Source organism: Synechococcus sp. W4D4 (assembly GCF_047716805.1).
In the GTDB taxonomy this organism is placed as follows: Bacteria; Cyanobacteriota; Cyanobacteriia; order PCC-6307; family Cyanobiaceae; genus Vulcanococcus.
In genome coordinates, this window is record NZ_CP180404.1 from 488,361 (window position 1) to 540,775 (window position 52,415).

General features: G+C 63.4%; 64 protein-coding genes and 1 tRNA gene (2 of these 65 cut by a window edge). 33 read left to right on the plus strand and 32 right to left on the minus strand.

The genetic code is table 11. The annotated features are described in order from the left end of the window. A protein-coding gene (locus ACLM42_RS02730; RefSeq protein ID WP_415399647.1) for an ABC transporter ATP-binding protein crosses the window boundary here: on the minus strand, positions 1–1,015 show its 5' portion. 776 nt of this gene lie to the left of the window's left edge; 1,015 of the gene's 1,791 nt are visible here — the first part of the coding sequence; it begins with the start codon at positions 1,013–1,015; its stop codon lies off the left edge, out of view. A gap of 185 nt (positions 1,016–1,200) precedes the next feature. Here ACLM42_RS02730 and ACLM42_RS02735 point away from each other — a divergent pair, with 185 nt between their 5' ends. Then, positions 1,201–1,326, plus strand: a complete 126-nt coding sequence (locus tag ACLM42_RS02735) for a hypothetical protein (protein ID WP_256463425.1) — start codon at positions 1,201–1,203, stop codon at positions 1,324–1,326. A 126-nt stretch (positions 1,327–1,452) separates the two neighbouring features. Here ACLM42_RS02735 and ACLM42_RS02740 read toward each other — a convergent pair whose 3' ends face one another. Continuing rightward, positions 1,453–1,863 (minus strand): RNA recognition motif domain-containing protein, encoded by a 411-nt coding sequence (locus ACLM42_RS02740; protein ID WP_415399648.1) that lies wholly within the window; start codon positions 1,861–1,863, stop codon positions 1,453–1,455. A 323-nt stretch (positions 1,864–2,186) separates the two neighbouring features. On the opposite strand from ACLM42_RS02740, the gene ACLM42_RS02745 reads away from it, so the two are divergent. Next, positions 2,187–2,387, plus strand: coding sequence for a hypothetical protein (locus ACLM42_RS02745; protein ID WP_415399649.1), 201 nt, complete (start codon positions 2,187–2,189; stop codon positions 2,385–2,387). Between the two features lie 20 nt (positions 2,388–2,407). Here the strand turns inward: ACLM42_RS02745 and ACLM42_RS02750 are convergent, their stop codons facing one another. The 6 genes from ACLM42_RS02750 to ACLM42_RS02775 form a co-directional block, all read right to left on the minus strand. Further along, the gene (locus ACLM42_RS02750) at positions 2,408–4,240 is read right to left on the minus strand and encodes a DEAD/DEAH box helicase (RefSeq protein ID WP_247911445.1); all 1,833 of its coding nucleotides are present in this window, start codon (positions 4,238–4,240) and stop codon (positions 2,408–2,410) included. Positions 4,241–4,332: 92 nt separating this feature from the next. Continuing rightward, positions 4,333–4,686, minus strand: a complete 354-nt coding sequence (locus ACLM42_RS02755) for a phosphomannose isomerase type II C-terminal cupin domain (protein WP_247911444.1) — start codon at positions 4,684–4,686, stop codon at positions 4,333–4,335. 9 nt (positions 4,687–4,695) lie between these two features. After that, positions 4,696–6,360 (minus strand): exodeoxyribonuclease V subunit alpha, encoded by a 1,665-nt coding sequence (recD, locus tag ACLM42_RS02760; protein WP_415399650.1) that lies wholly within the window; start codon positions 6,358–6,360, stop codon positions 4,696–4,698. Continuing rightward, positions 6,357–9,992, minus strand: coding sequence for a UvrD-helicase domain-containing protein (locus tag ACLM42_RS02765; RefSeq protein WP_415399651.1), 3,636 nt, complete (start codon positions 9,990–9,992; stop codon positions 6,357–6,359). The genes recD and ACLM42_RS02765 overlap by 4 nt, the downstream gene beginning before the upstream one ends. After that, the gene (locus ACLM42_RS02770; protein ID WP_415399652.1) at positions 9,968–13,225 is read right to left on the minus strand and encodes an exodeoxyribonuclease V subunit gamma; all 3,258 of its coding nucleotides are present in this window, start codon (positions 13,223–13,225) and stop codon (positions 9,968–9,970) included. Before ACLM42_RS02770 ends, ACLM42_RS02765 begins: the two co-directional genes overlap by 25 nt. A 3-nt stretch (positions 13,226–13,228) precedes the next feature. After that, positions 13,229–13,864, minus strand: a complete 636-nt coding sequence (locus tag ACLM42_RS02775) for a metallophosphoesterase (protein ID WP_415399653.1) — start codon at positions 13,862–13,864, stop codon at positions 13,229–13,231. A gap of 103 nt (positions 13,865–13,967) precedes the next feature. Between ACLM42_RS02775 and ACLM42_RS02780 the strand changes: the two genes are divergently transcribed. Then, positions 13,968–14,327 (plus strand): hypothetical protein, encoded by a 360-nt coding sequence (locus ACLM42_RS02780; protein ID WP_247911439.1) that lies wholly within the window; start codon positions 13,968–13,970, stop codon positions 14,325–14,327. A gap of 2 nt (positions 14,328–14,329) precedes the next feature. Here the strand turns inward: ACLM42_RS02780 and ACLM42_RS02785 are convergent, their stop codons facing one another. Continuing rightward, the gene (locus tag ACLM42_RS02785) at positions 14,330–14,650 is read right to left on the minus strand and encodes an MgPME-cyclase complex family protein (protein ID WP_415399654.1); all 321 of its coding nucleotides are present in this window, start codon (positions 14,648–14,650) and stop codon (positions 14,330–14,332) included. After that, entirely contained in the window at positions 14,647–15,396 is a 750-nt protein-coding gene (locus ACLM42_RS02790; RefSeq protein ID WP_415399655.1) for a pyridoxine 5'-phosphate synthase, read from the minus strand. Before ACLM42_RS02790 ends, ACLM42_RS02785 begins: the two co-directional genes overlap by 4 nt. 134 nt (positions 15,397–15,530) lie before the next feature. Between ACLM42_RS02790 and ACLM42_RS02795 the strand changes: the two genes are divergently transcribed. The 6 genes from ACLM42_RS02795 to ACLM42_RS02820 all read left to right on the plus strand — a co-directional run bounded on the left by ACLM42_RS02795 (position 15,531) and on the right by ACLM42_RS02820 (position 18,365). After that, on the plus strand, positions 15,531–16,250 hold the full coding sequence (locus ACLM42_RS02795; RefSeq protein ID WP_247911941.1) for a lysophospholipid acyltransferase family protein: 720 nt from the start codon (positions 15,531–15,533) through the stop codon (positions 16,248–16,250). A 26-nt stretch (positions 16,251–16,276) separates the two neighbouring features. Beyond that, positions 16,277–16,804 (plus strand): hypothetical protein, encoded by a 528-nt coding sequence (locus tag ACLM42_RS02800; protein ID WP_247911436.1) that lies wholly within the window; start codon positions 16,277–16,279, stop codon positions 16,802–16,804. Between the two features lie 48 nt (positions 16,805–16,852). Beyond that, positions 16,853–17,086: a BolA family protein gene (locus ACLM42_RS02805; RefSeq protein WP_010317824.1), complete on the plus strand. Its 234-nt coding sequence runs from the start codon at positions 16,853–16,855 to the stop codon at positions 17,084–17,086. A 16-nt stretch (positions 17,087–17,102) separates the two neighbouring features. Then, positions 17,103–17,426 (plus strand): Grx4 family monothiol glutaredoxin, encoded by a 324-nt coding sequence (gene grxD / locus ACLM42_RS02810; protein WP_247911434.1) that lies wholly within the window; start codon positions 17,103–17,105, stop codon positions 17,424–17,426. Positions 17,427–17,655: 229 nt separating this feature from the next. After that, positions 17,656–17,850: a hypothetical protein gene (locus ACLM42_RS02815; RefSeq protein ID WP_415399656.1), complete on the plus strand. Its 195-nt coding sequence runs from the start codon at positions 17,656–17,658 to the stop codon at positions 17,848–17,850. Between the two features lie 284 nt (positions 17,851–18,134). Continuing rightward, positions 18,135–18,365 carry a hypothetical protein gene (locus tag ACLM42_RS02820; RefSeq protein ID WP_247910436.1) on the plus strand — a complete coding sequence of 77 codons (231 nt, stop codon included), beginning with the start codon at positions 18,135–18,137 and terminating at the stop codon, positions 18,363–18,365. Positions 18,366–18,552: 187 nt separating this feature from the next. On the opposite strand, the gene ACLM42_RS02825 is transcribed toward ACLM42_RS02820, so the two are convergent. Next, positions 18,553–18,819 (minus strand): DUF6761 family protein, encoded by a 267-nt coding sequence (locus ACLM42_RS02825; RefSeq protein WP_247911432.1) that lies wholly within the window; start codon positions 18,817–18,819, stop codon positions 18,553–18,555. Between the two features lie 106 nt (positions 18,820–18,925). On the opposite strand from ACLM42_RS02825, the gene ACLM42_RS02830 reads away from it, so the two are divergent. Continuing rightward, positions 18,926–19,678 (plus strand): response regulator transcription factor, encoded by a 753-nt coding sequence (locus ACLM42_RS02830; protein WP_247911431.1) that lies wholly within the window; start codon positions 18,926–18,928, stop codon positions 19,676–19,678. On the opposite strand, the gene ACLM42_RS02835 is transcribed toward ACLM42_RS02830, so the two are convergent. Together ACLM42_RS02835 and ACLM42_RS02840 are read right to left on the minus strand one after the other, a co-directional pair. Continuing rightward, the gene (locus ACLM42_RS02835; protein WP_415399657.1) at positions 19,638–20,189 is read right to left on the minus strand and encodes a hypothetical protein; all 552 of its coding nucleotides are present in this window, start codon (positions 20,187–20,189) and stop codon (positions 19,638–19,640) included. The genes ACLM42_RS02830 and ACLM42_RS02835 overlap by 41 nt on opposite strands. Then, positions 20,186–20,455 carry a hypothetical protein gene (locus ACLM42_RS02840; RefSeq protein ID WP_247911429.1) on the minus strand — a complete coding sequence of 90 codons (270 nt, stop codon included), beginning with the start codon at positions 20,453–20,455 and terminating at the stop codon, positions 20,186–20,188. The genes ACLM42_RS02835 and ACLM42_RS02840 overlap by 4 nt, the downstream gene beginning before the upstream one ends. 31 nt (positions 20,456–20,486) lie before the next feature. Between ACLM42_RS02840 and ACLM42_RS02845 the strand changes: the two genes are divergently transcribed. Continuing rightward, the gene (locus tag ACLM42_RS02845; protein ID WP_415399658.1) at positions 20,487–21,872 is read left to right on the plus strand and encodes a glycoside hydrolase family 13 protein; all 1,386 of its coding nucleotides are present in this window, start codon (positions 20,487–20,489) and stop codon (positions 21,870–21,872) included. Here the strand turns inward: ACLM42_RS02845 and crtH are convergent. From crtH to ACLM42_RS02865, 4 genes are all read right to left on the minus strand, one after another. Beyond that, positions 21,869–23,410: a carotenoid isomerase gene (gene crtH / locus ACLM42_RS02850; protein ID WP_247911427.1), complete on the minus strand. Its 1,542-nt coding sequence runs from the start codon at positions 23,408–23,410 to the stop codon at positions 21,869–21,871. The genes ACLM42_RS02845 and crtH overlap by 4 nt on opposite strands. Before the next feature lie 28 nt (positions 23,411–23,438). Continuing rightward, positions 23,439–24,809: an FADH(2)-oxidizing methylenetetrahydrofolate--tRNA-(uracil(54)-C(5))-methyltransferase TrmFO gene (gene trmFO / locus ACLM42_RS02855; protein ID WP_415399659.1), complete on the minus strand. Its 1,371-nt coding sequence runs from the start codon at positions 24,807–24,809 to the stop codon at positions 23,439–23,441. A 58-nt stretch (positions 24,810–24,867) separates the two neighbouring features. Next, complete coding sequence (locus ACLM42_RS02860; RefSeq protein WP_185187962.1) at positions 24,868–24,990, minus strand: photosystem II protein Y; 123 nt, start codon at positions 24,988–24,990, stop codon at positions 24,868–24,870. 103 nt (positions 24,991–25,093) lie between these two features. Next, a complete protein-coding gene (locus ACLM42_RS02865) occupies positions 25,094–25,612 on the minus strand; it encodes a gamma carbonic anhydrase family protein (RefSeq protein WP_247911425.1) in 519 nt (172 codons plus the stop codon). Positions 25,613–25,741: 129 nt separating this feature from the next. Between ACLM42_RS02865 and ACLM42_RS02870 the strand changes: the two genes are divergently transcribed. Further along, a tRNA-Lys gene (locus tag ACLM42_RS02870) sits at positions 25,742–25,813 on the plus strand. A gap of 698 nt (positions 25,814–26,511) precedes the next feature. On the opposite strand, the gene ACLM42_RS02875 is transcribed toward ACLM42_RS02870, so the two are convergent. Beyond that, the gene (locus tag ACLM42_RS02875; RefSeq protein WP_415399660.1) at positions 26,512–27,081 is read right to left on the minus strand and encodes a PAP/fibrillin family protein; all 570 of its coding nucleotides are present in this window, start codon (positions 27,079–27,081) and stop codon (positions 26,512–26,514) included. Further along, positions 27,081–27,752: a hypothetical protein gene (locus ACLM42_RS02880; RefSeq protein WP_415399661.1), complete on the minus strand. Its 672-nt coding sequence runs from the start codon at positions 27,750–27,752 to the stop codon at positions 27,081–27,083. Before ACLM42_RS02880 ends, ACLM42_RS02875 begins: the two co-directional genes overlap by 1 nt. A gap of 81 nt (positions 27,753–27,833) precedes the next feature. Between ACLM42_RS02880 and ACLM42_RS02885 the strand changes: the two genes are divergently transcribed. Together ACLM42_RS02885 and ACLM42_RS02890 are read left to right on the plus strand one after the other, a co-directional pair. Continuing rightward, on the plus strand, positions 27,834–28,976 hold the full coding sequence (locus ACLM42_RS02885; protein ID WP_415399662.1) for a fatty acid desaturase: 1,143 nt from the start codon (positions 27,834–27,836) through the stop codon (positions 28,974–28,976). Positions 28,977–28,979: 3 nt separating this feature from the next. Continuing rightward, positions 28,980–29,237 carry a hypothetical protein gene (locus tag ACLM42_RS02890; protein ID WP_415399663.1) on the plus strand — a complete coding sequence of 86 codons (258 nt, stop codon included), beginning with the start codon at positions 28,980–28,982 and terminating at the stop codon, positions 29,235–29,237. Here ACLM42_RS02890 and ACLM42_RS02895 read toward each other — a convergent pair. After that, positions 29,234–29,545, minus strand: a complete 312-nt coding sequence (locus ACLM42_RS02895; RefSeq protein WP_247911420.1) for a hypothetical protein — start codon at positions 29,543–29,545, stop codon at positions 29,234–29,236. The genes ACLM42_RS02890 and ACLM42_RS02895 overlap by 4 nt on opposite strands. Before the next feature lie 20 nt (positions 29,546–29,565). Further along, the gene (locus tag ACLM42_RS02900) at positions 29,566–29,985 is read right to left on the minus strand and encodes a sigma factor (protein ID WP_415399664.1); all 420 of its coding nucleotides are present in this window, start codon (positions 29,983–29,985) and stop codon (positions 29,566–29,568) included. A 13-nt stretch (positions 29,986–29,998) separates the two neighbouring features. Between ACLM42_RS02900 and ACLM42_RS02905 the strand changes: the two genes are divergently transcribed. Then, the gene (locus ACLM42_RS02905) at positions 29,999–30,634 is read left to right on the plus strand and encodes a hypothetical protein (RefSeq protein WP_415399665.1); all 636 of its coding nucleotides are present in this window, start codon (positions 29,999–30,001) and stop codon (positions 30,632–30,634) included. On the opposite strand, the gene ACLM42_RS02910 is transcribed toward ACLM42_RS02905, so the two are convergent. Both ACLM42_RS02910 and ACLM42_RS02915 read right to left on the minus strand, forming a co-directional pair. Then, positions 30,519–31,214 (minus strand): DNA-binding response regulator, encoded by a 696-nt coding sequence (locus tag ACLM42_RS02910; protein ID WP_415399666.1) that lies wholly within the window; start codon positions 31,212–31,214, stop codon positions 30,519–30,521. The two genes, ACLM42_RS02905 and ACLM42_RS02910, sit on opposite strands and share 116 nt — an antisense overlap. 67 nt (positions 31,215–31,281) lie before the next feature. After that, positions 31,282–31,890: a sigma factor gene (locus ACLM42_RS02915; RefSeq protein WP_247911416.1), complete on the minus strand. Its 609-nt coding sequence runs from the start codon at positions 31,888–31,890 to the stop codon at positions 31,282–31,284. A gap of 68 nt (positions 31,891–31,958) precedes the next feature. Here ACLM42_RS02915 and ACLM42_RS02920 point away from each other — a divergent pair, with 68 nt between their 5' ends. Next, the gene (locus ACLM42_RS02920) at positions 31,959–32,114 is read left to right on the plus strand and encodes a hypothetical protein (protein ID WP_415399667.1); all 156 of its coding nucleotides are present in this window, start codon (positions 31,959–31,961) and stop codon (positions 32,112–32,114) included. Here ACLM42_RS02920 and ACLM42_RS02925 read toward each other — a convergent pair. From ACLM42_RS02925 to ACLM42_RS02935, 3 genes are all read right to left on the minus strand, one after another. Continuing rightward, a complete protein-coding gene (locus tag ACLM42_RS02925; RefSeq protein ID WP_415399668.1) occupies positions 32,111–33,517 on the minus strand; it encodes a glycosyl hydrolase family 57 in 1,407 nt (468 codons plus the stop codon). The genes ACLM42_RS02920 and ACLM42_RS02925 overlap by 4 nt on opposite strands. 713 nt (positions 33,518–34,230) lie before the next feature. Then, positions 34,231–34,722, minus strand: a complete 492-nt coding sequence (locus ACLM42_RS02930; RefSeq protein WP_415399669.1) for an MliC family protein — start codon at positions 34,720–34,722, stop codon at positions 34,231–34,233. A 33-nt stretch (positions 34,723–34,755) separates the two neighbouring features. After that, a complete protein-coding gene (locus tag ACLM42_RS02935) occupies positions 34,756–34,902 on the minus strand; it encodes a hypothetical protein (protein WP_247911412.1) in 147 nt (48 codons plus the stop codon). A 376-nt stretch (positions 34,903–35,278) separates the two neighbouring features. Here ACLM42_RS02935 and ACLM42_RS02940 point away from each other — a divergent pair, with 376 nt between their 5' ends. From ACLM42_RS02940 to ACLM42_RS02950, 3 genes are all read left to right on the plus strand, one after another. Next, on the plus strand, positions 35,279–35,434 hold the full coding sequence (locus ACLM42_RS02940; protein ID WP_247911411.1) for a hypothetical protein: 156 nt from the start codon (positions 35,279–35,281) through the stop codon (positions 35,432–35,434). A gap of 66 nt (positions 35,435–35,500) precedes the next feature. Further along, positions 35,501–35,776, plus strand: coding sequence for a hypothetical protein (locus tag ACLM42_RS02945; protein ID WP_247911410.1), 276 nt, complete (start codon positions 35,501–35,503; stop codon positions 35,774–35,776). Between the two features lie 59 nt (positions 35,777–35,835). After that, entirely contained in the window at positions 35,836–36,012 is a 177-nt protein-coding gene (locus ACLM42_RS02950) for a hypothetical protein (protein ID WP_247911409.1), read from the plus strand. Positions 36,013–37,823: 1,811 nt separating this feature from the next. Here the strand turns inward: ACLM42_RS02950 and ACLM42_RS02955 are convergent. Together ACLM42_RS02955 and ACLM42_RS02960 are read right to left on the minus strand one after the other, a co-directional pair. Continuing rightward, complete coding sequence (locus ACLM42_RS02955) at positions 37,824–38,267, minus strand: hypothetical protein (RefSeq protein ID WP_415399670.1); 444 nt, start codon at positions 38,265–38,267, stop codon at positions 37,824–37,826. Positions 38,268–38,406: 139 nt separating this feature from the next. Next, positions 38,407–38,706: a hypothetical protein gene (locus ACLM42_RS02960; protein WP_415399671.1), complete on the minus strand. Its 300-nt coding sequence runs from the start codon at positions 38,704–38,706 to the stop codon at positions 38,407–38,409. Between the two features lie 111 nt (positions 38,707–38,817). Here ACLM42_RS02960 and ACLM42_RS02965 point away from each other — a divergent pair, with 111 nt between their 5' ends. From ACLM42_RS02965 to ACLM42_RS02975, 3 genes are read left to right on the plus strand one after another with little or no spacing between them, the layout of a single operon-like run. Then, entirely contained in the window at positions 38,818–39,477 is a 660-nt protein-coding gene (locus tag ACLM42_RS02965; RefSeq protein WP_415399672.1) for a L,D-transpeptidase, read from the plus strand. After that, positions 39,458–39,913 carry a hypothetical protein gene (locus ACLM42_RS02970; RefSeq protein ID WP_247911405.1) on the plus strand — a complete coding sequence of 152 codons (456 nt, stop codon included), beginning with the start codon at positions 39,458–39,460 and terminating at the stop codon, positions 39,911–39,913. The genes ACLM42_RS02965 and ACLM42_RS02970 overlap by 20 nt, the downstream gene beginning before the upstream one ends. A gap of 20 nt (positions 39,914–39,933) precedes the next feature. After that, positions 39,934–40,272, plus strand: a complete 339-nt coding sequence (locus tag ACLM42_RS02975; protein WP_415399673.1) for a phenylpyruvate tautomerase MIF-related protein — start codon at positions 39,934–39,936, stop codon at positions 40,270–40,272. A gap of 6 nt (positions 40,273–40,278) precedes the next feature. Here ACLM42_RS02975 and ACLM42_RS02980 read toward each other — a convergent pair whose 3' ends face one another. Both ACLM42_RS02980 and ACLM42_RS02985 read right to left on the minus strand, forming a co-directional pair. Continuing rightward, the gene (locus tag ACLM42_RS02980) at positions 40,279–40,575 is read right to left on the minus strand and encodes a hypothetical protein (RefSeq protein ID WP_247911403.1); all 297 of its coding nucleotides are present in this window, start codon (positions 40,573–40,575) and stop codon (positions 40,279–40,281) included. A gap of 26 nt (positions 40,576–40,601) precedes the next feature. Beyond that, positions 40,602–41,033 (minus strand): secondary thiamine-phosphate synthase enzyme YjbQ, encoded by a 432-nt coding sequence (locus ACLM42_RS02985; protein WP_415399674.1) that lies wholly within the window; start codon positions 41,031–41,033, stop codon positions 40,602–40,604. A gap of 26 nt (positions 41,034–41,059) precedes the next feature. Here ACLM42_RS02985 and ACLM42_RS02990 point away from each other — a divergent pair, with 26 nt between their 5' ends. Both ACLM42_RS02990 and ACLM42_RS02995 read left to right on the plus strand, forming a co-directional pair. Then, positions 41,060–41,596, plus strand: a complete 537-nt coding sequence (locus tag ACLM42_RS02990; protein WP_415399675.1) for a hypothetical protein — start codon at positions 41,060–41,062, stop codon at positions 41,594–41,596. A 224-nt stretch (positions 41,597–41,820) separates the two neighbouring features. Beyond that, positions 41,821–42,624: a sterol desaturase family protein gene (locus ACLM42_RS02995; RefSeq protein WP_415399676.1), complete on the plus strand. Its 804-nt coding sequence runs from the start codon at positions 41,821–41,823 to the stop codon at positions 42,622–42,624. A gap of 36 nt (positions 42,625–42,660) precedes the next feature. Here ACLM42_RS02995 and ACLM42_RS03000 read toward each other — a convergent pair whose 3' ends face one another. Further along, the gene (locus tag ACLM42_RS03000) at positions 42,661–42,843 is read right to left on the minus strand and encodes a hypothetical protein (protein ID WP_247911399.1); all 183 of its coding nucleotides are present in this window, start codon (positions 42,841–42,843) and stop codon (positions 42,661–42,663) included. Then, positions 42,840–43,844, minus strand: a complete 1,005-nt coding sequence (locus ACLM42_RS03005) for a lysozyme (protein ID WP_415399677.1) — start codon at positions 43,842–43,844, stop codon at positions 42,840–42,842. Before ACLM42_RS03005 ends, ACLM42_RS03000 begins: the two co-directional genes overlap by 4 nt. A gap of 104 nt (positions 43,845–43,948) precedes the next feature. Between ACLM42_RS03005 and ACLM42_RS03010 the strand changes: the two genes are divergently transcribed. From ACLM42_RS03010 to hoxU, 9 genes are all read left to right on the plus strand, one after another. Further along, positions 43,949–44,146 (plus strand): hypothetical protein, encoded by a 198-nt coding sequence (locus tag ACLM42_RS03010; RefSeq protein WP_247911397.1) that lies wholly within the window; start codon positions 43,949–43,951, stop codon positions 44,144–44,146. Between the two features lie 182 nt (positions 44,147–44,328). Next, positions 44,329–45,588 carry a cytochrome P450 gene (locus tag ACLM42_RS03015; protein WP_247911396.1) on the plus strand — a complete coding sequence of 420 codons (1,260 nt, stop codon included), beginning with the start codon at positions 44,329–44,331 and terminating at the stop codon, positions 45,586–45,588. Positions 45,589–45,592: 4 nt separating this feature from the next. Continuing rightward, on the plus strand, positions 45,593–45,832 hold the full coding sequence (locus tag ACLM42_RS03020; protein WP_247911395.1) for a TIGR03643 family protein: 240 nt from the start codon (positions 45,593–45,595) through the stop codon (positions 45,830–45,832). 724 nt (positions 45,833–46,556) lie between these two features. Then, positions 46,557–46,802 (plus strand): DUF1651 domain-containing protein, encoded by a 246-nt coding sequence (locus tag ACLM42_RS03025; protein WP_247911394.1) that lies wholly within the window; start codon positions 46,557–46,559, stop codon positions 46,800–46,802. A gap of 434 nt (positions 46,803–47,236) precedes the next feature. After that, positions 47,237–47,548 (plus strand): hypothetical protein, encoded by a 312-nt coding sequence (locus tag ACLM42_RS03030; RefSeq protein ID WP_415399678.1) that lies wholly within the window; start codon positions 47,237–47,239, stop codon positions 47,546–47,548. A gap of 27 nt (positions 47,549–47,575) precedes the next feature. Further along, entirely contained in the window at positions 47,576–49,960 is a 2,385-nt protein-coding gene (gene ppsA / locus ACLM42_RS03035; protein ID WP_415399679.1) for a phosphoenolpyruvate synthase, read from the plus strand. A gap of 55 nt (positions 49,961–50,015) precedes the next feature. After that, positions 50,016–50,456 (plus strand): NAD(P)H-dependent oxidoreductase subunit E, encoded by a 441-nt coding sequence (locus ACLM42_RS03040; RefSeq protein WP_247911391.1) that lies wholly within the window; start codon positions 50,016–50,018, stop codon positions 50,454–50,456. Then, positions 50,453–52,009: a NuoF family protein gene (locus ACLM42_RS03045; RefSeq protein WP_415399680.1), complete on the plus strand. Its 1,557-nt coding sequence runs from the start codon at positions 50,453–50,455 to the stop codon at positions 52,007–52,009. Before ACLM42_RS03040 ends, ACLM42_RS03045 begins: the two co-directional genes overlap by 4 nt. Beyond that, positions 52,006–52,415, plus strand: partial view of a bidirectional hydrogenase complex protein HoxU gene (hoxU, locus tag ACLM42_RS03050; protein ID WP_415399681.1) — the 5' portion only. 304 nt of this gene lie beyond the right edge of the window; 410 of the gene's 714 nt are visible here — the first part of the coding sequence; its start codon is at positions 52,006–52,008; its stop codon lies beyond the right edge, outside the window. The genes ACLM42_RS03045 and hoxU overlap by 4 nt, the downstream gene beginning before the upstream one ends.

Genomic DNA, 52,415 nt, shown 5'->3' on the forward strand with positions numbered 1-52,415 from the left:
GATGGCCGCTGGGGATGGCGATAGGGGTGTCGAGTAAATCCAGAACCCGCTGGGTCGAGGCCATGGCCCGTTGGTAGTCATCCAGGGTTCGCCCCAAGCTGGTCAGCGGCCAGAGCAGGCGTTGGGTAATGAAGACCAGGAAGGAATAGGTGCCGACATCAATCGCTCCGCGCCAGGCCTGAAGGCCGCCAATGACCAAGATCGCCAGAAAGGCAAAAAGGATCGCGAAACGAATCAGAGGAATAAAGGCTGCCGAGAGGCGAATCGCTTTGCTGTTGCTCTTCTGGTAAGCACGGCTCTGGTTGCAGAGGCGATCGGTCTCCCACTGCTCGGCGGCGTAGCTCTTAATGGTGAGCATTCCTCCGAGGTTGTTGGCGAGTCGGCTGGCCAGGTCTCCTGCCCGCTCGCGCACCTCGCGGTAGCGCGGTTGCAGGCGCTTCTGGAAGTGCAAGGAGCCCCAGAGGATCAGGGGAATGGGTAGGAAGGAGACCCCAGCCACCGTTGGCGAAAGCCAGACCATGGCGCCCCCCACAGCCAGGACGGTTGTGATCAGCTGCAGCACCTCGTTGGCGCCGTGGTCAAGAAAACGTTCGAGCTGATTGATGTCGTCGTTGAGGATCGCCAGCAGTCGGCCGCTGGAGCTGGATTCGAAAAAGCCCATCTCCAAGCGTTGGAGATGGTCGTAGGCCTCCAGCCTGAGCTCGTGCTGCACCGTCTGGGCCAGGTTGCGCCAGAGCAGCGCATAGAGGTACTCGAACAGTGACTCCGCGCTCCAGATCACAAACGAGAGTCCCGCTAGGACCCCGAGTTGCCCGGGGATCGAGGTCACTCCCCAGCTGGCCAGCCAGGAGGTGTCTTGCTGGACAACCACATTCACCGCTAGGGCAATCAGCACCGGCGGTGCCAAGTCGAACAACTTGTTCAGCACAGAGCAGAGCGCTGCAAGCCGGACCAAGCGGCGATGGGGCCTAAGGGCGCGCAGCAGACGGCGCAGTGGGGGTTGAGCTGTGGTCATGGCGCCATTCAACGCCGGCGGGCTGAATTGAATATGAAGCTGCTCACGAGGAACTGATTTCCTGATCGCACCAGCGTTAGAACCGTGGTGTCTCTGACAGGAGGGTGTGTATGACCCGTTCGAGATCGTTTCATCGCTTCCATCGCTGGACGGCCAAGCTGAGAAGGCGCTCACTTCGAAGTGCCTTGCCTGAGCCCCGTGAAGGCGAGCTGCAGCCCATTCATCCCGTCTCCGAAGTGCGCTGCAAGGAGTGGCAGCGGGACCAGCTGCAGGATCTGATGGAGAGCGAGGCGCTCGAGGTCCGCGCCTGAGCGTTGGCTTGTCCCCTCAGCATTAAAAAATCCCTGTACCAGGACCCGTGATGGTCCTTGGACAGGGATTTTTCTTGGGATTTGGGGGAGTAGCGCCCTGGCCCTGAGGCCTAGAGCGCAACTCAATCACCAGCGATTGCCGCCGCCGCCGCCACCGCCGTAGCCGCCACCGCCGCCACCGCCGTAGCCACCGCCACCGCCGCCATAGCCGCCGCCGCGATTGCCGCCGCCACCGCCGTAGCCGCCGCCGCCGCCGCCGTAGCCACCACGACCGCCGCCGCCGCCGCCACCGCCCTCACGGGGGGTCGCTTTGTTGACGCGGATCATGCGACCCATCCATTCGACGTTTTGGAGGTCGTCGATGGCTTTTTGCTCTTCAGCGTCGCTCGCCATTTCGACGAAAGCGAAGCCGCGCTTGCGGCCGGTCTCGCGATCGAGGGGCAGGCTGCACTTGCTGACCTCGCCGTACTGGCTGAACAGGTCAAGCAAATCCTCTTGTTCTGCTTGGAACGAGAGGTTTCCAACGTAAATGGTCATTCCTTAGACGGAACCTGAAAACTGATTCGTTGATGCTGTGGGGTTCCGTGTGGAGCCTGAAAGCTTTTTGGAATCAGAATCACCCTACAGTGCCGCCCTCCAAAACTCACGGTGCGCTCCAGCGATTGTTTGGGGCGTCTTCATGAGCCACTGACCACGCAGCGACGGACGATCGGCGACGAACGATTGGCTCGCTCCATCTGTTCTGTTGTTGGAGCGGTAACGGGCCTTGAAGCAAGACCGAAGGGAAACCGAAGAATCCGGTTGATCCCCAATTATTGTCCCATTGTCAGCAAACGAACACCCGCTATCGGGAGCCCCTGATGACGGCACCAGTCCCCTGGAGTTTGGCTTGGAGCAAGAGCGGGGAGCTCGCACCCCAGGATCGCTTTGACCTGCTTCAGACCCTTGTGGCGATCGAAACCGAAGAGGTGCAGCCCGCTTTGGTCATGGCCGTCGAGAGCATGAGCGTGGCTGAGCTCACCGCATTGTCCAGTGAATCCGTGACGGGCCTCTGTGCTTGAGGCCCGTTGGCTGGCTTGATTTAGCCCTGGACGCGAGAGATTTGAAGTTCGCGATTCAACACCTTCAGGCGCTTCAGGTTGTGGAAAACGTCCTCGGGCATGCCCTTGGGTAGGTCCACAAGGCTGTGGCTGTCGAAGATTTGAATGCGACCAATGCTGCGGCCGTTGAGGCCGGACTCATTGGCAATGGCTCCCACAATGTTTCCGGGCTTGATCCGGTCGCGCCAGCCCACCTCGATGCGGAAGCGATCCATGTGGTCCTCGGGGGGGCCGTCCTGATCGCGGGGTCCGCGGCGGCCGCCGGGGGCATTGCGGGGTCCGCGATCGCGATCGCCAAAGCGATCGTTGCGGCGACCATCGCGGGACTGAGGTTGTTGGCGGATCCAGTTCTCGTCGTCATGGACCAGCAGGGGCTGATCGCCAACGGCCATCTGCAGGGCAGCCAGGGCCAGTTGCTCCGGGCTGACTTCGCTTTCTTGGCCAACCCGCTTGATGATTTCTGAGAGCAGGGCCTGCTGTTCGCTGAGGTTGCTGTTCTCCTCAGTATTCAGCCCGTTCACGGTTTGGCTCAGGCGCTCCCGCAGACGATCCAGGCGGCTCTGGTTGATGCTGGCGTTGGTTGGGATCTCCATCGGATCGATGGCGCGGCCAACGGCACGCTCTAGTCCGGTGATGAAGCGGCGCTCGCGCGGTGTAACGAAGAGGATCGCGTTACCGGTGCGGCCAGCGCGGCCCGTGCGACCAATCCGGTGCACGTAGGCCTCGGAGTCAAAGGGGATGTCGTAGTTCACGACCAGGCTGATCCGGTCTACATCCAGGCCGCGGGCAGCTACGTCGGTGGCCACCAGCACGTCAACGGTGCCGTTCTTGAGGCGCTCAATCGTGCGCTCCCGTTGGTTCTGGGCTACGTCACCGTTGAGCACTGCCACTCCGTAGCCCTTGGCTTCCAGGGCTTCGGCCACGGTGACCGTGATCGCCTTGGTGCGGGCAAAGATGATCACCCCTTCTTTGGTCTCGGCCTCGAGCACGCGGCTCAGGGCCTCGAGCTTCATTGGACCGTTGACGGTGATGAAGCGCTGCTGAATGCGGCTGGAATCCGACCCCTTGGTCTTGATCGTGATCTCAGCGGGGCTATTGAGGTACTGGTGGGAGATCCGGCGGATCTCGCTGGGCATCGTTGCCGAGAAGAGCACCACCTGCCGCTTCTCGGGTAGCTGGCTCAGAACCCATTCGACGTCGTCGATGAAGCCCATCCGCAGCATCTCGTCGGCCTCATCGAGCACCAGGCTGCGCAGCCCGGAGACATCGAGGGTGCCCTGGCGCATGTGATCCATCACCCGGCCGGGGGTGCCGACCACGATCTGCACACCTCGCTTGAGCTTGTGGATTTGATCGCGGAAATCTGATCCGCCGTAAACAGGAAGCACCCGTAGGTGGGGGAGCTTCGCGGCATAACTCTTGAACGAGTCGGCCACCTGGATGGCCAGCTCCCGGGTCGGGGTGAGCACCAACACCTGGGGGGTTCGTTGGTTCTCATCCAGGGCCGCCAGCATCGGCAGGGCGAAGGCGGCGGTTTTACCTGTACCGGTCTGGGCTTGCCCCACCAGGTCGCGGCCAAGCATCAGCTCGGGAATGGCGGCCTGCTGGATCGGGGAGGGATCGCGGTATCCGATCTCCTCGAGGGCCTCGAGAATTTCGGGGGAGAAGCCAAAGGCTGTAAAGCCCGTCTTCTCACTGGGTTGTGCGGTCGTGATTTCGATGCTTTCGCTCGGGGCGCTGTCCTGGCTGCTAGCCAAATCGAGCGCGCTGAGATCCACAGAGCTGGTGGAGCTCTCGCAGGGGGTATTGGTCACGTGGTTGATCTGGGCCTGAATCCTTCGTCGACAGGCCGGCAGACACCCGTTTAAGAAACTGCCTTGCCCTTCACAAAGGGTGAAGAGTCAACTTAACACTTGACCCTTTGGTAGTCGTCTGCAAGCCGCTCAATGTCCTCCTCGCTGAGGTGCTCGCCCCGCTGAACTTCAACGATCAAGAGGTTTTCATCCATCGCGGCGGCGCGGTGCACCGCGCCGCGGGGCACCAGCAGGGTGGTTCCCGCCTCCGCCTTAATCGAGGTCCCGTCACATTCGAGTTGACCGGAGCCACTGACCACGACCCAGTGCTCCAAGCGGTGGTGATGGCGCTGAAGACTGAGGCGGTGGCCGGCCTGGATACAGAGGCGTTTCACCAGGTACCCCTCACCGGCACCGATGGTTTCAAACCAACCCCAAGGCCGGTGAACGATCCCTGGCTCCGCCATGGCTGCAGGCTAGGTCGGGCCTTCGTTTTGTCTGCTGCAGGCTCCAACCGGGGTGATCAAGGTGGCCTGCTGCTGGGCCCGGGTCAGGCCTGTGTAGATCAAGCGCGGATCCAGATGCCGATTTGCCGGCAGCAGGAACTGCACCGCTTTGTATTGGCTCCCCTGGGATTTGTGCACCGTCAGGGCAAAGGCGGGCTCTGCTCCATTGAGTTGGGCGGGGTGGAGGAGCCGTTGACCGGGCATCAGGATCCGGCGTTCCGCGCCGTGCTGCAGGACGACGCCGATGTCGCCATTCGCCAGGCCTTGATCTGCACGGTTCAGGCGATTGAGCACAGGGGTGCCCGGGGGCCAGTGAATCGGGGTGCTCTTGGCGAGGTCGCCCAGCAGGGCGCGGTGCACCGCCTCCACCCCCCAGGGACCCTGGCGGATCGGGCTCAGGACGACCAGGTCCTCCAGTTGCGCCAACAGCGCTGCGCTCTGCTCGGGGTCCGGGCGTCCCTCCTGCCAGTCCAGGGCTTGGCAGCTCTGGCGCAGGGCCGAAGCTTGGTGCTGAACCGCCTGAAGCAGTGGTGCCGGAAGGGTGCGGCCTGAGGCTTCGAGCCAGCTCACATTCCCGTGGGGATCCAAGGCCTGGAGGCTCGGCTGCAGTTCAAGCAGCACCTCCCCCTGAAGTCCACTTGTTCCTTGGCGCAGCTGCTCGGCCAAAGCGGCAATGGCTCCGTCGTTGCGGTAAGTGGTCCGAAGCTCGACGGCGGCCTCCCCCAATCGCGGCAGGCGTTCTGGCCGGCAGAGCTCCTCAAGGACGGCCCCGGTTCCCACCGGCGGCAGTTGGTTGGCATCCCCGATGAGCAGGAGTTGCGCGTCCGCTGGCAACGCCTCCAGCAGGGCGGCCATGAGCGGCAGATCCACCATCGAGAGTTCGTCGACCACCAGCAGATCCAGCTCAAGTGGGTGGCGCCGGTTGCGGCCAAAGCGCAGCTCCCCTTGGGCCTCCAGCAGCCGGTGCAGGGTGCTGCTGGGCAGCATCTGCAGGCGCTGGGCCAGCTCCGCTTCGAGGCTTTGGCTTCCGTTGCTGACGGAGCTCGCCAGGCGGGCCGCGGCCTTGCCGGTGGGGGCGGCCAGTTGAATGCGAAGGGACGGCGTTTGGCGTAGGCAGGCGGCGAGCATCTGAACCACCGTTGAGGTCTTGCCGGTGCCGGGGCCGCCGGTCAGTAGCACCAGCCCTTGGCCCAAGGCGGCGGAGACGGCCTGGCATTGGCGGGGGTCCAGGCCTGCTTTTGCTGCGGCCGTGACCGCCCCTTGTCGCTCCGCCTCGCTGCAACTCAATTGGCGTTGTGCCCGCTGCTCGAGTGCACCCAGGCACTGATGCAGCTGCTCGTGCCAGCGCCTCAAGCGCAGGACCGTTCCGTCTTGAACGACCGGGGCTTCGGGGGCTCTGCTGGCTTGCTCGGCGCCCACCAGCCAGCCCGCCTCCTCGAGGGCGGAGACAGCGCCTGCAGGCCAGTCCTCGGTGTTCACTCCATCCGGTTCAGGGCCCCGTAGATCGAGTCCCAGCTCGCCTTCTTCCAAAGCCTCGATCAGGGCCTGGACCAGCGGTTGCAGTAGGGCACTACTGCGCTGGGGGGGGAGTAGCCGTTGGAGGCTCTCAAGGACGGCGGCGCTTAGGGCGCTCATGGTTGGCCCTCCCGCAGCAGTTCATCGAGGGCCATCACCCGCTTGAGGCTGGGTTGATCCACCAGCACCCCGGGGGTGGGGGCCTTTGGATCTGGGGTGGGGCCTGGCACGCCTCGTAGAAAGACGTAGGCGTAGCCCCCCAGGTGCTGGACGGGGTTGTAGTTCGGCAGTCGCCAGAGCAAATAGCGATGCAGCGCCACCAGATAGAGGTGGGCTTGAAGGGGGTAGTGGCTACGCGCCATCAGGGTCTCCATTGCCGACTCGGAGTAGTCATTGGGGCCGCAGCGGGTGACGCTGCCGAGACGATCCCGCTGGCCGAGCCAATTGCTCTTCCAGTCCGCGACCCACCAGCGCCCCTCCCAGCAGAAGAGCAGGTCGATGGACCCGGTCAGAAAGCCCCTGCTGGCCACCTCAAGCCCCTGCAGCGTTTTGGCATAGCTCGCGCCAAAGCGGCCGCCGGGGTTTTGGGCGAAGGCCTGGGCCAGTCCGCTGCTGCGCACCACGCGCACCTCCCCCCTCTGGGTCGCCAAGGGGAGGTCGAAGTTCATCTCGTTGAGCCAGGATCCGGCCTGCAGGTCCCCCAGTCGGCAGGGGCCCAGGGGGCCGCCGAGGGGTGTCTTCATCAGTTGCTGCAGGGCCTCGAAGAGTCCGTCGCAGGCGTCCCCCTCCAGGCCAGCGCGCTGCAGCTCCTGCTCGATCACGGCATCGGCGTCCTGCCGTTCCCCGCGGCTCACAGCGCCGTAATCCAGGCGCTCCAGGATTCGGTGCAGGGCATCGCCAGGACCTGATCCCCGGGGGAAGTGGGCCAGGGGGCCCAGGTCTGGCCAGGACGCCGCACCACTGGCTGCGCTGCTCTCCTCCAGCAGGGCCTCCTCAAAGCCATCGCTCAGGGCATCGGTGTCTCGGCCCTCCTCCTGCACCTCCGGCGGCAGGCTCACCTGCGAGTGCGCCCAGGCGGAGTAGCTGGCCCGGCCCCAGCTGCTGTCGAGGGATCGCTTGGGACGGGGCCCCAGGCCCAGTTGGCCTTCTTCAGGTGCGGGTTGCCAGGGCTGGCTGATCTCCCCAGAGGCCTGGATCCGCTCGAGCGGCAGCTCCCGTTCCTGATCCCCCTCGAGCAACCAGCCGCTGAGGGGGTTCCCGGTGTCGGCTTGGTCAGGGCCGGGCCAGCCCAGCACCAGGAGGTGCTGGGCGCGGGTGCAGGCCACGTAGGCCAGCCGCTCGGCCTCGGCGATCTGGGCTTGCAGGTCCTGTTGGGCGGCGAGTCGGCCCACCCCCCAGTGGGTCTGCAGGTGCAGATCCAGTTGGGGTTGCCCGTCTGCTGTCCAGCGGCGGCCCAGGCGCTTGGCGGCTTTGGGGGCTTTCCAGAGATAGGGGCAGATCACCAGGGGGTACTCCAGTCCCTTGCTGCGGTGCACCGTGACCACCGCAATGGCGGCTTCGGCGGCATCGCTGCGGCAGAGATGGGCCTCGGGGGTGTCCCGGTTCTCTTCGAGCCGCAGCCGCCTGAGCCAGTCTGCGGCCGCTTGGGCCCCGAGGCCTTGGCGGTGCATCTGTTCTTGCACCAGTTCGGCGGCCTGCTGCACATCCGCCAGGGCCCTGCCCCGTAGGGAGAGCCGTGCCAAGCCTTCGGTGCCCTGCAGGTGAGCCAAGGCCGCCGTTAAACCGAGTTTTGGCAGACGTGCGGCCAAGGTGCTCAACTCCGCCGTCAGCTGATCCCACTGGGCCGAGCTGCTGGCTTCGATCTCGGCGGCGGACCAACCCAGCAGTGCGGAGGCCGCCAGCAATTTCAATCGCCCCAGTTGGCCGGGTTGGGCCAGGGCATCGAGGAAGCGCTGCAGAGCACTGGCCCCCAGGCTTTCAAAGACATCACCGCGGCTCACCAGGCGGCTCGGGATCTGCCGGCGCTCCAGGGCTGCCCGGAGTGCCTCGGCCTGGTCGTGGCGGCTGACCAAGAGACAAATGTCGCCCGGGTTGATCGGGCGGCTGCGGTCCGCGGTGTTCAGCTGCAGGCCCTGGCTCAGCAGGTCCTGGCAGAGCCCCGCCACCTGGGCCTCCGGACTCTGGCTTGGATCGAGTTCCAACAGCTGCAGCGGCGCTGGGCTGCCGGGGAGCTCCAGGCTCCCCTTGCTGGCCTTGGCCAGCACCGCCGGCACCTCCAGCCGGCTCTGGATCAGCCCGGGCCGCATCAGGGCGTTCAAGCCTGCCACCAGTTCGCTGCTGGAGCGGCGGTTCTCGAACAGGCCAAAGCGCCCATCGGCTTCCTCAGCTGCCTGGCGGTAGGTCTGCAGCTCCCCGCCGCGGAAGCGGTAGATCGCCTGTTTGGGATCACCCACCATCACCAGCAGATGCTGGGTGGGCTCTTGGGCAAAGGCCCGCTTGAGGATCCGCCACTGGATCGGGTCGGTGTCTTGAAACTCATCGATCAGCGCCGCCCGGTAGCGGTGAGAGACCGCCCGTAGGAGAGCTGACGCAGCAGTGGCGTCCCGTCCCGGGTCGAGTTGCTCGAGCAGCTGGCCAAAGCTGATCTCACCGCTGCGCGCGCGCCGGCGTTGGAGCTCCGCTCGGCCCCAATGGCAGAAGTGCAGCAGGGCCAGCTCGGCTGGTCCCTCCACGACCGCGGCAATAGCCCGCAGCAGCGGGGCCTGGGGTAGGGAGACCTGATCGCCGTGGGCGGGGGCGGCGGCCTTGGTGAAGGGTCCGGGGTGGAAGTACTTCTTGAGGTCCTCCTGCTGCAGAACAGCGTTGTATCCGGCGGGAGCGTCCAGCTGGGAGAGCCAGGTTTGAACGCGATTCAGGCGATCGGGCTTGGCCTTGAGGCGATAGGGCTTGTAGTCGACCCCCAGGCTTTTGAGCTCCACCGCGGCCGCGGAAAAGTCCTGCTCTAGGGCCTCGCTGCGGGCTTCCCAGGCGGATCTGAACTGCTCCCAGCTCGCGTTCCAGTGGGGGCCAAGTTGCTCCGCCAGGTTCAGGGCGCTGCTCCAGCCCTCGGGCAACGGGGCGAGCTGCAGCGCTGGGTCGCCATCGAGGCTGCCCAGCAGGTTCACCAGCTGGTCGGGGGTGACCTGTTGGCTCTGCAGCCCCGCCACCAGATGGGGCGGAAGGGGGAGCACCTGCTGCTGCCAGTAGTCGTGGACCAGCTGCTGTCTGCGCTCGCGCCCCTGGCTCTCCAGGGCGACGTCGGGGCCTAGGCCGGCTTCGAGGGCATGGCGCTGCAGGGTCCGGCGGCAGAAGCCGTGGATGGTCGTGATGTCGGCGCGATCGAGTCGCTCCAGGGCGAGCAGCAACCGTCCCTTGATCCGAAGAACCTGCTCGGCGTCCAGGGCCGAGCGCCACTGCTGCAGCGGTTCATCGACCTCGGCGTTCTCCGCATCGAGCAGGACCAGGGCCTCCTGCAGACGCCGGGCAATGCGGTCCCGCAATTCAGCGGCGGCGGCATCGGTGAAGGTGACCACCAGCACCTCCTCAACCTCCAGGGGCCGTGCTCCCTCGCTCAGCAGCCGCAGCACCAGATGGGCCAGGGCGAAGGTCTTGCCGGTGCCCGCGCTGGCTTCCAGCAGCCGGATCCCCGGCGAGAGGCTGAAGGCGTTCGCGTCAAAGGCGGCCAGGCTCATGCCTTGACCTCCTTGCGGCACTCCAGCAGCGGCCCGTGCAGGGCTAGGGCCAGGGCCTGGAGCTCCGGGGTGAGCAGGTCGCCCAGGGGCAGATCAGAGCCAAAGCAGACCCGCTGAATAGGGTCGTCCCGCTCGGCCCGTTGTTGAAAACCGCCCTCCCAGGTGTCCTTGGCCTTGGCCCAGCCGCGCCCTTGCCCCGGCTTGCTGCTCTCGGCGCTGGCATAAGCCCAACCGGTCTCCGGCGGTAGACCCCAGCAGTCCATGCGGTGATCGTCCCGCCAGCGCTGCAGTTGCCCCAAGAGCTCTCTGGCTCGCTCGGGGTTTGGGATCTCGTAGCGCTCCAGTACCCGGAAGCGATGGCGATCGCGGCCCACCAGGGCCGCACTCCGCAGTTCCAGGCCGGCGGCCGCCGCCAGGAGGCAGTCCAGCCAGAGCTGCAGGCGTTGGGGCGAGCGGGGTTTGGCGGTGTGGACCAGCACCAACTGGCCGCCGCGACTACTGATCTCGGCGCTGTAGCTCTGCCATTGCAGCGGCTGCTGCTCCGGCTCCCCCAATAGGGCCAGGCAGCTACGCAGGCTCTCCCAGCGCTGCTCCAATTGCTCCACCTCCAGGGCACCGGCGGCCAGGGGAGGCAGCAGCCCCCGGCCCCGCTCGAGTTCGCGCCAGTTGGGACTCAGGGACTCGTCCTGCTGCTCCTCCCACTCGCGGCGCAGCAGGCCGGAGCGCTCCCGTTCGCCCAATTCCAGGGCTTCGAGATCGAGCACGGGCTGATCGAATTCCTTAGGCCGAATGCCGAGTTGCTCCAGCCAGAGGCGTTGGGGCGCCTGGAGCCACTGCTGCAGATCGCTCCAGGCCGCGGTGGGAGAAGCCTCGGGAACCGGTGCAGCCTTCGGTGGGGTGCTGAAGGCCAGACCCTGCTGGCAGCTCAGGTCGCCTTGCTCGAGCTGTTGCCGCACCTGCAGGAGGCGTTGGTCGCAACTCGCCGCTGGCCAGGGAGCCATCTCGAGAAAGTTGCTGCGCTCCAAGGCATTGGCGGCGTGCTCCCGCAGGGGAACTGCAGCGCTGCCTAGCTGTTGGCCCAGCAGCTCCAACCATTGCCGCACCGGAGTTGAGGCCTCCAGGGTCTCGCCGGTGCGCTCATCGCGGCAGCTCCAACTCAGCAGCAGGTGCTGCCGGGCTGAGAGCAGGGCCTCCAGCAGGACATAGCGATCCTGATCGCCGCTGTTGGGATCTCCGAGCTCACGGCCGTGTTCCATCAGATGAAAGCCCGGCCGTTGGCGTTGACGGGGGAAGGCCCCGGCATCCAGTCCCATCAGCACCACCACCCGGTGCGGGATTGCCCGCATCGGCTCGAGGGCGCTGATGGTCAGGGCCCCTGAGCGGTGGCCAAAGCGGCCGCTGCCTTCGCTGAGCCTTTCTGCCAGGACATCGGCCAAGACGGGGGCCGCTAACTCCAGGGGGCTGTCTGCGGCCACCGCCTGCCAGTCCGCCAGGGCGGCGTGGATGGTCTGCAGCTCCCAAGCCCAGTCCCCACCGTCGCCAAAGAGCAGGGGCAGTTGCTCCCGCAGGCCCTGCACCCACTCCGGTACCCGCCGCGATTGGGCGAACCAACGCAGGCTGCTGAGCAGCTGCCGCAGCAGGGCAATCCAGCGCCCCTGTTGCTCGAGGTTCCCGCTCAGGGCCATGGGGGCGGTGTCGCCTGGGGCCAGGCCCGGGACCTCGGGGAGCACCAGACCCAGCACGAGCCGATCGATGGCCCAACTGAGACTGTGGCTGGGATCCCCGCCGCGGTCTCGCCCATCGAGTCCCCAGCGGAAGCCAGCCCGCTGCAGCAGCGCTGTCAGTTCCCCCGACGCACTGGCTTCGAGCTGCTGGGCCGCTAGCAGGGGGCCACAGCTCAGCACGCTCTCCAGGGCGGTGGCCGTCAGGCGTTCTCCCCCGAGTTGCAGGAGGGCCAGCAGTCCTTGGGCGATGCCCGCCTCGCTCTGTTGGCTGCGGTCTGTCAGGCGCCAGGGCAGACGTACCCCCGTTGCCTCGGCATCGCCGAAGACGGCCGCCACCAGCGGGGCAAACGCCTCCACCTGGGGTGTCATCACCAAGATGTCTCGCGGTTCCAGGCTCGGGTCTGCGGCCAGCAGCTGCAGGATCTGGTCGCGCACGACCTGGAGTTGGCGCAGGCGGCCCGGGCAGGCGTGGAACTCCAGGGAGCGGTCCTGCGGAGCGCGCCTCAGGGGCTGATCGGCTTCGGGTTCGCCGGAGACCAGTTGCTCCTGCAGTTGCTCCAGCAGCGAGGGTTCCCGGTCGCCATGGCGGGCGACGGTGGCGGGGGCGAAGAAGAGATCCCCCTCCTGCCACTGGCCCAGTTGGCTCTCGCCTGTTCCTTCCAGCAATTGCTGAAATTCCGCGCCAAGCCGGCCAAAGCGGGCCTCCAGACTGGGGACGCTTAGCAACCAGTCCGCCGCCAGGGGATCGCTCTGGGCCGCGGGTCCGCTGCGCTGCCAGAGATCGCGGCAGGGGGTGAGCAAATAGAGCTCGACCTGGCGCACTGCGGAGAGGGCCTGCAGCAGCTCCACCTGCACCGGGGCCAGGCTGCTCAGGCCAAAAAGCCTCAGTGGTTGATCGCTTTCCAGCTCGGGTCGCCAGCCCGCCTGGAGCCGGCCGATCAGCTCCCGCGCCCGGACGCCAAAGGGAAGGCAACCCAGGCGCTGCACCAGACGCCGCAGCAGCTCCGGTTGCCACTGCAAGCCCTCTGGCAGTGCCTGGGGTTGCTCGCTGAGCCAGGACTCCAGCATGGCCGGGCGATAGAGGCCGTAGTCATCGATGGCATCGGCGATCGCCCGGGCCAGTTGCCAGAGGGCCTGATCGAGTTTCTCCAGTCCGGAGGAGCGAACGGCCAGCCATTGGCCCAGGGGCTGCGCCGTTGGGCTTTGCAGGAGTTCCGGCAGCAGCTCCAGTAGCGGCCAGACCAGGTTTTGGGCCCGCCAGGGATCGGGACCGGTGGAGGGGGGGGCCTCCTCCTCGAGCCAGGCGTTCACCAGTTGCCGCAGCAGGCTGCTGGGGAAGGGGAAGCGCAGATTCGCGGCGATGCCGGCCGGGTTGGCTAGGGCCAGTTGCTCCCCCAGCCAGCGACTGGTGGGCCAGGTGTTCACCACCACCTGGGCTTGCTCCAGCAGCCCTGGCGGATGCAGTTGCAAGTTCGTGGCCAGGACGCGAGCCAGCAGCTCAGCGCGATTGCTGCGGTAGACCGTGAGCAAGGCTCAGACGGGGCTCAGGCTGGGCGTCTGCAGGTTATGGGCAAGGCCGGGAACTGACACCACCTCGCGGCTCTCGGGGCAATAGGCGCTCAGGTCTCCGCCGTAGCAGGCGCCGGTGTCCACCATCACGATGTTGGGTAGGTGTCGGACGCTCGGGCCAGGGGTGTGGCCAATCACCACATCGCCAAAGCGCCCGTCGTACTGCTCCCAGAAGCCCATCCGCACCCGCAGATCCGGTTGCCAGGTGCTGGGGTTGAAGCCGGCATGGGTGGCGACCCAGCCTTCCCCCCAGTAAGCCAGAGGCAGTTGCTCCAGTCGCTTCAGCCAGAGGACGCAACCCTCAGGGCCGAGTTGACGGCGGGTCTCTGCGCCAGCGCCGCCGTTGCTGGGGGTCGTGCGCAGGGCTTCGATCAGGTCCTGTTCGTGGTTGCCACGCAGCCAGATGGCGCGGCCGCTCTCCACCAAACCCCAGATCCGCTCCATCGTCGCGGGGGTATCGGGGCCGCGGTTGATCGCGTCGCCGCAAAAAATCAGACGATCGCCCGCAGGCAACTGCTCCAGAAGGCTCTCGAGGGACCCCGAGCAGCCGTGCACATCACCGATGACCCAGTGGCGGGCTTTGCGACTGGCGGTCGTCATGGCTCCACTCTGGCCGGAGGCTTGACCATCTGTCAGCCCCTTGTGGGCATCCCCTCTCAGAGGCTGAAAACGCGATAGCTTCCCCCTAACCGCGCCCCTCTGGATGGAGAGCCAGACCCCGGAGAGCCCCCAGCCGGTCGATCCCCGCAGCCTCTCGGTGGGACGGCGGGTGGCGATTTTGGTCAATGCCCTCGACGGGGCTAAACGCACCAACGAAGCGCTGGCCCAATGCGCCAACGGTGACGAAATGGTGGAGGTGCTTTTGAACGCCTCCTCCAAATTGGGCCTGGGATTGACCCAGGCGGAACTCATCCGGACGCCTCCGATCCGCGACTGGATCTGGTGGAAGAACAAGGAGGCGGTACTCACCATCGGCGATGCCAAGCCCCGCTATCAGCAGGACGGAGCGCAGGGCCGTTCCGATGGGGATCAGCCCCGCAAGAAGTTCCTGGGGCTGTTCTGAGCTCAGGCGGCGCTGGCTAGGGCATCGGGGATCGTGCTGGAGGGGGCCTCAAAGCTGCCCTTGGCCACGAACTCCAGACGGAGCTTCATGAAGTCGATGAACTTCGGATCCGTGGAGACCACCGCAGCGGCGGGTTGGGGTACCTGGTCGGCAATGGCCTTGAGCTCGGGGGCCTGGAGGAAGGCCGGCCGCTTCACCAGCCAAAAGTCGATGGCCTTGCCCTGCTCGCCGTAATTGCGGACACGCTCGCGCAGCACCTCATCGAGGGGCTCTTCCACGGTGAGGAAGGCCTCACTGGCGGCCACGAAGTGGTACAGGGTCATGAACTGGTGCTGCCGAAGAGGGGTTCCCGGCGGGGATTCTGGACCAAAGCCTTCATCTGCCGCACGGCTTCCTCCAGACCCACCGCCAGGGCCCGAGCCACGATGGTGTGGCCGATGTTCAGCTCTTCCATCCCCTCGATGGCGGCAATGGGCTCAACGTTTTGATAGGTCAGGCCGTGGCCCGCGTTGACCCGCAGGCCCAGGCTGCGGGCGATGAAGGTGCCCTCGGTAATCCGTGCCAGTTCCTTGGCTTGGTGCTGCCAGCTGGCCTCGGCGTAGGTGCCGGTGTGCAGTTCCACCCAGCGGGCGCCGCTGGCCTGGCAGGCCTCGAGCTGGGCGGGATCGGCGTCGACAAACAGGCTGACCCCAATCCCGGCGTCCTGGAGACGGCCGGAGATTCCTTTGATGCTGCTCAGCTGGGATGCCACATCGAGACCGCCCTCGGTCGTGACCTCCTCGCGCTTCTCCGGCACGAGGGTGACCATGTCGGGTTGGATGCGCAGGGCAATGGCCTCCATCTCGGCTGTCGCTGCCATCTCCAGGTTCAGGCGACTGCGAACGACCTGACGCAGTAACTCCACGTCCCGGTCCTGGATGTGGCGCCGGTCCTCCCGCAGGTGCACCGTGATGCCATCGGCGCCGCCGAGCTCGGCGAGCAGGGCATAGCTCACCGGGTCGGGTTCGACCGTGCGGCGGGCCTGGCGCACATTTGCGATGTGATCGATGTTGACGCCAAGGCTCGCCATGGCAACCGCTGCTTCTAGGCGGATCCTATGGATGGCGCCCCCAGGCCCGCTCGATTAACTGCCTGCTTCCAGCGCTTTCGCGAAGGGATCACCCCTAGGTTCGATCAACTGTTTTGGCGAAGGTGTTCAGTCCGATGGCGGCGGCAGGCACGGCATCGGAGGCCCTGAGCGAGCGCGAGAAGAGTCTTTGCAACGGCATCAATCCCTGGCTGGCGCCGGTGGCGATGGTGTTGACCCAGGACGTGGCCTTGAAGGGCTTTTTTGGTGGTGGTCTGACGGTTCTTGGCCGCGAGAACCTTCCGGCTGAGGGGCCGGTGCTGCTGGCACCAACCCATCGTTCTCGCTGGGATGCACTGATGCTTCCCCACGCGGCCGGCCGCCGAGTGAGCGGCCGGGATTGCCGCTTCATGGTGACCAGCGATGAGATGACCGGTTTGCAGGGTTGGTTTCTGCATCGCCTGGGGTGCTTCCCGGTGAACCCCCGCAAACCCGCGGCCGCGTCCCTTCGCTTTGCCGTCGATCTTCTCGGTGGCGGCAATCAGTTGGTGATGTTCCCGGAGGGGAAGATCAACCAGCACGATCCGGCCATGCGCCTGATGCCGGGGTTGGCCCGCCTGACGGCCCTGGCGGAAGGACAGGGTGTGGCGGTTCAGGTGGTTCCAGTTGGGATTGCCTATGGCCATGCCAAGCCGCGTTTTGGTGATCAGGCCGCCCTTTGCTTTGGCGCTCCGATGCGCCTTCAAGGCACCGAGCGAGAGCAGATCAATGCCTTGACAGCAGAGCTCACGCAGAAGCTGGAGGTCGCAGAGGGGTTGGCGCGGCAGGCGGTGGGGCGCCCTTTGCAACGCCCGTAGAGTTCACCCACATCGCAAGTGGTCCCGTGCGCCGGCAGCTCGCCGCCTTCAGCCTCTCCGCCCTGGCGGCGGTTGTCCCTGCTCTCCTCTCGCAATCCGCCCTGGCCCAGGACGCCCAGAAGGTCCTGGCCTCCCCCAGCTCGGGCCTGAACCTGAGCGCCATCAAGGCCAAGGTGGCTGCCGGTGATGCCGCCGCTGCCGCTGGCAACCTCGAGCAGGCCAAGGCTGACTACGACTCGGCTCGGGAAGGCGCCCAGAACCTGACCCGCTTTTACCGCAGCCTCAGCGGTTCCTTCCGCGGCCTCGATGCTCGAATTCCCCGCGAGATGGATCAGAAAGGCCGGGACGCCTTGGAACTGCAGGCCAAGATCGACCTGCGTCTGGCGGCTCTGCTGCGCCGCATGAACCAGCCGGCCGCCGCCGTTCCCCTGCTGGTGGAAGTGGTGCAGATCACCACTCCGGCCAACCCCATGGGGCAGAAGGCGTACCAGAGCCTGCTCGAGTTGGGCTTCGTTACCACTCCCTTCGCCGGTGGTTCGGCCGCGGGCAACTGAATTCAGTGGCCCGTCTTCTTACAGTTCCAAGCTCACTGATCTGAGGTCATGGTTCATCCCGACCAGGTGAAGGCCGCCATTGGCGTCGCCCTTCCCGATGCCTGCGTTGAGGTGGAAGATCTCACCGGCGGCGGAGATCACCTGCAGGTGAAGGTGGTTTCCTCAGCCTTTGAGGGGCTCAGCCGGATCAAGCAGCACCAGTTGGTCTACGGCGCGCTGCGCTCCGAGCTAGCCAGCGAAGCGATTCACGCCCTCGCCCTGCAGACCTCAACCCCCTCCTGATTTCTCGATTCATCCCATGGATTCCGCCATCAAACAGCGCCTCGATCAGTTGGTGGGCAGCAGCCCGATCTTCGTCTTTATGAAGGGCAGCAAGTTGATGCCCCAGTGCGGCTTCAGCAACAACGTGGTGCAGATCCTCAACGCCATGGCTGTCCCCTTTGAGACCTTTGATGTCCTCTCCGACATGGAAGTCCGTCAGGGCATCAAGGAGTACTCCGAGTGGCCCACCATTCCCCAGGTCTATGTCAATGGGGAGTTCATTGGCGGCTCCGACATCCTGATCGAGATGTATAACTCCGGTGAACTAAAAGAGAAACTTGAGATCGCTCTCGCTAGCTGATCTTCTGGTTTGACTGAAACGATCGGGGCCCTGCTGGGCCCCTTTTTAGTGCCCGGAGACGACAGGGAATAGGTCTTGGCCAAACTCAAGGACTCCCACGATCAATGCCTGCTTTCGCCCTCTGGCGCTGAGGGTGTACCCCATCTAATGAGTGAGCCTGATCCCAAAAGGGGATATCGGGATTAGAAGTTGGAGCGATTGGATAGGTACCGGCTCCACGAGGTATGGGATGTCTCTCTTTGTTGACCCCCTGCTCTGGCTCATTGAGCTGATCGCTGTCTTCATCGCCTTGAGCATCTATGGGGCGATGTGGAAGGGGGCTCAAGACCAAGCCCAAAAGGGCTGGTTCATTGCCCTGATCTGGGCCGTGGCACTGGTTGCGGCACTTAATGGCCTGCGGGCGGGCTACATCCTCCTGAGCTGATAGCCCTGAGCCGCCAAACCTGGGAATCCCCCACAGACATAAGGCAGTTGCGCATGAGTCTCATGAGACAGCTGTTGCGGTAAGTCCGCGGCGGCGTGCAGCACTTTCGGTGATGCGCTTTTTGCAAGATTCTGGATATGACTACATTTTCGCTACAGGCTTAACGGCAGCGCGATAGCAATTGCAGTGTCTCATTGGCTTTTCGGTTATGTCGCCGCTTCGAAAAAGGGTTGATCAAAGGACTTGTAGCCCTTAAGAATTTCCTCATATTCCATTAACTCGGCATGCCACAGGACCCTCGTCTCGCCATCTCCTCCACCGCAGTGCAGGCCCCTCGTCGCTATGAGCTGGCCATCCGCAAGCCGCAGCGCATGACCATCACCGTGCCTTGGGCGCTCTATGAGCGGATGCTCAAGCAGAGCGATGTTCAGGGTCGTTCGCTCTCGAACTTGGCTTGCCACTGGCTTGAGCTGCACGGGGACCAGTTGGATCGAGCTGGGATGTTGAGTCACTAGGAGCACCAAGCCTTTGCTTTGGGCCAAAGGCTTGGGTCGGCTGGCGGGGCCGTGTGATCGCTGAGATCCCTTGGCCAGGCTGGGTTGGATGGATGACTCAGGCGAACTCCAAGAGACGCTGGAAGTGGCCCTGGCTAGCTGAATACAAAAGGGGCCCTCGGGCCCCTTTCCTGTGCAGATCGCGGAACTAGTTGCGCCCCGTCTCGTAAAGGGTGCTCATGTCGCCATTGGGGCCGATGAAGCTGGAGGGATCCATGATCCAGCGGTCCACCAGTTCCTCCAGGCGGCGCTGGGTAATGGGATCAAGCAGGGCCGACCGCCGCAGGGCATGCAGGTAGCCGTCGGCATACAGCCTCAGTTCCGATGGCGCGTGGTAGCGATCCGCCAGGGACTGGCAGGCATCGCAGAGCGATTGGAAATGGCGGATGGCGTCGGGGTTCTGCAGTGCGGTCATGGTTCGAGAAGAGGGCCTCGACCCGGTGGCCAGATATCAAGGCAGCGCCTGATACCGATGAGCCTTTGAAATTACCGATAGCGTAGTGAGAATCAAGGAGAAGGGCGTGTCCACCACACCTCCCAGTCCTGAATCGAATCTCAAGCGGGTTCTGGTGGTGGATCCTCACCCCACCTTGCGCACGGTTCTGGCTCAGCGGCTGCGGCAGGACGGCCATCTCACCGCTGCTGTCTCCACCGCCTCAGAAGCGGTCACCCTCTGTGAGGACCTCACCCCTGATCTGCTGGTCGCCGCCGAACTGCTCGAGGAAACGTCGGCCCTGAAGCTGGCCGGTCAGCTGCGCTGTCCCGTGATGGTCCTGACCGCCCGCTCCGGCTCCGAGCCGGTGGTCGCTCTACTCGATGCTGGCGCCGACGACGTCCTGCGCAAGCCCTTCGGTTTGGAAGAACTGGCCGCCCGCTGCCGCCTGCTGCTGCGCCGCAGTGGCACCGGTCTGCAGGAGCGGGTCTGCGTGGGTCCGCTAGAGGTGCATGTCCTGTTGCGTCAGGTGACCCTGCGGGATCAGCCCGTGGAGCTCAGCCCCCGGGAATTTGCCCTGCTCTGCGCCCTGCTCATGCCTCCCGGCATCATTCGCAGCCGCAGTGAATTGCTGCGCATGGCCTGGCCGCCCTTCAGCGGTGGTCCCCGTTCGGTCGACACGCAGGTGCTGACCCTGCGGCGCAAGTTGGAGCAGGCCGGCCTTGGTGAAGGTGGCGGCATCGAGACCGTTCGGCAGCAGGGCTACCGCTTCAGCCTCGACACGATTCCGGCCGATGGACTCAGCTCAGCCCCGTTGACGGGAGCACCCATCGCCCGCTGAGCAGGGCCCAGCCGACCATCGCCTCAAAGGCGAGCATGGCGGTGCAGAGTCCGGCCAGAAGCTGATAAGTCCAGGGCGGGCTGATCCGGCCGATGGAGCTGGTGTCCAGACCTGTCTTCTGGCTGAACTGGCCCAGGAATCCCTCGAAGGCTTGCACCCGTTGGGGGAGTAGGTAGGCCGAGCCGTCCTCTGTCCTGACATAGAACACGCGGCCCCCCTGGCTGGTGGCCACAGGGGTCAGGCCCTTGACTTCATCCCAGTTCAACGACCAACCGCGGCGCAACAGCCAGGAGCACCAGCGGGGATAACCCACCTGAAGGCCGCTCTCACTCAGGCTGACCTCCTCGCTCACCAGGGCCCAGACCAGCAGGAGTCCCAGGGGCAGGGCGCCAATCAACCAGGGCCGGAGGTCGGCCGGGGCCAGCCAGGGCAAGGGGAAGACCAGGGCCAGGTAGAGGCTGATCAGGGTGAAGCGAATCAGCGGTGCCATCGGATAGCGCTGATCGCTCATCGGTCCTCCGGGGAACCGGGCAGCGGTTCAATCACGCTCGAGGGTTGGTAGCGCCCGCCAAAGACCTCCTGCTCGCGTCCCTTCCAGAACTCACCCAGGCGCATCAGATCGGCGTGGGCCTCGCGCAGCTTCTCTTCGAATTCCACGGGATTCATCGTGTCCTTGGCCTCCTTCAACTTGGTCAGCCGCAGCAGTTGCAACATCCAAGGTTTGGAGAGTTCACCCCGCTGCTCGAGGTAGCGGGCCAGCTCCTCGGAATTCGGCATGTGGGCAGTGAGCAAGAAGAGGGGGCACCCTATGGAAGTGGTGTCAGCTGCTGCGAGTTCGGGTTTCTGTCTGCCCCCAGCCTGGGCAGCGGATGCCGTTGTCTATCAGATCTTTCCGGATCGCTTCTGCCGCAGTGGGCGAGCGCCCCAGCAGGACGACCTGCTGCTGGCGCCCTGGGGTAGTCCCCCTGACCAGCACCACTTTCAAGGGGGTGATCTCTGGGGCGTGCTGGACCGGCTCGATCACCTCCAGGGCCTGGGGGTGAGCTGCCTCTATCTCAATCCGATCTTCAGCTCGGCCGCCAATCACCGCTACCACGCCTACGACTACTTCCAGGTCGATCCGCTGCTGGGCGGCGAGCCGGCCTTTGAAGCGCTCTTGGCGGAGCTCAAACGCCGGGGGATGCGGCTGCTGCTCGATGGGGTCTTCAACCACTGTGGCCGCGGCTTCTGGGCGTTTCATCACCTGCTGGAGAACGGCCAGGCCTCGCCCTACCGCGACTGGTTCATTACCGAGCACTGGCCGCTGAAGGCCTATCCGGCGCCGGGGGAGTTCTGCGGTTACCACGCCTGGTGGAGCGACCCGGCCCTGCCGAAGTTCAACCACGCCCATCCCCAGGTTCAAGCGCATCTGCTGGCGGTCGGTCGCCACTGGATCGAGCGGGGGATCGATGGATGGCGCCTCGATGTTCCCGATGAGGTCGAGCCGAGCTTCTGGGAGGCCTTCCGGCGGGAGGTGCGCGGGGCCAACCCCGAGGCCTGGATCGTCGGTGAGATCTGGGGTGAGGCGCGCCAGTGGCTTGGCGGCCAGCACTTTGATGGGGTGATGAACTACCGGATCGCCTGGGGCACTCTGGGCTGGGTGGCGGCTGGAGCCCTCGCTAAGGGACACCGGCGGGAGTCGATTCCCTACCAATGCCTAACGACGGTCGGCTATCGGGCGCTGCTGCTCGAGACCCTGGGTTGGTATCGGCCCGAGGTCAACTGCGCCCAGCTCAACCTGCTCGATAGCCACGACGTCCCCCGGGCCCTGCACATGCTCCAGGGAGATGTGGGCGCCTTGAGGCTGGCCCTCGCGCTGCTCTTTGCCTTACCCGGAGCGCCCTCGATCTATTACGGCACTGAAGCCGGTCTCTGCGGCGGGGAGGAGCCGGCCTGCCGCGAAGCCTTCCCCTGGAAGAACCGACCCCTGGAGCTGAGTGCCTTCATCGCGGCACTCGCCCAGTTGCGTCGAGATCATCTCGCCCTTCGCTCGGCTGACCTGGAACTCGAGCCCCTCGGGGAGGACGCGCTGGTGCTCATCCGGGGAACAGGGGCCGATCAGCGGCGGCTCGTGCTGAATCGCAGCCGGGACTCAGACTTGGCACTCCCTGACGGCAGCCGGCTGGGGCCCCAGGACTGGGTGCTCTTGGCCTAATCCGGCAGAGCCCAGGGGTTCAGGCCGAGGTCCGCGCCGATGCGGTGGGCGCAGGCAAAGCCGCTGAAGGCCACGGCGTTCAGGCCCTGACCCGGGAAGCAGGAATCGCCCACGCAGTAGAGGTTCTGCAAGCCGGTGCGGTTGAAGGGCATCGGCAGCAGGCCAGGCAGGCGCAGGGCCGGGATCGGGCCATAGCTGCCGCCCATGCGTCCCAGGAAGCGGCGGTGGGTGCGGGGGGTGCCGATCTCCTGGTGGCGGATCGCGCCGCCCAGGCCCGGGAGGATGGCTTCGAGGCGCTGCACCAGGCGAGCGGCATCGGCGGCCTTCTTGGCCTTGTAGGCGCTGGGGCTCAGCTGCTTCCAGGCCTGGATGTCGCTTGGGGTGAAGCTATGGACGATGTGCCGCCCTTCCGGCGCCAGGGAGGGATCCAACAGGGTGGGGATCGAGACGAAGATCACCCCCTGCTCGTCCTCCATCGCCGCCCAGTCCTCCAGCAGCAGGTGGTGGCAGTGGAAGCCCTCGGGGATCACCGAGGCCTCCACCCCGAGGTGCAGGGAGAGGAAGGAGGGGGAGGGCTTGTAGCGCCGGCGCCAGGTGGATTCGGCCTTGGGGGTGTGGGCGGCATCCACCAGCGGTTGGCGCACCGAACCTTTGCCCGCAAAGGTGTCCCAGCGGGTGGCGTTGCTCACCACGCGGCGGGCCTGGATCGTCTCGCCGTCTGCGAGTTTCACGCCGGTGGCCTGGCCGTTCTCGATCAGCACCTCGGTGACCCGGGCCTTGTAGCGGATCGCGCCGCCGTGGCTCTCCAGGCCTGCCACCAACTTCTCGGCGATCACCCCCACGCCTCCTTTGGGGTAGTTGATGCCGCCGGCATGGCGATCGGAGAAGACCATTCCGGCGTTAATCATCGGCGTGAGGTCTGCGGGCATCACGCTCCAGCAGAAACACTCCATATCGATCAGCTTCAGCAGCTGCTCGTCCTGGATGTGTTTGCGGGCCACATCGCCGACGTTGAAGGGCAGCCAGCGGGCCAGCCCGAGGCAGGCCAGGGGGGCCTTGAAGAAGACCTTTGCCAGATAGGCCGGGTCCTCGAGCGACAGCAGCGGCATCGCATCGAGGCAGTTGAACACCTGCCAGCAGGTGTCATAGAAGGCGCGGATGCCCTGGGCTTCGTGGGGGAAGAGTCCCGTGAGGCGGGCGATGAAGGCTTCGTAGTCCCGGTCGACGGCGACGTTCAGGCCACCCGGCAGGTGGTATTCGAGCTGGACTGGATCGGGGACCGTCTGGCAGTGCTGGCCCACATCGGCCAGGGCTCGGGTGAGCAGGTTCGTGTGCCCCTTCTCCCCGAAGCCAAAGATCATCGAGGCACCCACATCAAAGGTGTAGCCCTCGCGGCGGAAGCTGCCTCCGGATCCCCCGGGTATCAAATAGCGCTCCAGCACCAGGGTCTTGGCGCCTTTGGCCGCCAGCTGGGAGGCCGTGACCAGGCCGCCGATGCCCGAGCCGATCACGATCACGTCCCAGGAGGGCTTGGTCACGGCAGGGTCTTCCGAAGCAGGTCGAACCCTAGGCGGCGAGCGGGGTCTGCTCGCAGAAGGGGGCCAGATCGCTCAGGGCCCGGTCGCGGTAGGCCCCGTAGCGGCGTCGCTTATCGCGGATTCGCTCGGGTAGCTCCGGCAGCAGGCCGAAGTTAGGGGGCATCGGCTGGAACTTCTCGCTGGGGGCCTCGGCGATGAAGTGGGTCAGGGCACCGCTCATGGTGGTGTGGGGCAGCTGAAGCGGTTCCTGGCCGCGTGCCAGGCGGGCGGCGTTGGTGCCGGCCAGCCAGCCGCCGGCGACGGCCGCGGCGTAGCCCTCGGTGCCGGTGATCTGCCCGGCGGCCAGCAGGGTGGGGCGCGTTCGGAACTGCAGGGTGGGATCCAGCAGCTGGGGCGCCTCGAGGAAGGTGTTGCGGTGCATCACCCCGAAGCGCACGAACTCGGCGTTCTCTAATCCGGGGATCATCCGCAGCACCCGCTTCTGCTCCCCCCACTTGAGGTTGGTCTGGAAGCCCACCAGGTTCCACAGGCGCCCGTCCTTGTCCTCCTGGCGCAACTGCACTACGGCATAGGCGCGCTTGGCTCGGCGCACGTCGCGGTCATTGACATCCCCCCAACGGGGATCCCAGAGGCCGATGGGCTTGAGGGGGCCGTAGCGCATCGTGTCCTCGCCGCGGCGGGCGAGTTCCTCAATCGGCAGGCAGCCCTCGAAGAAGGTGGCGTTTTCCTTCTCGAAATCCTTGAGTTCGGCCTGCTCGGCGGCCAGCAGGGCCTCGCGGAAAGCGAGGAACTGCTCCTTGTCCATCGGACAGTTGATGTAGTCGGCGTCTCCCTTGTCGTAGCGGGAGGCCCGGAAGGCGATGGAGAGGTCGATGCTCTCGCCCTCGACGATCGGACTGGCGGCGTCAAAGAAATGGCAATCGCCTCGGCCGGTGAAGGCTCGCAGGTCTTCTGCCAGGGGTTCGCTAGTGAGGGGGCCGGTGGCCAGCACCGTGATTTGCTCTGGTCCCGGTAGCGCCAGCTGCTCGTCGCGCACCACCGTCACCAGGGGGTGCTGCTCGAGGGTTTCGGTCAGGGCGGCGCTGTAGCGGCCGCGGTCGACCGCCAGGGCGCCGCCGGCGGGGACGGAATGCTTGTCTGCGGTCCCAATCACCAGCGAGCCGAGGCGGCGCAGCTCCTCCTGCAGCAGGCCCGCGGCTCGATCACTGCTGAGGGCACCGAAGCTGTTGCTGCAGACCAGCTCGGCAAATTCGCTGCTGTGGTGGGCGGGGGAGCGGCGCACGGGCCGCATTTCCACCAGCCGCACCTGGATGCCGGCCCGGGCGATCTGCCAAGCGGCCTCGGTTCCGGCCAGGCCCGCCCCGATCACCAAGACGGATTGGGAGCTGGATTGAGACACGCGAAACCGGCTCCGCCTGAATTGATCAGGCTAGGAGCCGGCGGGTGGGCGCTTGCCCTTAGCCGTTGGCGCGCTTGAGCATCATCTGCAGTTGGCCCACGGCGGCGCGGCCGATGTTGAAGACAGCCCAGCTGGCGGCCAGAAGGATCGGGGTCACAACAAGCAGGAGCCGTGCGTCCATGACTGGGGGCAAAAGGAGTGACTTGATCTTACGAACTTCTGCTCCGTCCAAGGCTGATGCTCTGAGGTGCTGATCGATTTCGCAGTAATTGAATGGTTATGGGTTAGTGGAAGCCCAGGTCCGTGGAGCGGCCGGCGTGGGCCATGGCCAGTTGGCGGTAGCGCCGGGCGTGCTCCCGCTGCTCGGCGGCCTTCTCCTCGGAGAGCTCGCGTTTGACCTGGGCTGGAGCACCCATGACCAGCGCCCGGGCTGGCACGTCTTTGGTTACCACCGAGCCCGCCGCGACCAGGGCTCCCTCTCCAACGGTGACTCCGTTGAGGACGACCGCTCCGATGCCGATCAGGCAGCCGTCTTCGAGGGTGGCCCCATGGACCACGGCCCGATGGCCGATGGTGACGTCAGCTCCGATGAGCACCGGTTGACCCGGATCCCCATGGAGCACGGCCCCATCCTGGACATTGCTGCCTTCTCCGATAACGATCGGGCAGACATCAGCGCGGGCCACCGCGGTGGGCCAGAGACTGGCGCCAGCACCCAGTTGGACGTCCCCAATCAGCACGGCGCTCTCCGCAACCCAGGCATCGGGATGGACGGATGGCTGGGGCCACGGAGCGCTGGCCATGGGCTTGCTGCAAACGACGCGTTAGCCGCCATTCTCGGGGGGTTTGAAGGCGGGACCCTCCGGGTGATACCTTCACTCGGTGCCCAGTGATGGGCGCCCCCAAACGACGGTGTCTAACCTGCGTTCGGAGGGTCGTTAGCTCAGCGGTAGAGCACTCGGCTTTTAACCGATTGGTCCTCAGTTCGAATCTGAGACGACCCATTTTTGAATCGCTCGATCGTTCTGGCAGCAGCCGAGACGGTCGAGCTTTTTTGTGTCTTCCCCTTAGCTCAGCCAGCTGAAGACCAGCTCCAGCAAGGCGAAGCCCAGCAGGCAGAAGCCAGCCAGTAGGGACAAGGTTGGTGCCAAGTACAGGGCCTGTTACGCCTGAATCCGTTCTAGGCCTCCTCCAATGCCGGCTTGGCTGCCAAAAGCACAGGACACAAAAAAAGCGAGCACCAGCCCGCCTCGAGAAACCTCTTACGAATTGTAAAGGGTCTCTCAGGACCAATGTGAGACGCGCTCTTGCTGGGTCCTGGCCAACCATCCAGCCTGCGCCCCTTGGGATCGTGAGGCAATGGGTCGAATGGCTGATTGCCCAGGATGGATCCCGCGGTGATGCTGTGTCCATCGAACCCGGAGGCGTCCCCATGGACGACACGCCACCTCGCTAGCAGCAGAAGCTCGCTGACCCAAGGCCCCTGCTCCAACAGTCTTCACCCATCCGTAGGGCAGGTCGTCGGACCGGACACTGATTAGGGACGTCTGAGCCGTCGACACTCCATCTGCACCGCCTCAGGTGCCCCAGGAGAAACCAGCCCCACACCTGGACTCTCTGGCCCCAGGCGCCACACCAGCCGCTTCACAGAATCTGCATCCAAGACCCCCGGCCATTTGGTACGGGGGTTTTTGGTGGCCGCCTAGAGCAGTTGATCGAGCTCGAGATCCGGCCGTCGCAGGAGGGCAAAGACCGTTCCGGCATTGCCGCGGCAGATCCGTAGGTCCTGATCGACGACGGTGATGTCGAGCCAGGCGGGGAAAGACTGCTTGACGTTCTGGAGCCACTGCAAACGCTTGCCCCCAAGGCTTGGGCCAACCCAGCCACCGCGGCGAAAGCTCACGCGCACCCTCTGCGACTGGCCTGGGTCCAGGGCGATTTCGGCTTCGACGGCGATCCCCGCGATGGAGGCGAGGGGGCCGACTAGGCGAAGCAGATTCACCCCCCGTCCCTGGGATGGCGCCAGGCCCTGGAGGTTCTCCAGCCAAGGAGCGACCGATAGATAGGGCTGCTGGCTGCTGCTCCAACGCAATTCCCAGACCCCTTCGAGCTGCTGCAGGGTGATGGGGTCCGATAGATCGGCCGGCTGGTCGCGCTCCAGGGCTTCAATCAGGGCTTCGACTTGCTGGCGCTGCCGGTTGGCACTGCCCCTGGGTTGCTGCCGCAGGATCTCAAGCAGTTCACTGCGCTCGGGGGGCTTGTCCTTCGCCATCAGGCCTCTAGAACCTGTAGGCGGGCGTGGACCGTCAGGCTGACCTCGGCTTGGGTGTCGACGCTGAAGGCACGCCAGTTGGCTTTGGAATCGGGGCGTCCCTGGAGCTGCCCCCACTCAATGCGTTGCCCGCCGTAGGTGAGCCCAACGCAGGTCAGGCTCTGGTCATCGGCCAGGAGGCTCCAAAGCAGGGCGAGCTGGCTGCGCTCATAGTCCTTAGGCACTGCGCTGGCCCCCTCGCTGGCCACGACGCCGGGTTCCAGGGTGAGGGTCAGATCCCGCTCCCAGCTGAGGAAGCGACCGTCGTGGGTGGGATAGAACCAGCAGGTTTCATTGACCGCCTCCAGCAGTGAGAAGCGGTCGATGCAGTGGAGGGCGTCCGGATCCGAGCTCCGCTGGTAGATCCCGATGGCGTTGCCCTGGGGGTCAAAGCAAGGGATCTCCGCATCACAGATCAGACGCCGAAGCGATCCGCCGCTACCGGGGTCCAGCTGGCCGTCCCAGGGCAGATCGGCCAGGGCCTCGTTGCTGGTCTCGCCTGCGGTGAACAGGCGCAGGGAAAACCCCGTGCTGGGACCCTGATGCTGAATGGAAACGAGATCAGCCCAGGTGGTCTCTCCTTCGGGCAGCAGCGCCAGCGGAGCGATGAGGAACACCAGGGGATGGGCCATGGCAGGCATTCTGACGAGAGCGGCCCATCACTCCATAGATTCTTAAGCAAATCCGTAGCGCGTTTTGTCCTTTTTGCCCCGGTGGTCCGTTTGACAGCGGCCGTTTCTTCCCCCTCTCTCCGGCCGATCAGGGCCGCCCAACAAGAGTTCCCCAGCAAGGCGGAGGTGCTCAGCTGCCTGCCTGAGGAGTTGCTGCGCCATGACCCGCTGAAATCCTGGGGCAGCTTGGCGCTCTCCCTGGGCCTGTCCCTTTTTGCCTACGGGCTCGGGACCTTGATTCCCCTGAGTTGGGCTTTCTTGCCGCTTTGGCTGGTCTACGGGATGGTCACTGGGACTGTGGCCATGGGCTGTTGGGTGCTTGCCCATGAATGCGGTCACAACGCCTTCCATCCCAATCGCCGGGTCGAGGGGGTTGTGGGGTTTGTCTTGCACAGCCTGCTCCTTGTTCCCTACTACTGCTGGGCCCGTAGTCATGCGGTGCATCACGCCTACTGCAATGAGCTGGAGCGTGGTCAAACCCACGTCCCTCCTCGGGCAACCTCGCGCTCCGGGCAATTCACGCAGGCACTACGACGGAAACTCGGCCGCCGGCTCTCGGGTTGGGTCTCCCTGTTCAACCACGTGGTGCTCGGCTGGCCCCTGTATCTGCTGATGGGCGTCACCGGCGGTGAGGCCTACGGCCGGCCCGTCTCCCACTTCCGGATGCCGGCCCAGGGCGTTCCCTTGCAGCGCCCGCTCTTCCCGACAGCCTTCCGCCGTTGGATGGTGCGATCGAATGTCGGTCTGCTGGTGGTGCTGGCGGGCTTGGTGCTGGCCGCCATTCAGTTCTCACCCCTGCGGGTGCTGGCCGTCTATGGCCTGCCTTATCTCGTGGTGAATGGCTGGCTGGTGGTCTACACCTGGCTTCAGCACACCGATGTGGAGATTCCCCACTACGACTCTCAGCACTGGACCTGGGTTAAAGGTGCCCTGCAAACCGTCGATCGGCCCTATGGCCCGCTGATCAACCTGCTGCACCATGGGATTGGCTCGACCCATGTCTGCCATCACGTGAACTCCGCGATCCCGCACTACAACGCTTGGCGCGGTACGGCTCTGCTGCGGCAGCGCTACCCCGAGCTGGTGCGCTTTGACCCCACCCCGATTCATCGAGCTCTTTGGCGGGTGGCGACCCGCTGTAGTGCGGTGCGGCAATCCCCGGTGGATGGGGCCTTTTATTTCTGAGCCATGGCTGATCACAACGGACGGCAGCTCAGCACCCGCGAGCTGGTGCGGGCCCACGCCTACCCGGTGTTCGCGGCCGTCGCCAGCTTCAGCCTGCTGGCGATTGCGCTGCTGCAGGTGCCCCAGGCGGTGAAGACCCATCGCTACAACCGCTGTATCGATGTCCAGGTGAGCCTGCGCAGCGCCAGCAACCTCAAGGGTCAGCAGGGACCGGGCAAGCTCATTTACCTGAAGGCTGTTCAGCACTGCGAGGGGCTCTAGGCCCCAGCGGAGAGGTCCTCCTCCCAGAGCCCCATCCGAACTAACCATTGGTTGGATTGGCTGCGCTGCCAGCCGTGGTCGAGCTCCAGGACATCGGCAATGGAGACCATCAGATCGAAGAGCTCCGCTTCAAAACCGCCGCGTTGATCGGCCAGGGTTTTGAGTTCCTGGGCGAGTTGCAGCAGCTCGAGTTCCGCCAGCCAGTCCCCCTTTTCAAAGGAGTGGCGGCGGGGACTGGGGGCAGGGCGCCGCTGGCTGAAGAGGGGCAGCAGTCCAGTTAGCAGTTGGGTTAGGTCTTGAAGTCGCAAGGGTTCAGTGCGAAGGCCCCCTAGGGTTCCGGGGCCAAAGGGATGGGACGCAGTCCGCAGGCCTGGCGGCAATCGAGCCATTGGGCCAGAGGGATCCCCAGGCGGATGGCGATTTCCGAATCGGCGAGGTCCAGTTCCAGCCAGCGGCGGGCCTTGACCCAGAGCTCGCGGTAGCGATGGCTGATGCGGACCGCGAAGCCGGTGTCGCGCAGGTGATGCAAGAGCTCCCCTTTGACCTTGCTCACCAGGTAGCTGGAGGGGCGGTAGCCCTTGCGGGAATCGAATTGGGCCGCGCCTTTGCAGAGTCCTTCGTAGGCCGGGCTGAGCAACTCGTCGAGTGGCATGCCCCAGCGGCGGGCATAGCGGTGGGCTTGTTGACGGGCCAGGCCCAGGTGCTGGCTGGCAAAGCGGCGTTGCTCTGGGGTGAGGGGCGTTCGCATGGTGTGAAAACAGGTGCGGGAGGCTACCCGCGGCGACAGAAGCCAAAAGAAGGCCAAAGAACGGGGCAGCCTGAGGGCTGAAAACCCCAGTGACGGAGATCAGCTCCCCACAGCTGTGCGCATAAGCGCCACGGTTGTGGGCGGCGGTGGGGAGATGGCGGAAGCCAGAACCGGCAAAGAAAGCCCGGAACCCATGGCCACCCAATTGCTCTTGACCGCCCACCACCGCCAGGCGATGGCCATCGCCTGCGAGCGGGGGATGTGGCTGCCCTTGCCTCTGCCGCTGGACAAGCTGCCAACGCTTTTTTATCTCTCTGCATTGAGTCCGGCGGCGGAGGCGATCAGCACCATCGCTGAGATCAGCTGCTTTGAGCCCTGGTCTGGGGATCTCTGGCTACCGATGCTCGGGCGGCTGTTGCCGTTGCCCCGTCCGGTGCCTCTGGGGGATTGCCAATCCCTCGCGGGATGGCTCCCGAGCCGGAGTGATCAGTTCAAGTTGTTGGATCTGTTGCCGCTTCTTGAGGCCCCGCAACTCAGTGATCTGGTGTGCGGCAGGCCAGGTCGCGGGGGCGCACAAGGCCGTGTCCGAGCCCCCAGGCGATCAAGGCGCGCTGGTCACGAACGCCAACTTTGCGGTACAGCGCGCTGAGTTGACGGCGGATCGTGTCGCTGCGGCGTTGCTCCAGCGCCGCGATCTCCCGGCTGTTGAAGCCCCGGGCGAGCAGCTCCAGCAGGTGCTGCTCGTTGTTGCGTAGGGGAATGAGCCGCGGGGGTTGTTCGCGCAGCCGCTCCCCCAGCAGGGGATCGAGAGACTGCAGTCCGCGCATCAGCATCAGTACCGTCTGGAGCAGCCGGCCGCCGCCGCAGTGTTGGCGGCAACAAAGACCAGCCGCTCCACTGCGCCAGAGCTGGTTCAGTCGCTCTTGCGCAATCGAGGCATCAAGGCAGACCAGAACCGTGGCCTGGGGCAGTCGCTCGATTAGCTCCAGGGCCCCGCCATCGGCCAGCTCATCATCACAAATCAGCAGCAAGTTGTGCTGGCTGGGGAGTGGAAGAGCGAGTAGTTCAGCGATGGAGTCTGCCGCAAACTCACAGCCCTCGAGCAGCAGGGACGCAATCCCAATCAGGCGTTCATCGGCAGAGCAGACGGCAATCCTCCAGCCCTGCTGCAGCTCGGCAATGGCCCGCTGTAGAGCCTGAATCTGCTGGCGGGTTTGCTCAGGATTCACGGCCTCTGGATTGCCATCTGCTCTCTAGCGCTAGAGGCGCGTTGGGGTCTATTTCTTTGGTTTTGGATTAGGAAGCTATGGTCCTAATTGTGCAGGTCTGGGTGTCATTCCAGCTGCGGATCAAGGCTTCTAATTGACTGGACTGAATGTGTTTCTGCGCGGTGCTCAGCTGGGCGGCAAGCCAGCTCAGGCTGGGCTGAATTCCCCTGCGCCGGAGGCTGTCCTCGCTGAGTTGTTGGGCCTTGAGCACCAGGGCGGCCTGATCGCGGGGGAAGGCAATACTGCGGCGGCTGCGCTGGCAAAAACGCAGCAATCCGCGGCGGATCCAGAAGCTGGCGTAGGTGGAGAAGCGATAGCCCCGGGCTGGATCAAATTTCTCAGCGGCCCTCAGCAGGTTGAGGGCCCCTTCCTGCAGCGCATCGGCCGTTGATGCATCGTCTGCGCTGAGCTGGCTGTGTTGTTTTCTCCAGCTGAATCCCACCAGGGCCAGGTTGTGCCTCACCAGTTGATCCCTGGCCCGTCGTCCTCGCTTGCGAATCGCTGGGGGCGCCTGATCAGGCCCGCCTGGATGCTGCTGCCAGCGTTGAATCATGCGCGCCAACTCCAGCACGCTGCGCTCGGGAAGGGGCGGATGCAGGCGGCTGACCCAGAGCCAGTGGCGCACGGATGGATGCATGCGAACTCCCGGAGCTACCTGGAGTGTTCCCTGCTGTTTCGCGGATGCGCCGTGGCTAGAGATCGGTTATGGACAATCCATTCCGCCAGCTGCTTCAGGCCGACGAGCGTTCCTATTTCTGGATCAAGAAGAAGCTGGGCTTAAAAACCGAATACCAAGGGGCCTGGTTGGCCTGGATCGTGGGTCTGTTGATGGGTCTGCTGATCGGAGCGCTCTGGCTCTAGTGGCCGAGGAGTTCCTGGCCGCGGCGGTGAATCGCCTGGGCGTAGTCCGTCCAGGTGCCGTGGCCCCAGTAGCGAAAGCAGCTGGTCTCAAGCAGCAATACATGCAGTAGGGCTTCCTGATAGTCGGGGTCACCGGGCGTGGGTGTTGGGTAGCGCTGGTGGAAGGCTGCGCTGAGTTGCACCATGGGCTCGAGAACGCTCTCGTAGCCCTTGACCCAACTGAGGTCGTTGGTCCAGGAGGCCCCCTCGACATTGCATCCGGCGTCGATGCGCTCCTGCAGCTGAGCGCCCGTCCAGTGCTCTCCGAGGCCGCTGAGGAGTTGTTGCTGGCCGGCCGCCTGGATCGTGGGGTAGTGCTCGGGTTTGCAGCCTTGGGCCTCGAGCAGCTCCAGGAATTCGCTGCCGTTGATGGCGGCAGTCCCCGGCTCGCCGGCGCAGCGCTGGTTGGCCTGGATGAAGGCCTGGGGGAACTCGTTCATCATCACGCCCCCGTTTTCACCGTCGGCGATCTGGGAGACCAGGGACGGCACGCTGATGGCTCCCAAGGGGAGCCGATCGCGGCTGATCGCCTCGTAGTAGGGCTGCATCTGGCCGACCAGCTTGGTGTCGGAGCCCTGGGTCTTGATCAAGGCGGTGATCTCCCGCCGCTCACCCCGTCCATTGCGGGCGATCAGGCGATTGGGCAGGTACTTCTGGGCTTCGCTCAGGGGTTCGCCGGTGAGGGTCTCCACGCTGTGCTCCTGGAGCAGCAGCCAGCGGTACCCCGCCTGCTGCAGGGCTTCCACCAGTGCAAAGAGGGTGTCGGGGTGATTGGGCAGGGCCATCTCCGGTAGGGAGAAGCCGCGCACCCGCTGCAGGGCCTCCAGGCCGAAGGCCGCGGCGAACTGGTGCTGCCAGGCCTCGATCTGCAGCTGTAGATCCGGGATCGGCGTGGAGGGGGCGACGGCGTGGCCCCAGAAGCTGCCGAGCCACTCGACGTGCCGTTGCATCTCGGGATCACAGGCCAGGTAACGCCAGGCCTCGGTGATGTCGCTGCGGCCCATCTGCTCGGCCCCCCAGAGCAGATTTCCGGAGATGTCGAGCATGATCCGCGGGCTGCAGCCCTGCTCGGTCAGTTGGGGGATCAGATCAGCCAGGCGCCGGTAGCAGTGCGCGAAGGGTTCGGCGTTGTGGTTATCCCCCTCGCCGGGGTGCTCCAGCATGTACTGCAGGTGGGAGATCAGCGCTCCATCGGGGCCGGCCGGGATGGTCGGCTGATGCATGTGCAGCGCGCAGGCAAACCCCGAGCGCAGCTGATCGAGCTGCAACGGCGACTGCCCAGACCAGTAGGGACCGCCGGCGGCCATGGCGGAGCGGATCTCGGTTTCGCGGCCGCAGAGGTGGGGCCTGATGGATGCGCTCATGGAGAAGTTCGAACGATTGGACCGAGCTGCTGTGTTCCGGTGGATTTCCCTCGGCTCCACCGCGAAGAGGCCAAATAGCCATGAGAACTATTGCCTAAAGAAGACCGGATCTCTGATCAAGACAAGATTTTTTGCCCCCAGTGATAAAATTAAGAAAAGATGAAAGTCAAGTATTTGCTCCTAGCTTTGAGGTGATCCTATGGCCAAGCTCGAATACAGGTCCGCTCGAGGCTCGACGATTCATTCAGTGCCAGGTGTGAGCAGCGCTGAGAAAATCTTTTATGCCTGTAATCGCGATGGTCTTTGTGCCTATTGCGAAGACTTCGCAAGCGCAAAGGATTACGTCGAGTTGCTTGAGATCGGTGACCTTTCTCCTGCTCAACAAGGACGGCGGCCTTTCCCTCGCCGCCGATCACAGTGAGTGATCTCAAGCGCCTTTTGGCTGTGTCATTCCTTGAATTAGCAATGACGCATTGGGTGGTCGTCGCCACTCCGATAGAAGGCCTTGCAGGACGGTTTTGTGTCTGATGGCCCAGGCCGTTTGGTCTTATGAGCGGCCACCACAGTCGCCGTGATGAATAGCGCGAGCAGGATGCCGTCGGTGAGTGGGTCCATCAGCCTCTCCGTGGCTGTCTCTGGTCTAGCTCTGCCTGGGTGTCTTGAGCTTGGATTCGCCAGGAGCGGTTCAAGCGTCCAGTGCAGCTGCCACAGCTTCACGAGCCTTTGAAGAACCTCGTGGATGGCAAGGTCCTCGCAACTGGTGATGGGAGTGCGTAGTCCGTTGCGTTGGGCAGGCTCAGGTGATGAGCGAGGTTGCTCTCGCAGCTCAGTTTCGTCCCGAACCAGTCGATCCGGGTGGTGCCCTGGTGCTCCCAGAGCTCCACGCCGCGGGCGGTGTAGCGGGCGCCGCTGCCGGAGCGGGCGCGGTCAAGTGCGATGTGTTGATCGCCGATGGCGAGATCAGCGCCGCTTGTCGGATAGGCCACCGAGATGGCGTCCTTGCTGCCGCGGCACTGCAGCGGTTTGCGCCAGAAGACGCTCAAGGTGTAGTCGCCCTCGCGGTTGAAGCGCAGGCCCTGGACACTGGCGCTGCGCTGATAGCTCTGCCCCTGCTGATCGGCCGGGAAGTGAAAGGCCCAGCGCTGGCCCATCAGGACGTTGACGTTGCCCTGGCGTTGGGAGAACTGACAGGGGCCGGACTCCACCGCAAGGGTGTGGTCATGGCGGCTGAGCTGGCACTAGGCGAGGGTGCTGTCGGCCCGGGCGGGGAGTACATGCCCCAGGCCCAGGAGCGCCAGGAGGATCAAGCGCGAGCGGGGCATGGTTCCTGCGGCATGGGCTTGCCGTCCAACTGTGCAGAGGCCTGCCGGTTCTGCCCACAACACGCTCGGACAAAGAAAAACCCCCGGGTATACCCCGGGGGTTCAGGTTTCCTCTGGAGCGTTAACGCCTCACTTCTTGGTCATGGCAGCGGCACCGCCGAACGCTGCACCGACGATGGCGATGACGGCAAGGATTTCCATGGCTGAAGGTCTTGTGGTGATGGACATCACTGTCACCGCTGCAGCCCTCCTCTTTTGTTCAATCTGAACTCAGTTCACAGAATCTGGTTTCCGTTGCTACTGATGGGGAGATTGCTTCGCGAATGCGCGTTGTCCTGACGGGAGAGCGCATCAATACCTATTTCTTCGCAGGTGTTCAGAGCGGACAGTTCACTTCTGTTGGTCTCCCAACCCTGAAGACATCACCCGTCCATTGGCCATGTATTCGACGTCCAGCTCTGGTTCCCACCATGTCCGCCCTGCGGTGCAGCAGGCGGTCTGGAGCTGGCGTGAGGAGCTGATGCGCCAGTCCCATTGCCATCCGGCAGAGCTGCTGCGCCACCTCCATCCCGCTGAGGGCATGCCGCGGCGCTGAAGTCAGCCCAGAGCTTGGTACTTCTGCTGCTTGATTAAGGGCTAGGCGCTGTGCCTGGATGGAGGCATGACGCCTGAATTGGCTGCTGACGTTCTGGAGGCGCTGTTGCTTCTCCACGAGGAGCTTTCGGCTGACCCCGAGGCCCCTTGGTACGTGGGAATGCCGGATCAGACCCAGGTGCTGCATGACGAGCTCTGGTTGCTGGCTGGGGCTAACCCCGAGATCAAAGGCGCGGCCTTGGTGGAGCTTTGGTACAGCGGTGGTCACTCCAAGCTGCTGCCGGTGAAGTGCACCGGTGAGTTGGTGAGCAGCCGCCATCAGTTGGTGGATAGCGCGGTTTAAGAGGTTCTGGCTGGGAGCCGATGGCAGCAGTAGCTTGCGGCCAGCAAGGGCGTTGAACCATGCAACACAGCGATCTGGATTCCTGGATTAAGGAGATTCCCTCGACCTATCACGCCACGATCACAACCTTGAGCGTGAAAGCGTCTGAGGTGGATCAACTCAAAGCACGCATTCAGGAGTTGGAGGACGAGAACGAGGACCTCAAGCGCAAGCTTGCGATTGCCTCTCCTCAATAGGTTCCTAAGAACTGCTAAGGCCTTCTGACGTACACGCCATCGTCCTTAGCTTGGAGCCGTAGCCAGACTTTGTGGAACGCAAGGCATGGGTACGGGATGTTCCACCGCCGGTAGGAGTACCGGCGTTTTTTTTGCAAGACGATGGCATCAGGCCTTGTGGTGAAGCCTTCGGCACGATGGAGTGCATCGAGGCCTCTCCGGCTCGGTAGCAGTCGCTGGCGAAGTGCCCCCGTCTGCCACCAGATATAAAAAAGCCGTTTATCAAGCCGGCTTATTGCAACACAACTGTGTTGAGCACAGTTGCAGCTAGTGAGGCCATGTCCAACGCGGTGCGTGGTTGAGACGTTTGATCAGGCCCTCACCGCTCGATTGGTCCTAACGGCTCTTTGCTCGCATCAGTGGCCTGCAGTGGGGCCCGAGGGTGGCGCGCTTGATCCGGTGATAAGGTTGAGTTGAACACAAGAGACGTTGAGCGCTGGTCCGCAACGATCCAGCTCCTCAACCGGATAACGCGATAGCTGAGACCATCCTTCCTTCGTGACGTATTTCTCCCGTTAGAGCGATACGTTTTTCAGGATCTTCTTACAAGAGTCACCCCCCTTGCTAGGGCTTGCAGTCATGCACCATGACGGGCATCGGCTCGACTGAGCGTTTGAATATCGAACCGTTGTTCATCTCAATCCGAGAACAAATGGAACGACAATCTCATTGGCATCTGTGTTCTTATACCCTCCAGTTCGTGATGTATGCACATTCCACGCCTAAAGCCCAGCATTCACTCTGATCCATCTCACGACGATCTCTGGTCGGCTCAAGCCAAGCGCTATTACCGCCTTGGTCTGAAGTCGGATTCAGTCCAATCCGGAACGACTGAAGTGAGCTATCAGGATCTCGTCAGCGGCGAGAGGGTGATTTGCGCATAAGCCATTGCACTGTCTTTTGGCATGGTTATGCAACGGTGGCCTGATCCATGGCCCAGCATTCCGTCGCTCCGCCTGAAAACAGGCACACCATGGTCATGTCTGGGTCAATGACCCTGTAGGTCGATCCGTCTGCAAAGTTCTTCAGCCTTGCGTGCAAGTGGGCAAGGTCGTGGTCTGGATGTTCCTCGGTTTGTCTCCAACCCTTGCTGGTGAGTCTTTCGATGATGAACACGCCCGTCTCGGAGGTGGGGCCACAAGGTCGGTCAGTTAGAACCCTTTGGGTGAAAACGACAGAAAGTTCTTGGGATCACGCCACAGATGGGGGACTGAAAGGTCTCGCTCGGCACCGGCCGCTACCGCTAGCGCTAGCGCTTGCTTTCTCCAGTCGCGCGTGATGCGTCGCCGTGATGTTGATTGGCTTCTCACTGAGCCCCCTGCGTTCAAGAGCGCATTTGGCGTTCTCTGGGGGGGGGCTGATCGGACTGGTTGATCCCAAAGTGAATCAACTGATTTTTGGTCAAATCAAATAGCGAAGAGAGAGTTGGTTCAGTCACCAACCTTCGGCAATGTGATGGCTGTTGTGATCCAAAGCCGAGCCCCAAATGAAGAGTCTTGGCACCTTGAAGGTAGTAAACGCAATCATTTCAAGGCTTATTTGACCGCATTAGCGAAGGCACGGGTCACGGGTCGGATCTATCGCCTTGTTGATCGTGATGGAGCAGTGCTCGAGCAGATTGATCAGCACCCTCCTCGAGGCTGAGGCGCTTGGCTCGCGCCAGCAGCACCCATGCCTTGCCTTGATGCTCATCAACCACTGGGATCACTCTGGCCAACAACTTGGAGAAAGCCTGGCTCTCACCAGGTCAAGCGGGTTTGAGCGGCACCGCCTTATTCCGGTGTGCCTGAGCCCATCCAATTCGGGCTGTGCTTGATCACAGCAGAACAGAACTGCAACAGCTCCTGGGGCGTCATGTCGTGCTTGGCGTCATTGGTGCGCCAGGCGCAGATCACGAAGTCGGGTTCTGCTTGGCTGCTGCGCTGATCAATGGTGGGGAGCATCGCGTAGCGCTTTTTGCTTTCGCCTTTGCCCGTGGCGGCCTCCCGGTTGTCGTAGGTGCCGATCAGCTCCCAGGCGAGCCATTCCCCAGTCCAGTGGTCGCGGCCCTCTGAGGCCAGCACCGCTTCGTGGATCGCCAGGCGGTATTGCTGCACGTTGCCCTTGCCACCGCGTTTCTGATCGCGCTTCGCCAGCGTCACCGCTTTGCGCTGCACCCAGCCTGGGTAGGTGCCTTTCGCGGCATCCGGCATCCAGTCGGGGGCGGGGGTGTTCATCGCGGGCCCGTGCGCATCTGAAGCATCCTGATCTAGGCCCGCTGGGCACTCATGGCCTTGTAGCCGGGGTACTGATGTTCAGCGATGGTCCGCCCTTTGTCGATCAGCTTCACCGCCCAGGTGGCTTGGGCCATGGCCCTCAGTCCCCGCCACTGAAATTCAGCACCAGATCGCCAGCGTCATCACGCTCGATCGTGAACTTGAAGGAATCCACGGTGCCGCTCCAGATCCCCTCATCGGGGTCGGCGGATTCCCCGCGCTGCTGGGAGACGTCGTGGTCAAAAAGCTGCTCAAAGACATGGGCCGCCACGATGGCCGCCTGGTCCTCATCCATCTCATCGAGCTCATGGGGCTCGACCGTGCAGCCCTCCAGGGTTTCGGCATCGAGCACGTTCCCCGATCCCAGATCCTCCACCAGGGCCAGTAGTGCGTCGTCCATCGCTTCAGGGTGCCTGCCTTCATGTTGAATCCAGGAGCCCCGGCCGTCCAGGGTTTGTGCATGCAAATCCAGCAGCCCTCGCCAACATGGAGGTAGTGCTCCTGGTCCTGGATGCGACGTTTCACCTCGCTGGCCGGGATCGCCCTGGCCCTGGCCTTAAGCGGTTGTGGTGGCTCTCCCAAGACCAGTGCCACCGGCGCGCCGCTGGTGACAGCTCCGATCACGATTGAGCTGGATCAGAAGATTCCCGCCAAGAGTCAGGGGGTGATGGTGCGCGGTGATGAGCGCACGACCTTTCAGGTGGGCTTCGGGCGCTTGGGGGTGACCTGCGCCAAAACTCGCTTTGAAGAGGGCTACACCCCCCTGGGCCGCTTCAAGGTCAACGCGATCCTCAGTAACGATCGCTTTGAGATGGATCCCAAGCTGATCGCCCAGTCCGGCAAGAGCAAGGCGGAGCTGAGGGAGACCCTGTTCAAGAACATGAACGCCATCGACTTCAAGGGCGATGGCGAGATCGGTGAATACGGGATCGGTTACATCAGCCTGGAGCCGATCGATAGCGTCAAGCAGCCCTTTGCCTTCAACACCTACGACGGCAAATTCCGCTGGTACAGCTTTGCGATCCACGGCAGCAACAACGAAAAGCGCATAGGCGAACAGGTCACCGGCGGTTGCTTGAACGTCTCTGAACCCACCCTGAAGGCGATGCTCGCCTCGGTGCAACTCGGCGATGCAGTTGAGGTCAAAACCGATGGCCCCTGCACGCCCTAGGCCGCTGAACATCGATCACGCTCAGCGCCTGCGGAGCCTCTGGACAGCCTGGTTCCTCTGCCTGCTGTTTCATACCGACTTGGGCTTGATGCCGCTCTTCCATGGCCTTTCGCCAGAGATTGAGAGCCATGTCACCCCCGAACGTCTACCCCTGGTGTTCTGGGCGATGTTGCTCTACTTCCTCGTTCCGCTTGGGGCCTATGTCTTGACCAGCTACGCCTCCAGTGCCCCCGGCTGGCGGCGCTGGCGCTGGTTTCAGTTCGGCCTGAGCGTGGTTTACACCTTGACCAACGTTGCCCATTTCCTCGTCGACATCCTGATTCCTGATTCCCGCTCGGATCAGGTGTGGCTGATGGCAGTGATGTTGCTGCTGGGGCTGCTGATTAATGCCGAGAGCTGGCGCTGGTGCCGCTCCAAATCGTCGTGGCACATTTGAAGCAGTGCCCCTGAGCTGCGATGCCCTTGATCAACGTCCGCACGTCGTTGCCTGAGCTGGCCGATGCCGCTGGGCTGCTCCAGGAGCTCTCCGCGGCCTTGGCCCAGCAGACCGGTAAGCCGGAGGCCTATGTGATGACGCTGCTGGAGACCGCGGTGCCCATGACCTTCGCGGGCAGCACCGAGCCGTGCGCCTACGTCGAGATCAAGTCGATTGGTGCCCTTAAGCCCCCGGCCATGACCGCGGCCTTCTGCAAGCTGATCGAGGCACGAACCGGGATTCCTGCCACGCGGATCTATGTGGCCTTTGAGGATGTCAAAGCCAGCAGCTGGGGCTGGAACTGCAGCACCTTTGGCTGAGCCAACTCAGTCCAGCTGCGCGCGTACCTTCTTGACCGCCAGCCCGGCTTCGGTGGCGGTGCCGCCGGCCAGCAGCAGCAGGCCGATCAGGCCCACCAGTTGGTTCTGCGCTTCGGCGGCGGGATCGGCGTTCTGTCCCAGCACGGCTCCGGCGACAAACCAGGCCGTGGCCAGGGCCGAGGTGATCCAGTAGGCCTTCCAGCGCCGCTGGTAGAGGTAGCCCGCCCCCAGGCCAGGGACCACGTTCAAGAGCACCGCCACCCAGCCGGCGGAGGCGGCCAGGATCTGTTCGCGGCTGGGCATGGCTGATGGGCGTTCGGGCGCCGACCCTAGGCAATCCATTGCAGGGCGACCGTTCGCTGACGCGGCCCGTCCAGTTCCACCAGGATCACGTCTTGATAGGTACCCAGCACGGGCTTCCCGTCTTGAACGGCCACCATCACCTGGTTGCCCAGCAGGAGGGCCTGCAGATGTGCGTGGGCGTTGCGCGGTTCATCGGCGGGGATGTTCGGCCGGAGCTCGAGGTCGTTGTGTTTCCAAGGCCGCTTCGCTGGGGCGATCTCCGCGAGCCAAGCCTCCAGGTCCCAGATCAGGCGCTCCTCCAGCTCGTTGATGATCACGGCTGTCGTGGTGTGCTGACCGCTGATCAGCACTGCCCCGTTCTGGGCGCCTTGCTTGGCGATGAAGCGCTGCAGTGCTTCGGTGATCGCGATGCACTGAAAGGACTCTTGCGTTGGAATCTGCAGACGTTCAACGGTCATCGCGGGCCCCTCTGGCTACGGTCAGCATGAGCGGTGCAGGGGCGATGGAGCGTTGGCGATCCTGCCCAGCCCTGGCTGATCAAGACGAGGCGTTTCTCGCGTCCGTCGCGGACTATCTCGCTCAGCTTCAAGCGCTTTCTCATGAGCAGCGGCACTGTCTGGCGCTTTTCAAGGTGGCGGAGTTGGTCAATGCCTTGATTCAGATCAAGGAGCGCCGCGAGGCCGTTGATCGGGTGGGTCCGGAGTTGGCCCAACGCTCCTTTGCCCTGGTGCGCTCGGTGATCCGCAATCGCACCCTCCCCTACGCCGGTAGCCAGAGCCAATGCCTCAGGGATCCGCAACTGACGGCAGTGATCGATGAGGGCTGCCGGCTGTTTCATCTCGGCAAGGCCAACAAGGACCTCTATCAACAAGCGCTGGCCCTCTCGGCAGCGCAGTGCCTGGCCCTGCAGGATCAGCTGGGGCCAGCTCTCGATCAGTACCTGCAGCTCTCAGGTTTGGTGGTTCCCAAGACGTTGGTCACTGCGGTGCGTAAGAGCTTCATTGAGGCCTACCGCAGCTAGAGCCTGCTGGATCAGAGCTCGCTTTGGCATCACTCTGGCCGATTGGATTGAACGCCTCATGAGGTCCGCTTGCTCACGACTTGAGGGCGATGCTCTGGTGGTGCCAGCCGACTTTCTCTCTGATTGGTTGATGCTTTTCCTGAAGCAGAACTGCGGCAAAAGCTGAGCAGTGATGCCAAGAAAACGTCCGCAACCGAGTTCATCAATACTCTCCTGAGTAAACCGTGGCCTGCTTGGTGGTGGCGCTCTTGACTCCTGCGTCGGCTCTTGGAGTGGATGGTGATATCGGTGGATTTATTTTTAATTTTATTGTGATCTTTGCGATTATTCAAAGTCGTCATATCCTTCTTGCGCTCATCCTGAGTGGATTGGCAAGTCGAAGCCTTTTACCGCAGAGGTCGGCTACAGCGAGCGAGCTTTGCCTCAGTCTTTCCTCGTCTGCGGTCTTTGCTTTGGTGATGGCCTTGTTTATTCGGCTTGATGGTCATAGATATCTGCAGATCTACCAAAATGAGGGTGCGGTGTCTTGGCTCTTCTATGTGGCCAGTTTCATCGGTGCTCTTGTTTTGCAGGATGCTTTCTTTTATTTTGTTCATCGCGTTCTGCATCGTCCTTTTCTCTACCGCTTGGCGCACAAGGGGCATCACCGTTCCTCTCAGCCCTCTGTCTGGACGTCCTTTGCGTTTGACCCGGTTGAGTCACTCATTCATGCGATTTGTCTGATCGCGATCGTTGTCATCATCCCGCTACACCCTGCGACATTGTTTGCTCTTTTGATGACAATGTCAGTCTGGGCTGCTGTTAATCACATTTCTCCCGAAACCTTGCCAGATGATTTCCCTCATCACTGGCTTGGTCCTTGGGTCATCGGCCCACTGCACCATTGCATTCACCATCGCAAACAGACGCTGCACTACGGCCTCTACTTCACGTTCTGGGATCGCGTCTTCCGTACGCAAGCCGAGGACTACGCCTTGCGTCTCGAGGCTGTCCAGAAGCGGTCTGCATCGTCCAATCTCCCGTCTTAGGTCGGTTGCGGGTGAGCTTTTCGACGCCTGCCGCCTTTAGCGCCGTTTGCGTTTCTCCCGCTCGCGTCGGTTCGCTTTGCGGGTTCCTCCGTATTGGTAGCCAGGCAGTGAGCTCTGTCGCTGCCAACAGCTGGGGCAGGCGAAGCGCCAGCTGGCACTGGCCTGGGTGCGAATCCTGTAGTGCAGGTCCCCAGGCTGCTGGCAGAAGTCGCAGTTCATGGCTTGCGGAACTCCATCCACCAGCCGCTGCCTGGACCTTCCACCATCCAGCGCCGTCCCCAATTGTGCTCGGAATAGCGCTGGGCTTGGCCGCTGCCGATGGCGGTCGTGACGTAGCCGCCCCCGATGAGATCAGCTTCGCCGTTGGGGTCATGCATCAGAAAGGTTCGGCTGCTCGGATCCCAGCCCACAACCACGCTCCAGTGCCCCACACCGGTTGGCTGCTCCACCGATCCGAGATGCAGCCAGCCCACCGGCGCTGGGATGCCTTGCTGCAGTGACGCGATCAGGTCTTTGATCGATCCATCCTGGCGGAACTGGGCCTCCAGGCCGCAGGCTTTGATCGCCTGCAGTTGGGCGGTTGCCTCCGTGCTCTCGCCATAGCGCAGCACCAGCTCGAGGTACTGGTCGTCGATCTGTCTGCCGCCTTGAAAGAACCCGGGCCGCAGGAACTCCACCGCCATGGCGCAGCTCGAGCTGAAGCACATGCGCGGGCCCTGCGTTGTGGCGCTGTTGTTCTGGCAGCAGTAGGGCACCGCCAGGGCGATTGAACTGTGGCGTTCGGCGTGTTGAATCTCGGCGGCTCGGCGCTGGATCAACCCTGCCAGGGGGCCGCGGGATCCCCGAATCCAGCGGGGGAGCTCCTCGCGGATCACCCGTGCTGGTGCTTCTCCAGCCAGCAGCCGCCTGCGCAGGGTGGATCGCTGCAATGCCCCTGCTCCGACGTTGAAGCAGAAGCTCAGCAGCGCATCCCACTGTCCCTGGCTCAGTGGCACGCCCGCTAGCAATGTCTCGAGGGCGCGCCCGCTGTCGTTGAGGTCCGCCAGCAGCCAGCGTTCAGCCTGCCTCTGGCTGATCGTTAGCCCCGCTCTGACGTCTGTACCGGTGTGGCCGTAGCCAATGCTCCAGGGCTCTCCGCCACTGCCGGGATCGGGATAGGCCACCAGCCGGCAACCCTCGAAGGTTTTGAGCAGGTCCAATCCGGCAGCGCTGATCTCCATGGCGAAGGGGGTGAAGGACCCTGAAGGGTTCCGGCCCCTTGGCTATCGATGCTGCAGACAGTGCCCATCCGGCTCTGCAGCATGGGCCGATCCAGTACGCCTTCATGAGTCCGATCTTTCCCTGCCGGGGGTGCGGAACCTTCATTGAGCGCTCCACCCAGCACTACCGCCGGGTCGAAGGTCAGGTGCTCTGCTCCACCTGCCTGGATGCCCGGGTGGAGTCCAGATCCAGTGCGGCCGAGCCACTCTTCAGGATTCTGGCTCGGATCAATCGACGTATTCGCTGCTTTGTAGAGGGATAGCTCTCAAGCGCGTCTGCAGAGTCTTGGCGCAGTAGGCAGCGATGGTCTCTAACTGATCCTGTCTTTGAGCTGAGCACCAGTGCCAAGACCTAGGCCGACCACTGACGCTGTCCTCACGGCGATGTCACGGTCAGGAGCATGGGTCGAATCGATAACTTGATTGCTTGCGCGCGCCGGGGTCAATGCCTGCCAAGCCTCTGCCCAATACCGGTGCTGTGAGCGGACTGAAGGAAGCCTTCGATTTCTTTGGCGATCCGAGCTTTGCCCAGCGGCGTTTTGAAACCTATGGCGATGTCTTCGCCACAAAGCTGCTGGCCCAGCCGATCGTGTTCATCCGCGGTGAACGGGCGATCAACGATCTATTCAGCCAAAGCGAGTCCCTGGAAGGTTGGTGGCCGGAGAGTGTGAAAAAGCTGCTGGGCAGCCGCTCCCTGGCTAACCGCAACGGAGCGGGCCACAAAGCCCGTCGGCGCGTGGTGGGCCAGTTGTTCTCTAGTGCAGCCCTCACCCGCTACACCCCATCAATCATTGGCCTGGTGGATGAACTCGCAGAGGAGCTGATTACTGCTGATGGCCCAGTGCCCTTGGCAGGGCGGATGCGCCGCTTTGCCTTCGCCGTGATCGCCACCACGGTGCTTGGGCTCGATGCAGGCAGCCGAGACGCATTGTTCGCTGACTTTGAGATCTGGACCAAGGCCCTCTTCTCGATTCCCTTGGCGATACCTGGCACACCCTTTGCCCAAGCCATGGGCGCCCGCCAGCGGCTGCTGAACCGCATCAAGGGCGTCTTGAAGGAGGGCAGCAACAAAGGCGGCCTGGATCTCATCAGTGGCGGCCTCGATGAGGCAGGGATCCCGTTGGATGACGACGATCTGGCCGAGCAACTGTTGCTGCTGCTCTTCGCTGGTTACGAAACCACCGCCTCATCGCTGAGCTGCCTATTCCGCGCCTTGCTCATGCATCCCGAGGTGATGCATTGGCTGCAGAGCGATGTGAGGGCCTCTCCATGGCCAGCGGCCACATCGCCGCAATCGGAAAAGCTGGATGCCACCGTGATGGAGGTGATGCGGCAAACACCCCCGGTGGGCGGCTTCTTCCGCCGCAGCTTGCAGGCCATTGAGCTGGCCGATGTGGTCGTACCAGAGAACAGCGTGATCCAGGTGGCCCTCACGCCAACAGCGACCAGCAGCGGAACCGATCTGACGCAGTTCCGTCCGCAGCGCCATCTCGATGGATCGTTTGATCAAACCCTGCTGCCCTTTGGTGGTGGCGAACGGGTCTGCTTGGGTAAAGCCCTAGCCGAACTGGAAATCCGGCTGATGGCCGTTGGGCTGCTGCAGCAGGTGCAGCTGCAGCTGCTGCCAGACCAGGATCTTTCCTTGCAGCTGGTGCCTAGCCCCACTCCACGCAACGGCCTGATGGTCACCGCAAAACAGCACTAACGCCATGCGCAGTTTTGAACCCGACGAGCTCGATCGCATCATCGAGATGGCTTGGGAGGACCGCACCACCTTTGAGGCAATCAACTACCAATTCGGAATTTCTGAACAGGAGGTGATCGAGCTGATGCGCCAGTCGATGAAGGCCTCGTCGTTCAAGATGTGGCGCAAACGGGTGAGCGGGCGGCAAACCAAACACGACGCCACCAGCCACTCCAACCGCTTCCGCGCCAAGTGCCACAAGTGAGCTCAGCAACACTTCATGCCAACCACTGGACGTGCCGCTGATCTGAGGCCATAACCGCCGCTTCCGGGGTTCGTTGTGCTCCCTTGGCCGAGACGGAAGACCCTGCCGAGTCCTCGCATCACTCCCGACCTCAGCTCAACGTTCTCGCCAGGATGCCTTGAACCACTCTGTTTCTCTGCCAGTTCTCAATGTCACTGCTGCTGGTTGCCTCATTGCTTCTGGGTCTGCTTTGGGTGACACAGACCCTGGTGCGGCGTGGAATGGATGACGGTTCCGGGGGATCGGAAGACTGATCCGACCAGTGATCGCGGTCGGCCTACTCCAACCACCTACCGACCGGCGCATTTCTCTGGAGTTGGCGGGGCTGTTGCGCTGTCTGCCAGTGCCCCTCACCTGCGCCTCTGTCTTCGCAGGAGTTGCTCCGGCACTGCTCTTGGGCATGAAAAAACCCCTAGTGCTCGACTCAGGGGTCTGCTCTCCCTACCCATCGGAGTATCCCGATGAACATAGATTGGCGGCTCAGGTCGACGTTGCAATTAGTACGTCTACTTATTGATGGGAAACCGTGAACGACGCTGATGCCTGACTCAACACCCTGCCCCAACAAGCTGCACACCCCTCAGCAGTCCTAGAGGCCCGATCGACTGGTTCACTCGCCCAACGACGAGGAGCTTGCAAAAAATCAGCCGATCTAGTACACCTGTACTTCCAGTGTGGTGGGGTGATGGAGGAGGCCTGGCTGAGGGATCCAAGGGCCGGTTGGCAGGTGCGGTTCCACAAGGATCAGCGGACTTGGGGCCGCGAAACGTGGGTGTTCGTGGATACGGGCAAGGCGATGCCTGACCATCTGCCCCTTCTCAAGGAGCGCTATCACCTGCGCCGAGCCGATGCCCGTGTTCTCTGGGAGGGGCTGATGGCTTGCGGCTGGCTGAAAACCAGGCCGGCATGGGGTGTCTATGCGGAGCCCTGAGGGTGCAGCGCGGCCAATAAAAAAGCCCCGCCGAAGGCAGGGCTAGGGGTCAGGAACAATCCGGGCGTCTGTCCTCGTTTCGACTCCGGATGAAGTTCCTCACTCCTCACACAGGTGAATCTTCTCGCCCAACCGACGGGACGCCAGTCGCACGTGTGCGGAGATGTGACTGCCACCCCACATGGCCTTGTGGTGTCTTAGGACAGATCTGGAACATCACGTTCCTCCTCACACCACCTGAACGCTCCTTCGCGGGAGCGTTTTTTTGTCTTTGAACGCTCAGGGCTGAGCCATGAAAAAAGCCGGTCACCAGGCCGGCTTTGTTCTCCCTGTGCTTGCCAAGGCACACATTGGTCATGGCTCATCTCGGCCGCATCGTGCAACTGGTCGCTCGTTAGCCCCGGAACCCTCCGGTGTTCATTGCTCGAGCACCGATGCAGTCCCGTCGCTTACTGGTTTGCCTCTCAGCTGGGATCTTGGCCTTCCAAGGTTTCACGCTTGCGTTCGATCTGCTCAATTGCACGGCCCTGACCTGGGCTCAGTTGCATCGCTCGGGCCTGCTCGAACAGGCTTCGGAGCTGCCTGCTAGCTGCAATCGCCCAAACGGCCGGATCGATGAAGCCGTCAACCACGGGCTCAGTGTCCTCTCTGGCTTGGCCTTGGGGAGTTCAGTGAAGGGCCAGGGGCTGGGAGCTGCCCCTTCAACTCAGGTTGATCTCAATACGTTGAAGACACCACAGCGCTGATCTTCGATGGCAGCTGACAGCAAAGGGATGTCCAACTGGGTCCTCCCCTTTGAGTCGGTGGGATTGGAGTCCATTCCCGTGGTGGGAGGCAAGAACGCTTCCCTCGGGGAGATGATTCGATCCCTGGGTCCATGCGGGATCTGCGTTCCAGCGGGCTTCGCGACGACTGCCGCCGCCTATCGCCACCATCTGCAGACCGCAACACTCCGGCCCCGGCTGCATCAGCTCCTCAATGGATTGGATGTCGCTGATCTGCCGCAGCTCCAACGGGCTGGCCTGGCCGCTCGAGAGCTGCTGCTGAGCGCACCTCTCCCCCGTGATCTGGAGCAGTCCATTGCCGAGGCCTATCAGCGCCTGGGCTCTCCAGCGGTGGCTGTGCGATCCAGTGCCACCGCTGAAGATCTGCCCGATGCCTCCTTCGCTGGACAGCAGGAGACCTACCTCAACGTGAGGGGAGAGGCCGATCTATTGGAGGCCTGCAGGCAGTGCTATGCCTCCCTGTTCACCGATCGCGCCATCTCCTATCGCCAGCTGAACGGCTTCGATCACTTCAGCGTGGCGCTCTCGATCGGTGTCCAGCGGATGGTGCGCTCTGACCTGGCTTGCTCGGGCGTGATGTTCAGCCTCGATACCGAGAGCGGTTTCCGAGAGGCCGTGTTGCTCACCGCCGCCTACGGCCTTGGTGAGAACGTTGTGCAGGGGGCGGTCAACCCAGACGAATACCTGATTTTTAAGCCCACGCTGCAGCAGGGCTTCGCTCCGATCGTCAGCAAGCGGCGCGGAGCTAAGGCGATCCGCATGGTTTATGGCGAGCGGGGCACACCCTGCAATGAACCTGTTCAGGAGGACGAGCGGCAGCGTTTTGCCCTTGACGATGCCGAGGCGCTGCAGTTGGCCCGCTGGGCCTGTCAGATCGAAGACCACTACAGCCAGAAGCGCGGACAATCCACCCCGATGGATATCGAGTGGGCCAAGGACGGAATCACAGGAGAACTTGTCATCCTCCAGGCCCGGCCAGAGACCGTGCAGTCCCGTCGCACGGCCAACGTGTTGCGCACCTGGAGCCTGCAGCCCCACCAGGCGCCGCTGCTCTGCAGGGGGCGTGCCATCGGGACATCAGTCAGTCAAGGCCCTGCGCGAATCCTGAGGCATCCCAGCGAGATCAACCGCTTTCAGAACGGAGATGTACTGGTCACAGAGCGGACCGACCCTGACTGGGAACCGATTCTGAAGCGGGCCAGTGGAGTGGTGACCAACCAGGGAGGGCGGACCTGCCACGCGGCAATCATTGCCCGGGAGATGGGCATCACTGCGATCGTTGGAGCGACTGATGCCACTGAGGCCATCGACGATGGAGAGATCGTCACCCTGAGTTGTTGCGAAGGCGATGAGGGCCGCGTCTATCGCGGCGCTCTTCCCTTTGATCTGGCCGAGCGCGATGTGGGCGACCTGCCACCAACTCGGACCAAGATCTTGATGAATGTGGGCAATCCCGAGGCCGCCTTCAATCTCGCGGCGATTCCCTGTGATGGGGTTGGCTTGGCCCGTTTGGAATTCATCATCGCCAACCAGATTCGGGTGCATCCGATGGCCTTGCTGCAGACCGATCGGGTCATGGACGGACAAGAGCGGGACGCGATCCTTCAGCTGAGCGCTGGCTATCTCCATCCCTCCGAGTACTACGTCGATCGCCTCGCCCAGGGCATGGGCCGTCTCGCGGCGGCGTTTTATCCCAAGCCAGTCATCCTGCGTTTCTCTGATTTCAAGAGCAATGAATACGCCAAGTTGCTTGGTGGAAGCAGCTTTGAGCCGATCGAGGAAAACCCAATGATTGGCTGGCGGGGAGCTTCCCGCTACGACGCTCCGGGATTCCGAGATGCCTTTGCTTTAGAGTGTCAGGCGCTGCTGCGGGTGCGCGAGCAGATGGGGTTGGTCAATGTGATTCCCATGATTCCCTTCTGCCGCACCCCGGAGGAGGCAGATCGGGTTTTAGCCGTCATGGCTCAAAACGGATTGGTCCGTGGGGAGCGGGGACTCGAGGTCTATGTGATGTGTGAGGTGCCAAGCAATGTGATGGCGGGGGAGGCCTTTGCTGAACGTTTTGATGGCTTCTCGATCGGCTCCAATGACCTCACCCAGCTGACCCTTGGACTTGATCGCGATTCGGCCCTGGTGGCTGATCTGTTTGATGAACGCCATCCAGCGGTGTTGGAGATGCTCCGTCTGGCGATTCGCACGGCAAAGCGTTGCGGCCGCAAGGTCGGCATTTGCGGGCAGGCTCCAAGCGACTATCCCGAGTTCGCGGCTTTTTTAGTGAAGGAGGGGATTGATTCCATCAGCCTCAACCCCGATGTTGTGATCAATACGCGAATGCATGTCGCCGAGTTGGAGCAGAACTGCAGCGAAGCTTGAGCCTGCGATTGGCCTGTGCTTCTTAGCGTGAAGCCATGGGCGGGGTGTGCTTTCCATGCCGCAAAAGGTTGATTCCCTTGAGCGACTTCTGAGGCGCTTTGGCGGGCAATCCCATGGCCTGATCGAATTATTGAATGCGGCCCAGGAACGCGATGGCTATCTCAGTGAGCCCTTGCTGCGTGATCTGGCGCAACGGTTGCAGTTACCCCTGAGTCGCGTTCAGGCCACCGCCAGTTTCTATCACCTGTTTCGCTTCACTCCACCGACTCCCCACCGCTGCCGGGTGTGTACCGGAACGGCTTGTTTTGTGCAGGGGGGCGGCCAACTGCTAGCCGAGTTGCAACGGCAGCCCTTGTCCTCCATGGGTGTCGAGCTCGGGCAGGTGCGCTGCATCGGTACCTGCAGTGGTGCCCCCTTGGTGGTGGTGGATGAGGAGGTCTGGAATCACCAAAGTGGCGAGACCGTGCTGGCCGGATTAAGGAGGCTGAGGACGTGAGGAGCTGCCTGCGGGTTTGCAGCTCAGCCGGTTGCCGCAGTCGTGGTGGTGCGGTGTTGCAGCGAGCCCTTGATCGAGTCGCACGTGGTTTCCCCTCACGCCTCAGGGTCAAGGGCGTGGGTTGCTTTGGTCCGTGTAGTGCGGGACCGCTCTTCAGCCTGGAGCTACCGGATTCCTCCGGAGGGGAACGGCTCTGGTCAGCGCTGAGCTCCGGCCCCGCGGAGATCGCCGAGAGCCTGGAGCGGGCCGCTGAACACCAGGCCCTCGAGGACTGGCAACCAGCCAATGCCCAGGAATTTCTGGCGAGTGACCCCTTCTGGATTGGGCAACGTCGATTGGTCCTGGCCCGTTGCGGCCGACTCGATCCCACCTGCATCGACGATGCCCTGGCCCATGGTGCCTATGCGGTCTTGCATCGCGTCCTTGCGCAAGACGACCCAGAGGCCGTGGTTGCAGAAGTGCGCTCCAGCACCCTGCGTGGACGCGGCGGCGCCGGTTACCCCACGGGTTTGAAGTGGGCCGCCGTCGCTGCGATGCCATCTGGCAAGAAGTGTGTGGTCTGCAATGCCGATGAGGGGGATCCCGGTGCCTTCATGGATCGCACCCTGATGGAGGGGGACCCCCATGCACTCCTCGAGGGCATGGCCATTGCGGCCTTCGCCGTAGGTGCCCAGATCGGCTATATCTACGTGCGGGCGGAATACCCCTTGGCGATCGAACGGCTGCGCGTTGCCATCGATCAGGCCCAGGAACGGGGGTGGCTGGGGTCGTCCATTGCCGGCCAGGCCTTCAGCTTTGCGATCGAGCTGCGGGTTGGGGCTGGTGCCTACGTCTGCGGCGAGGAAACGGCCTTAATGCAGTCGATCGAGGGGCGCCGTGGAGTCCCTCGCCCGCGACCTCCCTACCCAGCCGCCGAGGGTGTTTTTGGCTGGCCCACCCTGATCAACAACGTGGAAACCCTGGCCACGATCCCGCCATTACTTCGGGATGGGGTTGGCTCCTATGGCGTCGGGACCAAGGTCTTCTCCCTGACCGGTCACCTGCATCGCTGTGGCGTGGTGGAGGTGCCGATCGGAACGCCGCTGCGCCTCCTTGTGGAGACCATCGGCGGGGGCGCTCCCCAGGGCCGGCGGATCAAGGCTGTGCAAACCGGAGGGTCCTCCGGCGGTTGCCTTCCCGCCACTGCTCTCGATACACCAGTTGACTACGAGACCCTGAGAAATCTGGGCTCAAGTCTGGGTTCAGGGGCAATGGTGGTGATGGATGAGTCCACCAACATGGTGGAGCTCGCAGCATTTTTCATGGCCTTTAGCCGTGAGGAGTCCTGCGGGAAGTGCATCCCCTGCCGCTCGGGCACGGTGCAACTGGAGATGCTTCTGCGCAAACTGCTGGAGCGGCGCGGGACAACGGCGGATCTTGCCGCCCTGGAAAGCCTCTGCCAGACGGTGGCCAGCGCGAGCCTGTGTGGTTTGGGGCAAACCGCACCGAATCCTGTGCTCAGCACACTGCGTCACTTCCGCAGTGATTACTTGGCCTTGCTGCAGGAGCCATGAGTCGCTGTCAGCTCTGGATTGATCAGCGCCCGATTCAGGCTCCATTGGGGACGACCTTGCTGCAGGCCATTCGGAAAGCGCAGATCCCACTGCCCACGCTGTGTCACTTGGAGGGGCTGTCGCCGGTGGCGGCCTGTCGGCTCTGTTTGGTGGAGGTTGAGGGCGAGCCAAGGCCACTGCCCGCCTGCATCACCAGCGTCTCGGAGGGCCTGCGCGTGCAGACCAACAGTCAACGGTTGCAGGAGATGCGTCTCACCCTGACCGAGTTGCTCTTCACGGAAGGCAACCATGTCTGCGCTGTCTGTGTGGCCAATGGCCATTGCGAGTTGCAGGACCTAGCGGTTCAGGTCGGCATGGACCACAGCCGTCTTCCCTATCGCTATCCGGATCGCTCTGTTGATCTCTC

Excerpts from the sequence above, each read along its gene's own strand:
- ACLM42_RS02740 (WP_415399648.1), bottom strand. The coding sequence starts at position 1,863 with ATGACCATTTACGTTGGAAACCTCTCGTTCCAAGCAGAACAAGAGGAT.
- ACLM42_RS02745 (WP_415399649.1), top strand. The coding sequence starts at position 2,187 with ATGACGGCACCAGTCCCCTGGAGTTTGGCTTGGAGCAAGAGCGGGGAG.
- ACLM42_RS02755 (WP_247911444.1), bottom strand. The coding sequence starts at position 4,686 with ATGGCGGAGCCAGGGATCGTTCACCGGCCTTGGGGTTGGTTTGAAACC.
- recD (WP_415399650.1), bottom strand. The coding sequence starts at position 6,360 with ATGAGCGCCCTAAGCGCCGCCGTCCTTGAGAGCCTCCAACGGCTACTC.
- ACLM42_RS02775 (WP_415399653.1), bottom strand. The coding sequence starts at position 13,864 with ATGACGACCGCCAGTCGCAAAGCCCGCCACTGGGTCATCGGTGATGTG.
- ACLM42_RS02780 (WP_247911439.1), top strand. The coding sequence starts at position 13,968 with ATGGAGAGCCAGACCCCGGAGAGCCCCCAGCCGGTCGATCCCCGCAGC.
- ACLM42_RS02785 (WP_415399654.1), bottom strand. The coding sequence starts at position 14,650 with ATGACCCTGTACCACTTCGTGGCCGCCAGTGAGGCCTTCCTCACCGTG.
- ACLM42_RS02790 (WP_415399655.1), bottom strand. The coding sequence starts at position 15,396 with ATGGCGAGCCTTGGCGTCAACATCGATCACATCGCAAATGTGCGCCAG.
- ACLM42_RS02795 (WP_247911941.1), top strand. The coding sequence starts at position 15,531 with ATGGCGGCGGCAGGCACGGCATCGGAGGCCCTGAGCGAGCGCGAGAAG.
- ACLM42_RS02805 (WP_010317824.1), top strand. The coding sequence starts at position 16,853 with ATGGTTCATCCCGACCAGGTGAAGGCCGCCATTGGCGTCGCCCTTCCC.
- grxD (WP_247911434.1), top strand. The coding sequence starts at position 17,103 with ATGGATTCCGCCATCAAACAGCGCCTCGATCAGTTGGTGGGCAGCAGC.
- ACLM42_RS02815 (WP_415399656.1), top strand. The coding sequence starts at position 17,656 with ATGTCTCTCTTTGTTGACCCCCTGCTCTGGCTCATTGAGCTGATCGCT.
- ACLM42_RS02820 (WP_247910436.1), top strand. The coding sequence starts at position 18,135 with ATGCCACAGGACCCTCGTCTCGCCATCTCCTCCACCGCAGTGCAGGCC.
- ACLM42_RS02825 (WP_247911432.1), bottom strand. The coding sequence starts at position 18,819 with ATGACCGCACTGCAGAACCCCGACGCCATCCGCCATTTCCAATCGCTC.
- ACLM42_RS02835 (WP_415399657.1), bottom strand. The coding sequence starts at position 20,189 with ATGAGCGATCAGCGCTATCCGATGGCACCGCTGATTCGCTTCACCCTG.
- ACLM42_RS02840 (WP_247911429.1), bottom strand. The coding sequence starts at position 20,455 with ATGCCGAATTCCGAGGAGCTGGCCCGCTACCTCGAGCAGCGGGGTGAA.
- ACLM42_RS02845 (WP_415399658.1), top strand. The coding sequence starts at position 20,487 with ATGGAAGTGGTGTCAGCTGCTGCGAGTTCGGGTTTCTGTCTGCCCCCA.
- ACLM42_RS02860 (WP_185187962.1), bottom strand. The coding sequence starts at position 24,990 with ATGGACGCACGGCTCCTGCTTGTTGTGACCCCGATCCTTCTGGCCGCC.
- ACLM42_RS02865 (WP_247911425.1), bottom strand. The coding sequence starts at position 25,612 with ATGGCCAGCGCTCCGTGGCCCCAGCCATCCGTCCATCCCGATGCCTGG.
- ACLM42_RS02875 (WP_415399660.1), bottom strand. The coding sequence starts at position 27,081 with ATGGCGAAGGACAAGCCCCCCGAGCGCAGTGAACTGCTTGAGATCCTG.
- ACLM42_RS02880 (WP_415399661.1), bottom strand. The coding sequence starts at position 27,752 with ATGGCCCATCCCCTGGTGTTCCTCATCGCTCCGCTGGCGCTGCTGCCC.
- ACLM42_RS02890 (WP_415399663.1), top strand. The coding sequence starts at position 28,980 with ATGGCTGATCACAACGGACGGCAGCTCAGCACCCGCGAGCTGGTGCGG.
- ACLM42_RS02900 (WP_415399664.1), bottom strand. The coding sequence starts at position 29,985 with ATGCGAACGCCCCTCACCCCAGAGCAACGCCGCTTTGCCAGCCAGCAC.
- ACLM42_RS02915 (WP_247911416.1), bottom strand. The coding sequence starts at position 31,890 with ATGCATCCATCCGTGCGCCACTGGCTCTGGGTCAGCCGCCTGCATCCG.
- ACLM42_RS02920 (WP_415399667.1), top strand. The coding sequence starts at position 31,959 with ATGGACAATCCATTCCGCCAGCTGCTTCAGGCCGACGAGCGTTCCTAT.
- ACLM42_RS02925 (WP_415399668.1), bottom strand. The coding sequence starts at position 33,517 with ATGAGCGCATCCATCAGGCCCCACCTCTGCGGCCGCGAAACCGAGATC.
- ACLM42_RS02940 (WP_247911411.1), top strand. The coding sequence starts at position 35,279 with ATGTATTCGACGTCCAGCTCTGGTTCCCACCATGTCCGCCCTGCGGTG.
- ACLM42_RS02945 (WP_247911410.1), top strand. The coding sequence starts at position 35,501 with ATGACGCCTGAATTGGCTGCTGACGTTCTGGAGGCGCTGTTGCTTCTC.
- ACLM42_RS02950 (WP_247911409.1), top strand. The coding sequence starts at position 35,836 with ATGCAACACAGCGATCTGGATTCCTGGATTAAGGAGATTCCCTCGACC.
- ACLM42_RS02955 (WP_415399670.1), bottom strand. The coding sequence starts at position 38,267 with ATGAACACCCCCGCCCCCGACTGGATGCCGGATGCCGCGAAAGGCACC.
- ACLM42_RS02960 (WP_415399671.1), bottom strand. The coding sequence starts at position 38,706 with ATGGACGACGCACTACTGGCCCTGGTGGAGGATCTGGGATCGGGGAAC.
- ACLM42_RS02965 (WP_415399672.1), top strand. The coding sequence starts at position 38,818 with ATGCGACGTTTCACCTCGCTGGCCGGGATCGCCCTGGCCCTGGCCTTA.
- ACLM42_RS02970 (WP_247911405.1), top strand. The coding sequence starts at position 39,458 with ATGGCCCCTGCACGCCCTAGGCCGCTGAACATCGATCACGCTCAGCGC.
- ACLM42_RS02975 (WP_415399673.1), top strand. The coding sequence starts at position 39,934 with ATGCCCTTGATCAACGTCCGCACGTCGTTGCCTGAGCTGGCCGATGCC.
- ACLM42_RS02980 (WP_247911403.1), bottom strand. The coding sequence starts at position 40,575 with ATGCCCAGCCGCGAACAGATCCTGGCCGCCTCCGCCGGCTGGGTGGCG.
- ACLM42_RS02985 (WP_415399674.1), bottom strand. The coding sequence starts at position 41,033 with ATGACCGTTGAACGTCTGCAGATTCCAACGCAAGAGTCCTTTCAGTGC.
- ACLM42_RS02990 (WP_415399675.1), top strand. The coding sequence starts at position 41,060 with ATGAGCGGTGCAGGGGCGATGGAGCGTTGGCGATCCTGCCCAGCCCTG.
- ACLM42_RS03000 (WP_247911399.1), bottom strand. The coding sequence starts at position 42,843 with ATGAACTGCGACTTCTGCCAGCAGCCTGGGGACCTGCACTACAGGATT.
- ACLM42_RS03005 (WP_415399677.1), bottom strand. The coding sequence starts at position 43,844 with ATGGAGATCAGCGCTGCCGGATTGGACCTGCTCAAAACCTTCGAGGGT.
- ACLM42_RS03010 (WP_247911397.1), top strand. The coding sequence starts at position 43,949 with ATGAGTCCGATCTTTCCCTGCCGGGGGTGCGGAACCTTCATTGAGCGC.
- ACLM42_RS03015 (WP_247911396.1), top strand. The coding sequence starts at position 44,329 with ATGCCTGCCAAGCCTCTGCCCAATACCGGTGCTGTGAGCGGACTGAAG.
- ACLM42_RS03020 (WP_247911395.1), top strand. The coding sequence starts at position 45,593 with ATGCGCAGTTTTGAACCCGACGAGCTCGATCGCATCATCGAGATGGCT.
- ACLM42_RS03025 (WP_247911394.1), top strand. The coding sequence starts at position 46,557 with ATGGAGGAGGCCTGGCTGAGGGATCCAAGGGCCGGTTGGCAGGTGCGG.
- ACLM42_RS03030 (WP_415399678.1), top strand. The coding sequence starts at position 47,237 with ATGCAGTCCCGTCGCTTACTGGTTTGCCTCTCAGCTGGGATCTTGGCC.
- ppsA (WP_415399679.1), top strand. The coding sequence starts at position 47,576 with ATGTCCAACTGGGTCCTCCCCTTTGAGTCGGTGGGATTGGAGTCCATT.
- ACLM42_RS03040 (WP_247911391.1), top strand. The coding sequence starts at position 50,016 with ATGCCGCAAAAGGTTGATTCCCTTGAGCGACTTCTGAGGCGCTTTGGC.